56 protein-coding genes, 1 tRNA gene and 2 pseudogenes (1 of these 59 running past the window's edge) are annotated in these 57671 nt (G+C 53.5%); 43 read left to right on the forward strand and 16 right to left on the reverse strand.

Translation table 11 applies throughout. The annotated features are described in order from the left end of the window. Positions 1-273: 273 nt before the first annotated feature. Positions 274-2025, reverse strand: a complete 1752-nt coding sequence (locus tag PRECH8_RS11400; protein ID WP_200967232.1) for a two-component system sensor histidine kinase NtrB — start codon at positions 2023-2025, stop codon at positions 274-276. Between the two features lie 181 nt (positions 2026-2206). After that, on the reverse strand, positions 2207-2950 hold the full coding sequence (gene hemQ / locus PRECH8_RS11405) for a hydrogen peroxide-dependent heme synthase (RefSeq protein WP_200967233.1): 744 nt from the start codon (positions 2948-2950) through the stop codon (positions 2207-2209). Between the two features lie 152 nt (positions 2951-3102). Between hemQ and PRECH8_RS11410 the strand changes: the two genes are divergently transcribed. The 4 genes from PRECH8_RS11410 (at position 3103) to dnaI (ending at position 6880) form a co-directional block, all read left to right on the forward strand. Continuing rightward, a complete protein-coding gene (locus PRECH8_RS11410; protein WP_200967234.1) occupies positions 3103-3390 on the forward strand; it encodes a YuiB family protein in 288 nt (95 codons plus the stop codon). Positions 3391-3465: 75 nt separating this feature from the next. After that, a complete protein-coding gene (locus tag PRECH8_RS11415) occupies positions 3466-4353 on the forward strand; it encodes an alpha/beta fold hydrolase (RefSeq protein WP_200967235.1) in 888 nt (295 codons plus the stop codon). A gap of 40 nt (positions 4354-4393) precedes the next feature. Then, positions 4394-5887 (forward strand): replication initiation and membrane attachment family protein, encoded by a 1494-nt coding sequence (locus tag PRECH8_RS11420; RefSeq protein WP_200967236.1) that lies wholly within the window; start codon positions 4394-4396, stop codon positions 5885-5887. Between the two features lie 27 nt (positions 5888-5914). After that, complete coding sequence (gene dnaI / locus PRECH8_RS11425; RefSeq protein WP_200967237.1) at positions 5915-6880, forward strand: primosomal protein DnaI; 966 nt, start codon at positions 5915-5917, stop codon at positions 6878-6880. Positions 6881-7073: 193 nt separating this feature from the next. On the opposite strand, the gene PRECH8_RS11430 is transcribed toward dnaI, so the two are convergent. Continuing rightward, positions 7074-7214: a YqzM family protein gene (locus PRECH8_RS11430; protein WP_200967238.1), complete on the reverse strand. Its 141-nt coding sequence runs from the start codon at positions 7212-7214 to the stop codon at positions 7074-7076. Positions 7215-7435: 221 nt separating this feature from the next. Here PRECH8_RS11430 and trxA point away from each other — a divergent pair, with 221 nt between their 5' ends. Together trxA and uvrC are read left to right on the forward strand one after the other, a co-directional pair. Continuing rightward, positions 7436-7753 (forward strand): thioredoxin, encoded by a 318-nt coding sequence (trxA, locus tag PRECH8_RS11435; RefSeq protein WP_200967239.1) that lies wholly within the window; start codon positions 7436-7438, stop codon positions 7751-7753. Positions 7754-7870: 117 nt separating this feature from the next. Then, complete coding sequence (gene uvrC, locus PRECH8_RS11440) at positions 7871-9709, forward strand: excinuclease ABC subunit UvrC (protein ID WP_200967240.1); 1839 nt, start codon at positions 7871-7873, stop codon at positions 9707-9709. On the opposite strand, the gene PRECH8_RS11445 is transcribed toward uvrC, so the two are convergent. Together PRECH8_RS11445 and PRECH8_RS11450 are read right to left on the reverse strand one after the other, a co-directional pair. After that, complete coding sequence (locus tag PRECH8_RS11445) at positions 9654-11237, reverse strand: CPBP family intramembrane glutamic endopeptidase (protein ID WP_200967241.1); 1584 nt, start codon at positions 11235-11237, stop codon at positions 9654-9656. The genes uvrC and PRECH8_RS11445 overlap by 56 nt on opposite strands. A 65-nt stretch (positions 11238-11302) precedes the next feature. Next, entirely contained in the window at positions 11303-12202 is a 900-nt protein-coding gene (locus PRECH8_RS11450) for a LysR family transcriptional regulator (RefSeq protein WP_200967242.1), read from the reverse strand. A 356-nt stretch (positions 12203-12558) separates the two neighbouring features. Here PRECH8_RS11450 and PRECH8_RS11455 point away from each other — a divergent pair, with 356 nt between their 5' ends. From PRECH8_RS11455 to PRECH8_RS11515, 13 genes and pseudogenes are all read left to right on the forward strand, one after another. After that, on the forward strand, positions 12559-13209 hold the full coding sequence (locus PRECH8_RS11455) for a succinate dehydrogenase cytochrome b558 subunit (RefSeq protein ID WP_200967243.1): 651 nt from the start codon (positions 12559-12561) through the stop codon (positions 13207-13209). 4 nt (positions 13210-13213) lie between these two features. Continuing rightward, positions 13214-14974 carry a succinate dehydrogenase flavoprotein subunit gene (gene sdhA, locus PRECH8_RS11460; RefSeq protein WP_200967244.1) on the forward strand — a complete coding sequence of 587 codons (1761 nt, stop codon included), beginning with the start codon at positions 13214-13216 and terminating at the stop codon, positions 14972-14974. Between the two features lie 2 nt (positions 14975-14976). Next, positions 14977-15741, forward strand: coding sequence for a succinate dehydrogenase iron-sulfur subunit (gene sdhB / locus PRECH8_RS11465; RefSeq protein WP_200967245.1), 765 nt, complete (start codon positions 14977-14979; stop codon positions 15739-15741). Positions 15742-16086: 345 nt separating this feature from the next. After that, complete coding sequence (locus PRECH8_RS11470) at positions 16087-16965, forward strand: ABC transporter ATP-binding protein (protein WP_200967246.1); 879 nt, start codon at positions 16087-16089, stop codon at positions 16963-16965. Positions 16966-17060: 95 nt separating this feature from the next. After that, positions 17061-17861 (forward strand): ABC transporter permease subunit, encoded by an 801-nt coding sequence (locus PRECH8_RS11475; protein WP_200967247.1) that lies wholly within the window; start codon positions 17061-17063, stop codon positions 17859-17861. A gap of 210 nt (positions 17862-18071) precedes the next feature. Continuing rightward, positions 18072-18740 carry a TetR/AcrR family transcriptional regulator gene (locus PRECH8_RS11480; protein ID WP_200967248.1) on the forward strand — a complete coding sequence of 223 codons (669 nt, stop codon included), beginning with the start codon at positions 18072-18074 and terminating at the stop codon, positions 18738-18740. Between the two features lie 821 nt (positions 18741-19561). Continuing rightward, positions 19562-20464 (forward strand): annotated as a pseudogene (locus PRECH8_RS11485) (LysR family transcriptional regulator). Between the two features lie 17 nt (positions 20465-20481). Then, positions 20482-21288: a histidinol-phosphatase gene (locus PRECH8_RS11490; protein WP_200967249.1), complete on the forward strand. Its 807-nt coding sequence runs from the start codon at positions 20482-20484 to the stop codon at positions 21286-21288. A 312-nt stretch (positions 21289-21600) separates the two neighbouring features. Continuing rightward, positions 21601-22059 (forward strand): chemotaxis protein CheX, encoded by a 459-nt coding sequence (locus PRECH8_RS11495; protein ID WP_200967250.1) that lies wholly within the window; start codon positions 21601-21603, stop codon positions 22057-22059. A gap of 131 nt (positions 22060-22190) precedes the next feature. Further along, a complete protein-coding gene (locus PRECH8_RS11500) occupies positions 22191-23069 on the forward strand; it encodes an SDR family NAD(P)-dependent oxidoreductase (protein ID WP_242457557.1) in 879 nt (292 codons plus the stop codon). 65 nt (positions 23070-23134) lie between these two features. Continuing rightward, the gene (locus PRECH8_RS11505; RefSeq protein ID WP_200967251.1) at positions 23135-23956 is read left to right on the forward strand and encodes an alpha/beta hydrolase family protein; all 822 of its coding nucleotides are present in this window, start codon (positions 23135-23137) and stop codon (positions 23954-23956) included. 21 nt (positions 23957-23977) lie between these two features. Continuing rightward, complete coding sequence (locus PRECH8_RS11510; RefSeq protein WP_308808488.1) at positions 23978-25261, forward strand: DEAD/DEAH box helicase; 1284 nt, start codon at positions 23978-23980, stop codon at positions 25259-25261. A gap of 136 nt (positions 25262-25397) precedes the next feature. After that, complete coding sequence (locus PRECH8_RS11515; RefSeq protein WP_200967253.1) at positions 25398-26855, forward strand: S-layer homology domain-containing protein; 1458 nt, start codon at positions 25398-25400, stop codon at positions 26853-26855. Positions 26856-27001: 146 nt separating this feature from the next. Here the strand turns inward: PRECH8_RS11515 and PRECH8_RS11520 are convergent, their stop codons facing one another. Then, entirely contained in the window at positions 27002-27796 is a 795-nt protein-coding gene (locus tag PRECH8_RS11520; protein WP_200967254.1) for a Cof-type HAD-IIB family hydrolase, read from the reverse strand. A 103-nt stretch (positions 27797-27899) separates the two neighbouring features. Here PRECH8_RS11520 and lepB point away from each other — a divergent pair, with 103 nt between their 5' ends. Beyond that, a complete protein-coding gene (gene lepB / locus PRECH8_RS11525) occupies positions 27900-28430 on the forward strand; it encodes a signal peptidase I (RefSeq protein ID WP_242457563.1) in 531 nt (176 codons plus the stop codon). 143 nt (positions 28431-28573) lie between these two features. On the opposite strand, the gene ilvD is transcribed toward lepB, so the two are convergent. Beyond that, positions 28574-30262: a dihydroxy-acid dehydratase gene (gene ilvD, locus PRECH8_RS11530; protein WP_200967255.1), complete on the reverse strand. Its 1689-nt coding sequence runs from the start codon at positions 30260-30262 to the stop codon at positions 28574-28576. A gap of 167 nt (positions 30263-30429) precedes the next feature. Here ilvD and PRECH8_RS14650 point away from each other — a divergent pair, with 167 nt between their 5' ends. From PRECH8_RS14650 to PRECH8_RS11545, 4 genes and pseudogenes are all read left to right on the forward strand, one after another. After that, positions 30430-30555: a hypothetical protein gene (locus PRECH8_RS14650; protein ID WP_276569113.1), complete on the forward strand. Its 126-nt coding sequence runs from the start codon at positions 30430-30432 to the stop codon at positions 30553-30555. Between the two features lie 103 nt (positions 30556-30658). Beyond that, positions 30659-30958: pseudogene (locus tag PRECH8_RS11535) on the forward strand (VOC family protein); the annotation flags it as partial. A gap of 28 nt (positions 30959-30986) precedes the next feature. Then, positions 30987-31688, forward strand: coding sequence for an SDR family oxidoreductase (locus PRECH8_RS11540; protein ID WP_200967256.1), 702 nt, complete (start codon positions 30987-30989; stop codon positions 31686-31688). A 43-nt stretch (positions 31689-31731) separates the two neighbouring features. Continuing rightward, positions 31732-32400 (forward strand): ThuA domain-containing protein, encoded by a 669-nt coding sequence (locus PRECH8_RS11545; protein WP_200967257.1) that lies wholly within the window; start codon positions 31732-31734, stop codon positions 32398-32400. Positions 32401-32827: 427 nt separating this feature from the next. Here the strand turns inward: PRECH8_RS11545 and PRECH8_RS11550 are convergent, their stop codons facing one another. Beyond that, the gene (locus PRECH8_RS11550; protein ID WP_200967258.1) at positions 32828-34135 is read right to left on the reverse strand and encodes an aminotransferase class I/II-fold pyridoxal phosphate-dependent enzyme; all 1308 of its coding nucleotides are present in this window, start codon (positions 34133-34135) and stop codon (positions 32828-32830) included. Positions 34136-34365: 230 nt separating this feature from the next. After that, the gene (locus PRECH8_RS11555; protein WP_200967259.1) at positions 34366-35535 is read right to left on the reverse strand and encodes a YheC/YheD family endospore coat-associated protein; all 1170 of its coding nucleotides are present in this window, start codon (positions 35533-35535) and stop codon (positions 34366-34368) included. A gap of 416 nt (positions 35536-35951) precedes the next feature. Here PRECH8_RS11555 and PRECH8_RS11560 point away from each other — a divergent pair, with 416 nt between their 5' ends. From PRECH8_RS11560 to PRECH8_RS11600, 9 genes are all read left to right on the forward strand, one after another. Then, positions 35952-37115: a glycosyltransferase family 4 protein gene (locus tag PRECH8_RS11560; RefSeq protein ID WP_242457564.1), complete on the forward strand. Its 1164-nt coding sequence runs from the start codon at positions 35952-35954 to the stop codon at positions 37113-37115. Between the two features lie 131 nt (positions 37116-37246). Then, positions 37247-37981 (forward strand): glycosyltransferase family 2 protein, encoded by a 735-nt coding sequence (locus tag PRECH8_RS11565; RefSeq protein ID WP_200967261.1) that lies wholly within the window; start codon positions 37247-37249, stop codon positions 37979-37981. Continuing rightward, on the forward strand, positions 37981-39147 hold the full coding sequence (locus PRECH8_RS11570) for a glycosyltransferase family 2 protein (RefSeq protein ID WP_242457558.1): 1167 nt from the start codon (positions 37981-37983) through the stop codon (positions 39145-39147). The genes PRECH8_RS11565 and PRECH8_RS11570 overlap by 1 nt, the downstream gene beginning before the upstream one ends. Next, on the forward strand, positions 39116-39865 hold the full coding sequence (locus PRECH8_RS11575; protein WP_308808489.1) for a glycosyltransferase family 2 protein: 750 nt from the start codon (positions 39116-39118) through the stop codon (positions 39863-39865). Before PRECH8_RS11570 ends, PRECH8_RS11575 begins: the two co-directional genes overlap by 32 nt. A gap of 19 nt (positions 39866-39884) precedes the next feature. Beyond that, a complete protein-coding gene (locus PRECH8_RS11580) occupies positions 39885-40655 on the forward strand; it encodes a sugar phosphate nucleotidyltransferase (RefSeq protein ID WP_200967262.1) in 771 nt (256 codons plus the stop codon). Positions 40656-40660: 5 nt separating this feature from the next. After that, complete coding sequence (locus PRECH8_RS11585) at positions 40661-41788, forward strand: CgeB family protein (protein WP_200967263.1); 1128 nt, start codon at positions 40661-40663, stop codon at positions 41786-41788. A gap of 121 nt (positions 41789-41909) precedes the next feature. Then, positions 41910-43076 (forward strand): CgeB family protein, encoded by a 1167-nt coding sequence (locus tag PRECH8_RS11590; RefSeq protein WP_200967264.1) that lies wholly within the window; start codon positions 41910-41912, stop codon positions 43074-43076. A 13-nt stretch (positions 43077-43089) separates the two neighbouring features. After that, positions 43090-43494, forward strand: a complete 405-nt coding sequence (locus PRECH8_RS11595; protein WP_200967265.1) for a hypothetical protein — start codon at positions 43090-43092, stop codon at positions 43492-43494. Between the two features lie 23 nt (positions 43495-43517). Then, positions 43518-43886 (forward strand): hypothetical protein, encoded by a 369-nt coding sequence (locus PRECH8_RS11600; protein ID WP_200967266.1) that lies wholly within the window; start codon positions 43518-43520, stop codon positions 43884-43886. A 134-nt stretch (positions 43887-44020) separates the two neighbouring features. On the opposite strand, the gene PRECH8_RS11605 is transcribed toward PRECH8_RS11600, so the two are convergent. Beyond that, entirely contained in the window at positions 44021-45034 is a 1014-nt protein-coding gene (locus PRECH8_RS11605; protein ID WP_200967267.1) for a ketoacyl-ACP synthase III, read from the reverse strand. Positions 45035-45372: 338 nt separating this feature from the next. Between PRECH8_RS11605 and PRECH8_RS11610 the strand changes: the two genes are divergently transcribed. Both PRECH8_RS11610 and PRECH8_RS11615 read left to right on the forward strand, forming a co-directional pair. After that, positions 45373-45825: a hypothetical protein gene (locus tag PRECH8_RS11610; protein ID WP_200967268.1), complete on the forward strand. Its 453-nt coding sequence runs from the start codon at positions 45373-45375 to the stop codon at positions 45823-45825. Positions 45826-46083: 258 nt separating this feature from the next. Beyond that, positions 46084-47082: an aldose 1-epimerase gene (locus PRECH8_RS11615; RefSeq protein WP_200967269.1), complete on the forward strand. Its 999-nt coding sequence runs from the start codon at positions 46084-46086 to the stop codon at positions 47080-47082. Positions 47083-47326: 244 nt separating this feature from the next. Here PRECH8_RS11615 and PRECH8_RS11620 read toward each other — a convergent pair whose 3' ends face one another. From PRECH8_RS11620 to PRECH8_RS11630, 3 genes are all read right to left on the reverse strand, one after another. Continuing rightward, positions 47327-47815, reverse strand: coding sequence for a hypothetical protein (locus tag PRECH8_RS11620; protein WP_200967270.1), 489 nt, complete (start codon positions 47813-47815; stop codon positions 47327-47329). Then, positions 47754-48083: an alpha-helical endospore appendage domain-containing protein gene (locus PRECH8_RS11625; RefSeq protein ID WP_200967271.1), complete on the reverse strand. Its 330-nt coding sequence runs from the start codon at positions 48081-48083 to the stop codon at positions 47754-47756. Before PRECH8_RS11625 ends, PRECH8_RS11620 begins: the two co-directional genes overlap by 62 nt. A gap of 120 nt (positions 48084-48203) precedes the next feature. Next, complete coding sequence (locus tag PRECH8_RS11630; protein ID WP_200967272.1) at positions 48204-48530, reverse strand: hypothetical protein; 327 nt, start codon at positions 48528-48530, stop codon at positions 48204-48206. Positions 48531-48663: 133 nt separating this feature from the next. Here PRECH8_RS11630 and PRECH8_RS11635 point away from each other — a divergent pair, with 133 nt between their 5' ends. The 3 genes from PRECH8_RS11635 to PRECH8_RS11645 all read left to right on the forward strand — a co-directional run bounded on the left by PRECH8_RS11635 (position 48664) and on the right by PRECH8_RS11645 (position 50705). Beyond that, the gene (locus PRECH8_RS11635; RefSeq protein ID WP_200967273.1) at positions 48664-49194 is read left to right on the forward strand and encodes a YhcN/YlaJ family sporulation lipoprotein; all 531 of its coding nucleotides are present in this window, start codon (positions 48664-48666) and stop codon (positions 49192-49194) included. A gap of 120 nt (positions 49195-49314) precedes the next feature. Next, entirely contained in the window at positions 49315-49536 is a 222-nt protein-coding gene (locus tag PRECH8_RS11640; RefSeq protein ID WP_200967274.1) for a helix-turn-helix domain-containing protein, read from the forward strand. Positions 49537-49709: 173 nt separating this feature from the next. After that, complete coding sequence (locus PRECH8_RS11645) at positions 49710-50705, forward strand: MBL fold metallo-hydrolase (RefSeq protein ID WP_200967275.1); 996 nt, start codon at positions 49710-49712, stop codon at positions 50703-50705. Here PRECH8_RS11645 and PRECH8_RS11650 read toward each other — a convergent pair. Then, the gene (locus PRECH8_RS11650; protein WP_200967276.1) at positions 50690-51190 is read right to left on the reverse strand and encodes a phosphatidylglycerophosphatase A family protein; all 501 of its coding nucleotides are present in this window, start codon (positions 51188-51190) and stop codon (positions 50690-50692) included. The genes PRECH8_RS11645 and PRECH8_RS11650 overlap by 16 nt on opposite strands. Before the next feature lie 134 nt (positions 51191-51324). Between PRECH8_RS11650 and PRECH8_RS11655 the strand changes: the two genes are divergently transcribed. From PRECH8_RS11655 to PRECH8_RS11670, 4 genes are all read left to right on the forward strand, one after another. Continuing rightward, entirely contained in the window at positions 51325-51675 is a 351-nt protein-coding gene (locus tag PRECH8_RS11655) for a hypothetical protein (RefSeq protein ID WP_200967277.1), read from the forward strand. Between the two features lie 148 nt (positions 51676-51823). Then, a complete protein-coding gene (locus PRECH8_RS11660) occupies positions 51824-52873 on the forward strand; it encodes a GerMN domain-containing protein (RefSeq protein ID WP_200967278.1) in 1050 nt (349 codons plus the stop codon). A 282-nt stretch (positions 52874-53155) separates the two neighbouring features. Then, on the forward strand, positions 53156-53899 hold the full coding sequence (gene rph / locus PRECH8_RS11665; RefSeq protein ID WP_200967279.1) for a ribonuclease PH: 744 nt from the start codon (positions 53156-53158) through the stop codon (positions 53897-53899). 180 nt (positions 53900-54079) lie between these two features. Beyond that, positions 54080-54769: an XTP/dITP diphosphatase gene (locus PRECH8_RS11670; RefSeq protein ID WP_200967280.1), complete on the forward strand. Its 690-nt coding sequence runs from the start codon at positions 54080-54082 to the stop codon at positions 54767-54769. A 395-nt stretch (positions 54770-55164) separates the two neighbouring features. Here PRECH8_RS11670 and PRECH8_RS11675 read toward each other — a convergent pair whose 3' ends face one another. Both PRECH8_RS11675 and PRECH8_RS11680 read right to left on the reverse strand, forming a co-directional pair. Beyond that, positions 55165-55827, reverse strand: a complete 663-nt coding sequence (locus PRECH8_RS11675; protein ID WP_503826593.1) for a hypothetical protein — start codon at positions 55825-55827, stop codon at positions 55165-55167. 385 nt (positions 55828-56212) lie between these two features. Continuing rightward, positions 56213-56286 (reverse strand) — tRNA-Arg (locus PRECH8_RS11680). A gap of 521 nt (positions 56287-56807) precedes the next feature. Here PRECH8_RS11680 and PRECH8_RS11685 point away from each other — a divergent pair. Then, positions 56808-57671 carry the 5' portion of a HEAT repeat domain-containing protein gene (locus tag PRECH8_RS11685; protein ID WP_200967282.1) on the forward strand. Its footprint extends 39 nt past the window's final position, so only the first 864 of its 903 coding nucleotides appear in the window; it begins with the start codon at positions 56808-56810; its stop codon lies off the right edge, out of view.

Below are 57671 nucleotides of genomic sequence, written 5' to 3' on the forward strand. Positions count from 1 at the left end.
TTGAGGCAGGGTTAGCCGGATGAGTTGCCAATAGACAACGAAATCCAAAGCCGCCAAGGGCTAACACTGTAGAATGGGAGATGTCTACGAAACACAAATAATGCCCTTCCAAACTCCTATTGGGAAGCGAAAGGGCTGAAAAGTATGCTTTCTCGTTATATGGAACTTTGTCAACCTTTTGGAACCGCCTAGTGCGGACCCGCATGCTAGGTGGTGTGAGAGGACGGGGGCTAGCCGCTCCCTCCTACTCGATCCCGCAGCAGTATAGCGAGGTTAACCGACGTGTTTGCTCGCTTCTTCAAGCGTGTTGAAACGGATGGTGAAGGTGGTGCCGACGTTCTCTTCTGAACGGACGTCGATCTTCGCCTGATGGCGTTCTATGATGCTGAGGCAGACGGCAAGACCCAATCCTGTACCGCTTGGTTTCGTCGTATAGAAGGGTTCGAAGAGATGATCCAGCTTGTTCTTCGGAATGCCGTGCCCCGTGTCTTGCACTTCTAAGACGGCTGCGTCTTCTTCTTGGATCGTTCGGATGTACAGGGTGCCGGTGCCGTTTGAAGTCATGGATTCCATGCCGTTGCGGGTCAGGTTTAAGATCAGTTGTTTGATCTCCTTGTCGTTCAGCATGAGATCTTGCAGGTTCGGGTCCTTCTCGATGACCAGTTCGATATTGCTGTGGCTGGCCTCCGCCTGAAGCAGCGCTTCGATCTCTTCGATCACCTGGTTGAGATTCATCTTGTCCTTCTGTAAGAAGCGGTTCTGTGACAAGGACAGGAAGTTGCCGATAATCTCATTGGCGCGGTCCAATTCACTGATGACCATCCCCAAGTAAGCCTGCATCTTATCGGGTTCCATCTGCCGTTGCATGAGCTGCATGAAGCCGCGGATCACGGTCAGAGGGTTGCGTACTTCGTGGGCAAAGCTTGCAGCCATCTGGCCGATGACGTGCAGGCGGTCGATGCGGTGCAGCTCGTTGCGCAGCCGCTCGATCTCAGTGATATCCTGGCAGATGCCCAGCGCCCCGGTGATCTTCTGGTTCTCGTCATAGATCGGATAAGCGTAGATTAACAGCACGCGGTCATCGTATTCCAGGGTTCTGGCATTGGTCTGGATCCCGTCCAGCGCCTTCTCGATGCTGAGCTCCACCTCAGGCATCTTCGAGCGTTCGGCCAGCGTGCGGATGTTCATCCCCAGCAAACGGTCCTTCTCCAGTTCAGGATAGTAAAGAGCGTATGTAGCATTGCATGCGGTAATCGTGCCGCGCTCATCGATGGACAGGATGCCGAGGGGCGTCATGTCCATAAGCTGCTTCATCTTGTAGGACTCATTGATATATTTCTGTGCCATGTTGCGCAGGTCGTTGTTCTTGCGGTTGATCCGTTCGAGGATCGGCTTAATGTCCGGGTAGATATGATAGTTGGCTTGATGTTCCTCGTCGATCTGAATCTGATAGCTTAGGATATCGAGCGCTTGCTTAAAGCGGGATGTGAGCGCTCGAATCAGCAGCATCGTCAAGATCCAGACCATGCACACCGCAAGCGAAGAGAGCAGGATGTCCCGATAGTAATGCTTATAGATATCCTGAACATCGATGCTGACGATAAGATATTGTCTCCCATGTTGATTGCTGATCAGATGTGCGGTATGAATTAAATTATCGTCATGCCTTTCCAGGCGCTGCTCACCTGCATCCTCCTGCGCAGCCTCCGCCAGCCAGTTCAGTTGATCTGCGGTGATGGGGACCTGCGGATAAGCGATGAGCTGCCCCGTGTCATGGTTGTAGATGCCGATGTGATATTCTGGGAAGAATTCGGAGATGATGTCGATCATGCGGGGGGATTCTTGGGAAGCGGGATCTTCCAAGATGATCTTCAACTGCTCGACCATATGGTCCACATGGAGGAGATGGTCTCTAAGATCTCCGTCACGATGGTCAATGGCATAATAGATATTAAGCAGGATTAATGGCACGATGATGATGAGGGAGACACTAAGGTATATGGACTTACTGTGTATAAACGACATTTATCGATATCCCCCCACTATCCAAATACACCCATTTGCATTATAACACATCCTGCTTGAATTGCACTTACTAAATATGTAAAAACAGCACACGAGCAGACAGCTCAAATGAGATGGAGCTTCTGCTCGTGTTGTTGTGACAAGCAGATCTGTTATACAACGTTCTCTATGAAAGGAAGGGTCAGCTAAGAATTTGTCGAACAGTGTCGTTATCTGCGAGGTTACCGACAAAAAATTCACCAAAATCCGCATAACGGGCACTGGCCTCATCGTAGCGCATCTCGGTGATCAACTTCTTGAACTGCAGGGCATCGTCAGAGAACAGGGTAACGCCCCACTCCCAATCGTCGAAGCCGATGGATCCCGTGATCACTTGCTTCACCTTGCCGGCATACTTGCGGCCGATATTGCCGTGGCTGCGCATCATCTCGCGGCGCGCTTCCAACGGCAGCATGTACCAATTGTCCTCGCCTTGCCGGCGCTTGTCCATCGGGTAGAAGCAGATATGCTTCGCCTTTGGCAGTTCTGGCTTCAGGCGGCTGATGATGTAGGGATTCTGCAGCGGATCTTCACCGGGTTCATGCACATAATTGCTTAATTCCACGATGGAGACATAGGAATAAGCGGGCATCATCGCCGCAGCGAGCTTTGTTTTGTTGAACTCGGTCTCGATCTGCTGCAGTTCTTCAAGCGTCTCCCGCAGATGCATGAACATCATGTCCGCCTTCTGCCCTACGATGCTGTACACCGCAGTGCTTCCTTCCTTCGCTGCCTCCGTCTTGCGCCACTTCTGTTCGAGGGCGATGTACTCCTCGATGGCTTCAGCCCGTTCTTCTGCGCTGTAGGAGGTCCAAACCTGCCAGTTAATCAAGCGGAAGTCATGCAGGCTATACCATCCTTCCAGGGTTTGAGCGGCTTCCGTCATAACGGATCACATCCTTTACCATATCGTTGTGAAAGTTGTCTATATCATATCTAATATCCCTTCTGCTATCAAATGACAGTTTGTTGACATCGGATTCTTTCATTCGATAAACTGTTGGAGATGAATGACACATCACAGGAGGTAAGCGCTTCATGAATATCTTCCAACTGATCATAGGAATCGTAATCATCGTTGTTTTGTTCTTCGGAATCAGCTTCATCTTAAATATGCTATTAAAAACAACTTATCTGCCGGTTCTTTTCTATATCATCTTCATCCTGGGCTGGTTGGTCTACCACTATGAATCCGGGCCTTGGCTTGCTTACTTGGCCGAATATGGCTGGATCGATCTGCTGTATGCATTGTTCGGGCTGGCGGCGGTGTTCGGCGGCGGGCTGACGATTCAGAAGCTGCGCAAACTCGGGTTCAAAATGTTCTAATCCCTCCATGTTCATGTTCGTGATGCGCGATGGGCACACTAATGCGTACTTTCGATGTACTGGAGTTGAATTCGCATGCCCATCAAGAAGATCAACGGCGTGAATCTGCATTATCACACAACGGGACAAGGGATCCCGATCATCTTCGTCCATCCGCCGCTGCTTACATCCAGCATCTTCAATTATCAAAAAGCTGTGCTGTCTGCCTCATGCCAAGTGATCACCTTCGATATCCGTGGACACGGCCGAAGCGAGGCTTCAGAGGCTCCGTTTAGCTATGCGTTGATCGCCGAGGATATGAAGCAGCTGCTCGACCACCTCGGCATCGAACAAGCCTATATATGCGGTTATTCGGCGGGCGGGGCCCTCGCCCTCGAAGCGATGCTGAATTATCCCGACCGCTGGCTGGGCGGCATCCTGCTGAGCGCGATGTCGGAGGTCAGTGATTGGTGGCTGCAGCTAAGGCTGACGGCTGCGACGGCGCTGATGGATCTAGGACTGAGCCATCTTCTGATGAAGGGAATCAGCTGGGGCAACCAGGATTCCCCTGAGACTTATGAGCAGCTGCTCAAGACGGCTAAGCACGGTGACCCTCGCAGCATCCGGGAGTATTATGCCTTCAGCCATACCTACAGCTGTACCAAACAGCTCCCCCGGATCAAACAGCCGGTGCTGCTGGTCTACGGCCAGAAGGACCGCTCCTTCTATCGATATGCGGAGATCCTCCATCACAGACTTCCCTCCAGCAGCTTGTATATTATGAGAGATGTCGGCCATCAACTGCCGACCAAGGCGGGGGACCGCGTGAACAGCCTGATCCTGCATTGGCTGCAGCTGCAGGCCGAGTCCCGCGGGGAGTGCGGCATAACGACGGATTTCTTAAGGGACATGGAAGTTCCGGCGGCGGTCTTCGGCAATGAATGGAATGACCAAGATCTTGTACACAGCGAGCGGGATCTTTGATACAATAGAATCAACATTTCATGACGAATGGTGTTGAACTATGCGCATCTCGAATATGCTGCATTTTACGGAGAATCATCCCTTCTATACCGGGCGTTTCTTCGCATTAGGCAGTCTGCACTACACGATGTTGCACAGCGTCTATCAACCGATGATCGGCTCGAAGGCGATCAGCCTGTATCATGTCCTATACGAGTTGCTTCCTGCGCATCAGGTCGGCTATTCTCCGATCGAACAGCAAAGGAAGCTGTTTTTGTCCTTGCAATTAGAACCGGGGCTTGAGGGGCGGCGCAAGCTGATCGAGGCGACATCCCGCCTTGAGGCCGTCGGCTTGCTGCAGACGGCGCGGTATTACCAGCAGCAAGAGGATGATTATGTCTACTACTATCATCTGCAGCCGCCGCTGTTGCCGCAGGATTTCTTCGCCAGTCACCATCTGCTCTTCCTGCTTCGGGATACGATCGGCGAGGCGGCCCTGCTGAGGCTGAAGGAGCGTCTCTTAGCCCCGCATCCGCCTTGGATCCATTTGGAAGAGATGGAGGAACTGACTGTTCCGTTCTATGAATTGTTTCGTCTGAGCGTGGAACATCAGGAATCCGAGGCGATAGCCTCGGCATGGGATGAGGTGGCGGTCAGCAGGGTGCGTGCCTTAGAAGCACGGGAGCCGACAGACGAGCTGCGCTTCACACATGCGGAGATTCTGAATCGATTCCCGCGTGCTTCCCGCAACCGACCGTATGTGGAGAAGCTGGACAAGCGGCGGGATCAGCTGGCCTTCATCAACTACACCGCGGTGAAGTACCGCTTGGAGTTGCCGGAACTGTGCCGTCTGCTCGATGAGGAAGGGATCTTCGATGCGTCCGGCGAATTAAACGAAGATCTGTTCACCTATCATGCCTCTTTGGGTTATCTGCAGGGCAATAAACGCCGAGAGGAGCGGGAGGCGAACATCCAGAAGGCCCTCGATCTGCAAACTGCATCCAAACCGGATAAGCCGGATGAGGTTCCTGCCGAAGCCGAGGTGGAACCGATGTATCAATTGGATGTTCCTGAACGATTCGCAGGCAAATGCGACAAAGCCCAGTACAATCAGATGCTGCGCAACGAACCCTACACGAGGATGCTGGAGAGATTCTTCCAAGGCAAACCTTCAACGCACGTCGTTCGCTTGTTCGAACGCATCCATTACAGCTACAAGATGCCCGACGAAGTCATCAATGTGATGATGCACTATATACATACCAATCGATTGTCATGGTCGAAGGCGTTTGTTGAATCGATCTTCACCGATCTATTGGCGAGGGAAGTGCGCGACTTCGAAGGGGCTGTAGAGTATATCCGGGAACGTCTGGAGATCGCGGAGAAAAGCCAGGCCAAAGCATCAGCGGCGAAGAAACGCAGCTCCGGCAACACGCGCAGCCGCAAGCCTGTCCCCGCCATCGTGACGGAGGATGTTCCGGATGATCCGGTGACGGACGAGGAGTATGAGCGGATCTTGCAGAAGGTGCGCCGGATCGAGTCGCAGTTGAAGTAGATTGGGAGCAAGAGAGGAGGGGAAAGGATGGAATCGCTGGGGGAATTGCTGCAGGCTTTGCGCAGATCGCCGTATATGAAGCGGGCGGAAGAGATGAAACGGGAACTCCTCGCTGATCCGCTCGTTGCCGAGCTGCGTGAACGCCATCCGGAGATCGATGATGCGCTGCTCGTCTCCCATATGAATCAGGTGAGTCAATACGTCAAGGAATCCCATCGCTGCAAGAACTGCCCGGGGCTTGACCGCTGTCCGAACGACCTCGCCGGTCATTATACGAAACTCGAAGTGCATAATATCGCTGACAAGACCTATCTCGTGGATACGAAGGTGCCCTGCAAGCTGTGGACGGCGAAGCAGGCTCAGGAGCGCATTCGGAGGCGCATCCGCAGCTTCTATGTCGATGAACAGGTGCTCTCCGGCCGCTATTCTTTGGAGGAGATCCTAAGGGTGGACCGGGAACGGGTGAAGGCGGTGGAGAAAGTTGCCGAATACATCGCCCATGTCCAAGAGCGGGGACTGCCGAACAAGGGGTTGTACCTCTATGGCAAGTTTGGCACCGGCAAGACCTTCCTGATGGGTTATATGCTCTATGAACTGGCTCGCTATGGCTATACCGGCGTGATCATCTATATGCCGGACTTCATGGAAGATCTCAAGTCGATGTTTGCCGAGCCGCAGCAGCTCAAGGATACGATCGAGATGTTAAAAGAAACGGACTTATTGGTATTCGATGATATCGGTTCGGAGAATCTGAATCCTTGGGCGCGCGACCACGTGCTGGGCACGATCCTGAACTACCGCATGAATCGCAAACCGACGTTCTTCACCAGCAACTATGACCTGGACGCCCTTGAGCAGCATTTTAGCTTTACGAATCGCGTCGGGGAAGAACTGCACAAGGGACAGCGCATCATGGATCGGATTCGTCCCTTCGTCGAAGCCGTGCCGGTGAACGGCCGCAACAAGCGCGGCATGACCAGTGAATCGGTGTGAGCAGCTGTCAGCACAGCATGAGCAGTGACCGGCGAATCAGTTTGAGCACAAGACTTAGCAACATGCAAAAAGCTGTCCGTTCGGGCGGGCGAACCCCCGGGGGACAGCTTCATTCCTTGATCAGGCTATACAGCTCTATATGCACAGATGCAGTGTATGCAGCGATGCGGCCGGCTGCGGACAGCTGACCGGATTACATGCTGAAGATCATCGCTAGTGCGGAAACGATGACCACGAAGCCGAACATCGCCATGAACCCGTAAGCAACATCGACAAAATCATTCCGCGGTTCTTCATTGATATGAAGTTCGGGGTTGTAAGGTTGCTCGCTCATGATCAAACCTCCTATAGACCTTCTATGCGAATAGTATACCCAACTGACTGGATGGAGTAAAGCGATTTCTGTGACAAAATGCATAACTTCGCTGAACCGGCGGAGAATAGATGGAGAGGTGTTTAATTTTTAGCTGGAGTTGTGATATACTTGTAACGGCATGGGAAAAATCCTAAGTTACTAAGTAAAAGTAATGCTTCAACGGCAAAGGAGGAAAAACGATGGCGATAGTTGATGTGACGGACCAGTCTTTCAAAAATGAAGTCGAAGGCGCTGGTACAGTATTGGTTGATTTCTGGGCTCCTTGGTGCGGTCCCTGCAAGATGATCGCTCCGGTATTGGAAGAGCTCGATCAAGAGATGGGCGACCAAGTGAAGATCGCGAAGATCAACGTTGATGATAATCCGGACACCACTTCCCGCTTTGGAGTTATGAGCATTCCAACGCTCATCGTCTTCAAGGACGGGCAGCCGGTTGACAAACTCGTCGGCTTCCAGCCGAAAGACGCCCTGAAGAGCGTCCTATCCCGCCATATCTAAGCATATAGACGATAATACAGGCGATTAAGATTGGATACGCTGATTTCCTGCTGACGGGAATCAGCGTGTTTTTGTCTTCAGCTTGTTATATGATGATAAGGAGGGAGGCGGAGAACGATGACTCAGGACTTGATCAGGAAGAAACTTGCCTTGCTGCCGGAGAAACCGGGATGTTACCTGATGAAAAACGCCGCCGGCGAGATCATCTACGTCGGCAAGGCCAAGGTGCTGCGAAACCGGGTTCGTTCTTACTTCACCGGCAGTCATGATACGAAGACGACCCGCTTGGTGCAGGAGATTCGCGATTTTGAATACATCGTCACGGGCAGCAATGTTGAAGCTTTGATCCTGGAGTGCAATCTGATCAAGAAGCATAGTCCGCGTTACAATGTCCTGCTCAAGGATGATAAGTCCTTTCCATATATATGCATTACCAATGAGGAACACCCCCGTCTCATCGTGACGCGCAAAGTGGTGAAGGGAAAAGGGAAGTACTTCGGACCGTATCCGAATGCCTATGCCGCTCAGCAGACGAAGAAACTGCTTGACCGGCTGTATCCGCTGCGCAAGTGCGATACGATCCCGGATCGCGTATGCCTCTATTATCATATGGGTCAGTGCTTAGCCCCCTGTGAGTATCCGGTATCCTCTGATCAATATGAGCAGATGGTGCAGGAGATTACACGCTTCTTGAACGGTCATCAGGATGAGATCCGGCGCGAGCTGGAGGAGAAGATGCATGCGGCAGCGGAGAAACTGGAGTTCGAACGGGCGAAGGAATACCGCGACCTCATCGCGGCCATCGACGCTCTGGCGGAGAAACAGAGCATCACTACAACGGATCTGATCGACCGCGATGTGTTCGGTTATTACGCCGAGAAGGGATGGCTCAGTGTTACGATCCTCTATTACCGCCAGGGCAAGATGATCGGCCGCCATGCCTCGACGCTTCCATACTACGGCGATGAGGAAGAGGATTTCCTCTCCTATGTTGCTCAATATTACAACGAGAATCCGGCCTTGCCGAAGGAGATTCATCTTCCCGTTATCTCGGAGGAGCATGTACACAGCGTACAATCTATAGAGGAATGGCTCGGCGTGAAGCTGAAGATGCCCAAGCGGGGGATCAAGCGGAAGACGGTAGATATGGCGATCGACAACGCCCGCCTCGTCTTAAGCGAGAAATTTCGCCTGCTCGAGCAGGATAAAGAACGCACGGTGATGGCTGCCGAAAATCTCGGACGCTGGCTAGGCCTGGAGAGTGCCAGACGCATCGAAGCCTTCGACAACTCCAATATCCACGGCACGGATGCGGTATCGGCGATGGTCTTGTTCGTCGACGGCAAGCCGGAGCGCAGCGGCTATCGCAAGTACCGCGTGAAGACGGTGCGGGGAGCGGACGACTATGAGACGATGCGCGAGGTGATCCGCCGCCGCTATGTCCGCGTCTTGAAGGAAAATCTGCCGCTGCCCGATGTGATCATCGTAGACGGCGGCAAGGGACAGATCTCAGCGGCCAGCGATGTCTTGGAGAATGAACTCGGACTCTCCATCCCTGTGTGCGGTCTGGTCAAGGACGAGAGGCACCGCACTTCGCAGCTCATGGCCGGCGACCCGCCAGAGATCGTACCGATCCCGCGGGACAGCAAGGAGTTCTATCTGCTGCAGCGCATCCAGGAGGAGGTGCATCGCTTCGCGATTTCCTTCCACCGCCAAGTACGAGCGAAGTCCCTGGTCGCTTCCCAGCTGGACGGCATCCCGGGGGTCGGCGAGAAGAGGCGCAAAGCTCTGCTCAAGCACTTCGGTTCGGTGAAAAAAATAAAAGAAGCGAGCATCGAAGATTTTCGCCCGCTTCGCATCGGAGAGAAGTTAGCACAGCGGATCCTCGAGGCGCTTAACGCTAACGAGGAGGCAGATCAAGCGGCGCATAAGCAGGGGACGAACGCTGACTCATAGGCGGCCGACGTGCAAGCAGCCAGCCGATGACGGCCGGCAGCGCGATATACACGCAGGCGGCGATGAGCCCGCCGATCCCCAGGCCGGCAATATCGAGACCCATGAGGACGCTGTCGGCAACGGCATGGGCGAAGACAGCGGCGGCAAATCCGAGGCGGATGAAGAGATAGCCGAACAGGATGCCGATGATCGTCACTTCGATGAAGCGCGTATAGACCGGATAAACGGGATAAGCCGTATGCCCGAGTCCCCACAGCATGGAGGAGAGCAGCACTGCGATGAAGGTTGAGCGGAAGAGCTTCTTGAACAAAGTGACGGCGAACAGCCGGTAGATGATCTCCTCGCTGATCGCAGCCGCCCAAGCCGTAAGCGGCATGAGAAGCGGCCATAACATATTCTCCGTCGACAGCGACGGATCGGGGATCCACCAGACGTGAAAGGCAGCACTTCCCACTTGGAAGATCACGGTCTGCACCGCAAGGATGAGGAAGCCGAAGCCGTAGCCGCGAAGGACGGCGTTTCGCAGTTCGCGGTTCCAATCGCGCAGGTGAAGAAGCCGGCTCCTCCCTTCACGGGCAAGCAGCGCCTTGCCGCCCAAGTAGGGCAGATACACCGTCAAGCAGAAGACAGCGGTGAATGAGGCGGCGAAGATGAACTCGAAGGCGTACAACAGCCAGCCCGCCTGCCGCAGTTCGATGAGCGAAACGTAATTCGGCAGCGTGTTCATATATTGGATCGTCTGGATGATGACGGTGATGCTGACCAAGAGCAGCCCGTCGCTCCAGTGAATTGACCGCCGATAGAGGATCGCGATCGTCAGCGCAGCTGCGGCCAGGGCAGCTGAGGCCCAGAGCGTCAGACCGGTGAACTGCTCTGCGCGCGCATTCTGCTGTTCCAGCCAAGCTAAGAAAGAAGAAGGGGGCATAAACCCGCTCTGATAGGCGATCACGGCCCCGCCTGCCGTATGCACGGTTACCGTGCGCTTCGCTTCGCCGATGCGGTCATGGTCGTATTCATAATAGATCTGAAAACTTCCGTCGGGCAGCTGTAGACTGCTCGTCTCCGTTGCCGCAAGGTCGGCGGGGCGTTGCTGATGGAAGTAGGCTTCGGCGGCCGCCAGCGCGGCCGCTTCGCTGCTCTCGGCGATGTCAGACGGTACCGGCCGGCTCCAAGCGGTGATGATGCCTTCGTATAAGTGGACATGCGCCGAATAACGATTGTCTTCCGGCATCTCGATCTCGACCAGGTAGTACTCCAGCGGATAGACCGGATCATAGCGATCCAGATAGCTGTCCAACAGCTGTTCCTTCTGGAGATAAGCGATCGCCTCCTGATCCACGTCATAGATGACGGAAACTTTCGCTTCTTCGGGATCGAGATCGAAGTACTGCAGGGCGGCCAGCGCGGCTTCCTCCTTGCTCAGGCTGCCATCCTCCAGCGGAAACGGATGATTGAACCAGAGGAAATAGGCGATGCATAGGATGAGTCCTAGGCTGAGCCAGATGTTCTTCGTGCGTCGCGTCTTCACGGGTTGCTCCTTTCTGCTGCTCGCTGCGGTTGGTTGTGGTCTTTTTTATCCATAAGATCAGCGTTTCAGTATGCTTTGCCGGCAAAGTATTGCTTGATCGCATCAAGCTTCCCGTCCATCCATAGAGCGGTCTCGCTGTTCATATGATAGATCAATGAGGTCGTGCGCACCGTTCGCTGCAGCTGTTTGATATTCAGGGCAAGCAAGCCGTTGTCTTGCAGTAATTGCGATCTCAGGTAAGAGCTCGGCAGCAGGGTGCCGGCGCCGCAGGTTGCCGTCAGGCGGATGATCGCCTCGAAGGAGTCGATCTCCATCTTGATCTCCGGCACGACCTGGTAGTTCGTAAACAACTCGTCTACTAATATACGGTACCAGGTGCCTTTTGAGAACAGGATCATCGGCAATCGATGCAGGGCATTGATCGATAAGGGCGCTTCCTGGGCTAAAGGATGTTCCCTTGGGATGACGAGTTTGAGATGATCAGCGAAGAGAGGGATGCAGACCATCCCCGGCTCATCGACAAGGGAAGCGACCAGTCCGAGATCCGCCTGCTGTTCCTTGACGGCGGTGACGATCTCGTGGGTCTTGCCCGTGATCGTCTTGATATCGAGATTCGCATCGATCTCCATGAACAAAGAGATGAGATCCGGCAGCGACGCCTGCAGGGTCGTCAGGCTTGCGCCCAGCGTGATCGAACGCTTCGTCGAAGTGGCATATTTCTTCAATTCTTGATAGAATTTTTTCTGCTTCTGTCTCAGTTCCAGAGCATACTTATAGGTCATCCTGCCGGCGGCCGTGAGTTCGAGCCGTTTGCCCGAACGGATGAACAGCTGTACGCCCAGCATCTCTTCCAGCTTCATGATGCGGCGGGAGAGGGCAGGCTGGGAGATGTTCAGAACTTGCGAAGCCCGGTTGATGCTTGAGTGTTCGACGACGGCGATGAACATATGCACCCAATCATCCATCGAGAGGTCCCCCTATCGTCCTTCCAATCTATTACGCAAACTCATTTCATTAAGACTTATGCACAAAGGTTATAACAACATATATAAAGATTGCAATTCCATTATAAGCGAATCCGGAGTATGATAACAGTGTCAAGGAATGTTCACGTTTAGCCTGCGGTCTTCGCTCATCTTCTATTGATTTTTGATAGAGGGCTGCTGAGGATGCGGCGAGAGACAGGGCGGTCCACGCATGGACTGGTACATATCCGTATAGGGAGATGTAAGCCCTATCACGTGCTGCTTCAACCCGTTAACGCCTGACAGCATCTCTGCCGCAAAGCAATGCTGAACTATGGAATGGGGGACATTGATCGATGAAAGGCAACTCTTATCTGTATCGTAAGATTCACTCTTTGCTCGGAGTGATCCCGATCGGGGCGTTCTTGATCGAACACCTGATCACCAACTATGAAGCTCATAACGGGGGACATGAGGCTTTTGTCAAAGCGGTTGTGTGGCTGAACAGCTTGCCCTTGGTCTTCTTCCTGGAGTTGTTCGGCATCTGGCTGCCCCTGTTGTATCACGGGGTATACGGGTTGTATATGGCTTATCAATCCCGGAACAACGTGACCAATTACGGGTATTTCCGCAACTGGATGTTCTATCTCCAGCGGGTGACCGGCGTGATCACCTTCATCTTCATCATCTGGCATGTCTTCGAGACGCGTGTGCAGGTCGCTTTGGGGAACGTGGAGCATACCGAGCTGGGGGTGCTCATGCATGAATCCGTGCAGAACCCGTGGGTGCTGGCGGCATACATCGTTGGGATCGTCGCTGCCACCTTCCACTTCAGCAACGGGATGTGGTCCTTCCTCGTCAGCTGGGGCATCACCGTTGGTCCGCGTTCGCAGCGCATCTCAACGTATATCTGCATGGGTATGTTCGTCATCTTAAGCATTCTGTTCATCCAAGCGATTACTGCGTTCGCTGATCCGCAGTTCGCGCAACTTCCTGAGGGGGTATGAGGGTATGGCTAATATGAATGTCATCGTCGTAGGCGGCGGTCTTGCCGGCCTTATGGCTACGATTAAGCTGGCAGAGGCCGGAGCGAACGTGAAGCTGTTCTCCTTCGTGCCGGTGAAGCGATCCCACTCGGTCTGCGCTCAGGGCGGGATCAATGGTGCGGTGAATACCAAGGGCGAAGGGGATTCTCCGTGGGAGCATTTTGACGATACGATCTACGGCGGCGACTTCCTGGCGAATCAACCGCCGGTGAAGGCGATGTGTGAAGCAGCGCCGGGGATCATTCACTTGATGGACCGCATGGGCGTCATGTTCAACCGCACACCGGAAGGGCTGCTGGACTTCCGTCGCTTCGGGGGAACGAAGTACCATCGCACGGCCTATGCGGGAGCAACGACCGGTCAGCAGCTGCTCTATGCCTTGGACGAGCAAGTGCGCAGACATGAAGTAGCCGGTCTGGTCGAGAAATTTGAACACTGGGAGTTCATCTCCGCGGTCATCGATGAAGAGGGAATCTGCCGCGGCATCATCGCTCAGGATCTGCACAGCATGGAGATTCGAGATTTCCGCGCCGATGCGGTGATCCTGGCAACAGGCGGCCCCGGCATCATCTTTGGCAAGTCGACCAACTCGGTGATCAACACGGGTACGGCGGCCAGCGCTGTATATCAGCAAGGCGCCTATTATGCGAACGGCGAGTTCATCCAGATACATCCGACGGCGATTCCGGGCGACGACAAGCTGCGCCTGATGTCCGAGTCTGCACGGGGCGAGGGCGGCCGCGTCTGGACCTACAAGGACGGCAAGCCGTGGTATTTCCTTGAAGAGAAGTATCCGGCTTATGGGAACCTAGTGCCGCGGGATATCGCGACGCGCGAGATCTTCCACGTCTGCGTGGATCTGAAGCTGGGCATCAACGGCGAGAACATGGTTTATCTCGATGTCTCGCACATCGATCCGAAGAAGCTCGATGTGAAGCTCGGCGGTATCCTCGATATCTATGAGAAGTTCGTCGGCGATGATCCGCGCAAGGTTCCGATGAAGATCTTCCCGGCGGTGCACTATTCCATGGGCGGTCTCTGGATCGACTATAACCATATGACGAATATCCCGGGACTGTTTGCCGCAGGGGAAGTGGATTACCAGTACCACGGCGCGAACCGGTTGGGGGCCAACTCCCTCTTGTCGGCGATCTATGGCGGCATGGTAGCTGGGCCGAAGGCCGTCGAGTATATCAAAGGCTTGAACAAATCGGCGGAAGACGTATCCAGCCGCGTATTTGAGCAGGAGAAGCAGAAGCGCATCGAACAGTTCGAGGCCATCCTGAAGATGGACGGCAAGGAAAACGCGTATAACCTGCACAAGGAACTCGGTGAAGTGATGACCAACAACATGACCGTCGTGCGCTACAACAAGCGCCTCGAGGAGACGATCGTGAAGATCAAAGAACTGAAGGAGCGCTATCAGGATATCAATGTGAACGACCGCTCGCGCTGGGCGAACCAGAGCGCATCCTTCGTCCGTCAGCTCTGGAACATGCTGGAGCTTGCCGAGGCGATGACGAAGAGCGCCTTGCTGCGCAATGAGAGCCGCGGTGCACACTACAAGCCGGAATTCCCTGAACGGGACGATGAGAATTTCCTGAAGACGACGATCGCTTCTTATACGCCGGAGGGACCGAGCATTACCTATGAGGATGTTGACATCTCCTTGATCCCTCCTCGCAAGCGCGACTACACCACCGATAAGAATAAGGGAGGGAACTGACCATGGCGAATACGGTGACCGCTCAGAAGACGATCCGGCTGGTGATCACGCGTCAAGAATCGCGTGATTCCAAACCCTATACGGAAGAGTTCGAGATCCCTTATCGCCCGAACATGAACGTGATCGGCGCCTTGATGGAGATCCAGCGCAATCCGGTGAACGCGAAGGGCGAGCCGACCACTCCGGTCGTCTGGGACTCCAACTGTCTGGAGGAGGTCTGCGGTGCTTGTTCGATGGTGATTAACGGCAAGCCGCGGCAGGCGTGTTCTGCGCTGCTCGATAAGCTGGAGCAGCCCGTGCGCATCGCGCCGATGAAGACCTTCCCGGTGATCCGCGATCTGGTCGTCGACCGCAGCCGGATGTTCGAAGCGTTGAAGCGCGTGAAAGCCTGGATTCCGATCGACGGGACCTACGATCTCGGGCCCGGTCCCCGCATGCCGGAGTCGAAGCGCCAGTGGGCGTATATCTTGTCCAAGTGCATGACTTGCGGTGTCTGCATGGAGGCTTGCCCGAACGTCAATGACCGTTCCAGTTTCATCGGTCCCTTCGCCATCTCTCAGGTTCGCTTGTTCAACGCGCATCCGACGGGTGAGATGAACAAGGAAGAGCGCCTGGAAGCGCTGATGCAGGACGGCGGCATTGAGGGCTGCGGCAACTCGCAGAACTGTGTTCAGGTTTGTCCGAAGGAGATTCCGCTTACAACGTCGATTGCTGCGATTAACGGCGAAACGACGAAGTATCTGTTTAAGAAATGGCTGACGATGTAAGGTATGATAGACGAAAGTTCGTCATCTTGGCGTAAGATCATACGATGAGTACTTAGTAAGCACTGATTCCTGGGGCCGATTTCCGGAGGTTGCGCCGGAGCGGCTCTATTATTTTTTTAACAATTGACTGAACGGTCAATTCGGTGTACAATAAGATTGACTGATAAGTCAATCTTATAGATGTGTACTGAAATCGATCATGCATATGTACTGAATTAGACCACGAAATTAGATCACGAAACCTTGATGGTGCAAATTAGACCATGCGCTGTGATGATGATTCATGGGCTGCAATAAATCATGCACTGCAATAAATCATGCACTGTGATGATTGGAGGGTGTGATATGAAAGCTGTTGAACTTCGCCGACTGACCAAGAATTACGGCAAGGTTAGGGGAATTCGCGATATCACCTTCTCAATCGAAGAAGGGGAGGTGTTCGGTTTTATCGGACCGAATGGAGCGGGCAAGAGCACGACGATCCGCACGCTGCTAAATTTTATCCATCCGACCAGCGGAGAAGCGTTTATCTTCGGCAAGGATATCGTGCGCGATACGCTGGAGATTCGACGGATGGTCGGGTATCTGCCGGCGGAGGTGCACTATTATGATGATATGAAAGCCGGCGACCTGCTCCGATATTCGGCAGGCTTCTACGGTCCGGTTGACGAGACGCGCATGAAGGTGCTGGCAGAAAGGATGAATCTCGATCTCAGAAGGAAGATCGAGGGCCTGAGCTTTGGCAATCGCAAAAAGGTGGGGATCATCCAGGCTCTGCTGCACCGGCCCCGACTGCTGATCCTCGATGAACCGACGGGAGGTCTTGATCCGCTTATGCAGCACACCTTCTTCGAGATTCTCAGCGAAGAACGGGACAACGGCACGACGATTTTCTTCTCTTCCCATATCTTGAGTGAAGTGCAGAAGATCTGCGATCGCGTGGCCATCATCCGAGAGGGTGAATTGGTTCAAGTGGAGACTGTCAGCAATCTGACGGGGAATCGCTTCAAGAATGTCACCATCGTACTCGATGCCACGGCAAAGGATTATGAGCTTCATCTATCGGGGATCATCCATCATGAGCGGAGCGGCCACGAGTACAAGCTGCTGTACAACGGGGATATCAAAGACCTGCTGCAAGAGTTGCGCCATGTGCCGCTTGTGGACCTGAGGATTGAAGAGCCTTCGCTGGAAGAGGTCTTCATTCACTATTACGAGCGATAAAGATTGTGAGCAATACCGCTTGCGAGCCGATACGATGTCAGCATGGTGAGAATGTTCAGGTATCAGGATGTAAGTTAAGATTGGAGGGAATCTCGATGATGATCTTCAGACGCGAGTGGCGGCGGAACAGGAAGGCATTGATCCTGTGGAGCCTTTCCATGGGCGCTTTGGTGCTGGTGATGATGAGCGTATTCTCGCAGATGGCGGAGCAGAGGGAGGCCTTGGATCAGCTCATGGGGGCCTTCCCGGAAGGCTTGCGCCAGGCTTTTGGCTTGGATACACTGGATCTAGCTGATGTGTTGGGCTTCTATGGCGTTGAAGTGTATCCGATGACCACCTTGTTCGGCAGCATCTATGCGGTGATCCTGGCCTCCGGGATCCTGTCTAAGGAGCATGCGGACAAGACCATCGAATTCCTGCTCTCCAAACCGGTGACGAGGACGCGGATCTTAACGGAGAAGCTGGCCGTTGTCCTGGTGAATCTGCTGACATTCAACAGTGTGATCGTCCTGGCCAGTGTATTGAGTTTCTTCATCTTCCAAGATCAGGACGTGGATTGGGTATTGTTTGCCCTTCTGTCACTGGCGCTTGTGCTGCTGCATGCGTTCTTTGCCGCTGCGGGTTTTTGGCTCTCCACGTTCATCACACGCAGCCGGACGATCCTGTCCGCGGGATTAGGATTGGTCTTGGTCCTTTATTTTGTTCATATCGCCGCGGGTATGGCAGACTCCTTGAATTTCTTGGGATACATTACCCCTTTCCAGCACGTTGACGCGGCGGTGCTGCTGAAGGATGGGTCGCTGCCGGTCATAGCCTGGACTGCCCTGCCGCTCTTCATCCTGGCTGCCATCGCTGGTTCTTATGCTGTGTACCGTCGGCGGGATCTCGCCGTCTGAGTACAGCCCAAGCGTGTCCGCGCAGTCATATGTCGACTAAGCACTGATTATGTACGGTCTATGCATCTATCTATGTGCCTGTCCAGGAGGAGCTTCTCGAAGCTGCCAGTGCTGGGTTCAGCGTTCGGATACGAGCGGGAGAGCAGGCATGAAGCTCATGGAACGTCAGCTGCCGTCAGACAGATTACACACTGAACAGAGGTGGATGCGGTGTACGCAACCGAAGCTTTCGAGCGCCTGCCCCAGGAGAAGAAGCAGAGAATCATCGATGTGTGCATCCGGTTATTCGCGGAGTATGGTTATGATGCAACTTCGACGGATCAGATCGTCCAGGAGGCGGGCATCTCGAAGGGCATCTTGTTCCACTATTTTGGCAGCAAAAAAAATCTCTATCTCTACATCGTCCGCTATGCCAACCAACTCTTGACCGATGTGGTGATGAAGCAGCTGGATGTCATAGAGGGAGAGGATTTTTTTGAACGGATCAAACGCCTCATCGCGGAGAAACACCGGGAAATGATCCAATACCGTCATGAAGCGAAGCTCTGTACCGATGCATTGATGAATCCGCCAAAGGCCGTCGCTCAGGAGATGGAAGCCCTGTTAGGTCAGCATATGGCACTGTATGCAAGTACGCAGTATCGGGTGATGTATCCAAGACAACTGATTGCAGAAGAGCGTCTGAGGCCGGGGGTTACTGCCGATGCGGTGATCGAGATGACGCGGATGATCGTGGAGAAGGTGACGGAGAAATATACGCTGCTGCACAAGGATCGGGCCTACGACTTCCTAGAGGACCAAGCTCCTCTGATTCAAGAGCTGGATGTATATTTCCGAATTATACGTCGAGGGATCTATGTTGACCAAGAGGAAGCATGACCCAGGGCTGTACCCAACAGAGCTGAATCTAACAAAGGGGCTGTCCAGTTCCAGTAAGTCAGTTATGACGATGGGCAGCCTCGCGTGTACGAATGGCGATGATCCGTACTTGCACTCTGAGACGACAGGAAGTGTCGTCTCGTGCGCTGTTGCAGCTTCGACCTGTCTGAGACGACAAAATCTATCGTCTCGTACGCTAATCCCGTCCCACACACCATGAGACAACAATTCCTGTCGTCTCACACACCGAATCGCATCAATTCGAACGTAAAACGATAGTTTCTGTTATCTCACGCGTCGAACGTCTCACGAGCCTTCCGTACTTCTTCCATCCTGCCACTCCACTCATCTTCTGATCCATTCACCTTCCGAATCACTTACCTGCCGTCTCCTGCACCGGATCTGTTCGTCTGCATGTACACACGCATCTGTAAGTACGCGCGCATCTGTAAGTATGCGCGCATCCGTAAGTAGCACGCATCTGTAAGTACATACGCATCTGTAAGGCATATGCACATATTAAACAGGCTGTCCTTCCGTCGGTTTTCACTGACTTATTGGACAGCCCTCCTGGGGATCAGCCTTCCATGCGTCCAATAGGATAACCTGAAAATTTTGCTCCGCGATATGATTGATGTTTGACAGCACAATCTTTATAATAGTAAAAATAAGAACCAATAATTATTGTTATAGCATTGGTAAGAATGATAAAAAACATTTATCACTATGATCAATAAGAGTAAATTATGTAAATTCTATTCCACACTGGCTCGAATCTAGGATGCAAGGATCTCAGCGATTCATAAAGTGAGGTGAACCGTTTGAATCTGAATCAGCTTGAGACGCTAATCGCGATCTCGAAGACGATGAGTTTCCGCAAGGCAGGCGAGATGCTCAACCTCACCCAGCCGGCGGTATCTGCCCAGATCAAGAGCTTGGAGGAAGAATTCGGGACGGTGCTCGTCGATCGCAGTCAGCCGGTGACGTTGACGGACAGCGGACGGTTGTTCTTGGAACATGCCGAACAGATCCTGCAGATCGTACAAGAGCTGAAGCAGAAGTTATCCGATCTTAATGAAATCCCCCAAGGCCACATTCATCTCGGAACGACGAGTTCCATCGCGATCCAGATCTTGCCTCGCATCTTAACCTACTTCCAGAATCAATATCCGCTGATCAAGATCACCATTCACTCCATGCCGTCTTCGCTCATCATGGAGAGCGTCGAGAACGGACTCATCGATATCGGCATCGCCTACCTGTTTGAAAGCAATCCGAATCTGGAATCGGCCGTTCTCTATTACGATTCCTTCGAACTCGTCGTCTCGCCTGAACATCCGCTTGGGGAATATACGCAAGTGGAGATTGAGCGGCTTCGGGACATCCCGTTCGTCATGCTGACCGCTGATACGGCCGCTCGTCGATTTATCGATTAGGTATTCAGCCGGTTCAACCTGCAGCCGAATATCGTCATGGAAGTGTCCAGCAGCGAGGAAGTGAAGCGGATGGTGGAATTAAACCTGGGCGCTTCGATCATCTCCAGCCTGTCGGCAGCGAAGGAGATTAAGCAAGGGACACTGCGCACTGTACGCGTGCAAGAGCTTGAGATCAGGCATCCTGTGGGAGTAGTGTACAAAGCTGGGAGGTATATTAATACTGCGATGCAGCAGCTGCTGAAAGATCTGAAAGGCATGCCTGAGACGGAATTTCTCGGTAATGAGTAACCCTGAAGGAGGAGCACATGAAATTCGACTTTCATACCCATCATGAACGCTGCGGCCATGCGGAAGGGACGATCGAAGATTATATCCGATCCGCCATCGAACAGAGGCTGGATATGATCGGCATCTCGGATCATTCTCCCTATTTCGGCGACGAGGAGGACCATCCCCACCCTGAGGTGGCGATGGCGAAGAGCGAGTTCCCCAACTATGTAGAGGAAGTGCTCCGGCTGAAGAAAAAATACGAAGGCCAAATCGAGGTGCTGCTCGGCGTGGAATCCGATTTCTTCCCGGAGCATGCGGAAACCTATCGCAAGGTCTATGAATGCTACCCCTTCGACTACATCATCGGTTCGGTTCATCGTTCGGATCATATCAGCATCTTCAACAAGAATCGATGGAAGAACCTCACCAAGAAGGCGCAGCAAGAACAGAAAGAACGTTACTATGCACTAATCGCCGAATCGGCGAAGAGCGGCATGTTCGATATCCTGGGACATATCGATGCGATGAAGGCCAACTACCCGGCATTCAGCGACATTCAGACGGAAGCGGTGGATCGAACCCTGCAGGTGATCAGTGAATATGATATCGCCATCGAGGTCAATACCTCAGGTAAGACGAAGCTTGCAGGCGGCTGGTATCCCTCCGATGAGATCTTGGAGCGGGCGCTGTTCTACGGGGTGAAGGTCACCTTCGGATCCGACGCACATGTTCCATCGCGGGTAGGAGATGAATGGGAACAAGTACGCCAGAGGCTCAGAGAGATCGGCTATAAGGAATGGGCTTATTTCCGGCAGCGCAAACGGTATCTCACGTCTTTATGACGAGCAAGAGTCGGGTAAGATTGGGGATATCCTAAAGATGCTGCATACGAGAACAAAAAAGGGACCTGCCATCGGGGCAGGTCTTAAAAATTTATATATTATAAAAAAGGGGGTCTTGCTTATTATATTAACCGTCGAACATTATCAAACTGTTTCAGGAATATTTCAATTGTGTAACAAAAAAAGCGCATGCATTTACAATCCGTTTCAGAAATAATGACATTTCTTAACATGTACAGGGTTGAAATGATGAGCTATAATGAAAAAAATCGACAATTTATGACCGAGTGTCAAGTGAAATGGGGTTCGGTAATGAAAGCTGAGTATATCAATCCATTCCTGGAATCAGCGCGACTAGTGATCGAACAAGTGGTCAACGTGACACCGACAACAGGACAGCTTGACATCAAAGATGTAAAGTTTGTTGAAAGTTACGTCTGGATTCAGATCGGCATCACTGGCCAGATGAACGGCGACATCGTCTTCGGTCTGCATGAACAAGTGGCGCTGCGTCTGGTATCAGCGATGATGGGCGGATTCGAGATTACGCAGCTGGACGAGATGTCGCAGAGCGCGATCTCGGAACTGGGCAACATGATCAGCGGCAATGCATCGACTTTATTATATAATCAAGGCGTGAAGATCGATATCTCACCGCCGAAAGTCATCCTGGCAGCCAATGCAGCCGGTTTCGAACCGAAGCGCGCGCTGACGATTCCGCTGAAGATCGGAGATATCGGCGAATTGGATATTCAGGTTCTCGTTACATAAAGCGGACCATAAGATGTTGTGTCTGCGACGCAAGCGGCATGGATTAGGCAGACAAGATCGGCGTGATGCGAAGATAGAAGCTCCATGAAGGGGCTTCTTTCTTTTGCCTTGTACTTAAGGTATGCTGATGGATGATAGCAGAGCAGCAGCAGACGGCAGGTGAGCTGACTGCGGCGGGTGAGCTGACTGCGCAGGCGATGTGGATGATAAGCGGAGGGGTTACGATGAAGAGGAGAACGTTAGCGGAGAAAATCGTCCTGATCACGGGCGCGTCGAGCGGCATTGGTGCGGCGGCAGCCCGGATGTTCATAGACCGGGAAGCCGTGGTTATCGCTTGCGGCCGGTCGCTGGAGCGTCTAAAGGAATTGCAGCAGCAGTTAGAGGAACGCTGTGTGATCCGGCAGCTTGACGTACGGGATGCATCCGCCGTGCAAGAGACCATGGACGATCTTGTTCAAGCCTATGGCCGCATCGATATTCTCGTCAACAACGCCGGCTACGGTAAATTTGAATATTTGGAGAAGATGTCCCTTGATGAGATCAATGATATGATGGATACCAACTATATGGGGGTCGTTCGCTGTACGAAGGCGGTATTGCCTTATATGAGACAAGCTGGCAGCGGACATATTATTAATATTGCCTCGATCGCAGGTAAGGTGCCGACGGCCAAATCAGCGGCATATACGGCATCGAAGCATGCCGTGCACGGATTTACCCATGCGCTGCGCTATGAACTGCGCGGCACAGGCATCGCAGTGTCCGCCGTAAATCCCGGTCCGGTAGCGACCCGATTCTTCGATATCGCCGATCCAAGCGGCGAATATCTGAAGAACGTCAAGGACTTTACGATCACGCCGGAGACCGTTGCCCGCGCGATCATCTCGCTGGCAGAGAAACCGCGCATGGAGATCGATGTGCCGCGCTACCTGGGCATCGGCGCGCAGATGTACAGGGGTATGCCGCGTCTGCTTGACCGCATCTTGTTCCATGTGACGAATCGCAAGTAATCAATGGGCAAGATAAGCAAGTCCAAGACAAGCCAGTGATAGAACAGCTGCAGGGGAGGAAGGGTATGGACCTTATATCAACCGGCCGCATCGATCCTTCGCAGATCCTTATCGCGAAGAAGCGGGTGCGTTCGCCGGGGCGCGGAGTACAGGCCTATCTCATCACTTATCGAAGCCAAGGATTGGCTGTACTGGGGTATTATATGCGCCCTTCGGCGCCAGGGACTTATCCGTCGCTCGTGTACTGCCGCGGCGGCATCGGACGCGTCGGCATGGTGACTTTGTCGCGCATCCTGCCGGCGGCTTACCGCGGATATGCTGTATTTGCTCCCTTCTATCGGGGAACGCGCGGCTGTGAAGGCCGGGATGGCTTCGGCGGGGATGACCGGCATGATGTGTATGCCGCGATCCAGCTGCTGCGCAGTTTCCCGGAGGTGAGTGAGAACAAGACGGTGGTTGTCGGTTTCTCGCGCGGTTCGATCAATGCGATGCAGGCCGCCAGGGACTGTCCTGAAGTCGGCGGCGCCGTGATCTGGTGCGGCGTTACGGATCTGCTGCTCACTTATGAGGAGCGCATCGATCTCAGGCGGATGCTGAAGCGGGTCGTCGGCCATCCTGTGAAGGATGAGCAAGCCTATATCGAACGCTCGCCGATCCGTTGGATCGAGCGCGTAGGTGTGCCTGTCCTGATCCTGCACAGCAATCAAGATGAGAACGTGAGCATGCGGCATGCTGTGAGTTTGGCGAAGGTGATGGAGGAGAAGGGACGAGATCATGAACTGATCATCTACGACGGGCAGCCGCATCGCTTCTCGCCGGAAGCATTGGAACAGGCCTGGGATGATATCGCTGCTTGGGCCGAACAGAAGGTTCATAACGAAGGATAGACGGAAGGCAGGTGGAAGATGATGAATTTTCGAGATTTACATATTGCAGAAGATCTGGCATCGAGCTTGGCGAAGTCGGGAATCGAAGAGCCGACGGCGATTCAGCGGGCGGCCATCCCGCATGTGCTGGAAGGGCGTGACGTGATCATCCGCTCCCATACGGGCACGGGGAAGACCTTGGCCTATCTGCTGCCCATTCTGCAGAGGATTGATCCCGAGCAGCGCGATGTCCAGGCTGTGGTGATCGCGCCGACGCAGGAATTGGCGATGCAGATCGTGCGCATCGCGCAGGAACTCGGCGCGCCCCGGGGACTTCACGCCTTAGGACTGATCGGCGGCGCTTCTTTGAAGCGGCAGATCGAACGGCTTAAGGACAAGCCACAGCTTGTCGTCGGGACGCCGGGCCGATTAGTAGAGCTCTTGGAGATGCGCAGGCTGAAGCTGCATCAGACGAAGGCGATCGTCACCGACGAGGTGGATCAAGTATTCCGGCTCGGGGACCGGTCTGCCGTCGAACGCATCTTCAAGGGCGCTTTGCGCGATCGCCAGCTGATCTTCGTCTCGGCGACGGTGCCGGCAGCAATGCAAGAGGTCATCGAGCGTTGGATGAATGAACCGCTCTATATCGATGAGGCAGGCGAGCAGCGGACGGCGGCGAGCCTCGAGCACGTGTACTTTGTATGTGAACCGCGGGAGAGGATCGATCTTCTGATCCGCCTGGTGAAACATTATAAGCCGCGTGCCGCGCTCGTCTTCATCAATCACACCGATGAGATCGCGGAAGTGACGGAGAAACTGAGGTTCCATAAGATCGAAGCAGCGGCTTTATACGGGGACCAGCCGAAGATGGAGCGATCCAGCGTCCTTGACCGCCTGCGCCTCGGCAATCTGCAGGTTCTGGTGGCGACGGACCTCGCTGCACGGGGACTCGATCTCCCGGATCTAAGCCATGTGTTCTCCCTGCATCCAGCGCCGGATGAGGACCATTATGTGCACCGCGCTGGGCGCACCGGCCGCATGGGACGGCGGGGTACCGTGGTGTCGATCGTTACCGCTAAGGAGTTATTCATCATGAAGAAGTTTGCGAAACAGCTGGCGATCGATATTCAGCAGAAGGAGTTATATTTTGGCCGAATCGTCGATCCGGAGAAAAAAGAGCTGATGCGCAGCACGAACCTGCGCAAGGAGGCGGTCCGTGCAACATCGGTTAAGAACAAGACGAAGAATAAGAAGAAGCGGAAGGCGGATACGAAGGATAAAGGAATGCCGCGCTGGCTTAAGGCCAAAATTCATAATCAAGAATAAACTGGAACGACCAAAGTCCCAGCCCGTATAGGTCTGGGGCTTTATTTTTGTCATCCACCCCCATAACCCCCATGCAGCGTGCGATTTCCTATGGTGAATGAATAAGAGAAGCGATTTAGAATGAGGAGGATGAATAATGAAACGAAGCATGAGACGCTTGACGATCTTCTTATTGGTGCTGGCGATGTTGTTTGCCGGCGCAACTCCGGCCTTTGCTGCCAAGGGACACGGCAAGGGTCCCGGCAAAGGGCATGACAAAAACCATCAATATTTCGAACTGGAAGTGAAAGGAAAGGGGAATTTCGGGAACGGAGGCAAGATTACCTTCATCCTGGAATTCGAAGATGTCAACAGGGAAGCTGCTTGGGCGAGAAAACACATCGCGAGCCTGGCGGCCAAGAAAGTATTCGAAGGATACACGGACGGCACGTTCCAGCCGAATAAGTCCGTTTCCCGCATCGAGGCTATTGCTGCCGTTGTGAGATTGCTGGGACTCAAAGAGGAAGCTGAGAATCCAAGCAAGAAGAGGGAAGCGATCTGGTTCGATGATGAGAAGCAGATCCGCAAAAACCATGATTGGGCCGTAGGTTATGTTGTCGTGGCACAGGAAGCCGGCTTGTTCGATCCGAAGGAAGGCAAGCTTCATCCAAACAAAGCCGCGGACCGTCTCTGGGTGACTGAGCTTTTGATCCGCGCCTTGGATCTGGAGGATGAAGCTTATGCAAATCGCAATGCTGAGCTGAACTTTAAGGACAGCCGTGCGATTCCGAAGGACAAGGTCGGCGTGGTCAAAGTTGCTGTGGACCGCGGTATCATCACCGGCTATTCGGATCGTACGTTCCGCCCGAACCAAGCGGTGAAGCGGGCTGAGCTGGCAGCGATGCTGGAGCGGGCAGAAGCGCTGCTTGAGGATGAGGAAGATGATACGGATGCCAGCGGTGTGATCGAAGAGATCAATAATCTGACGCTGGTGCTGCGCAAGAACGGTCAGCTCCAAGCTTACGCCCTTGATCCTCAGACCTTCGTCTTCCGTGAAGGAGAGAAGGGCACGATCTATGACCTGAAGGTCGGCGATACGGTATTCGTCCGCACTTATAATAATCTGGTTATCTTCATTGAGGTGGTAAAACCGGCGAAGGATGAAGTGAAGCCGTTTACGGCAACGGGATATTTCCATTCCCTGGCGTTTAATGAAAACGGCAGAATCGCCAGCATCACGATCACCGAAACGCTGAACAGCAGCAGACAAGTGAAGTATGACGTTGCTGAAGATGTAGTCATCGAAGGCAATGTCAATGAGCTCAAACAAGGCCGGCTGATCCATCTGTCCGGTGAGAACCAAGTCGTCAAGAAGATCACCATCGGCGACTTCGGATTCCAACTGCAAGGAGAGCTGGAATACTTACTGCTGAATTCCAACGGTCAGCTGGCGACGATCGCCATTCGCCATGAGGTAAACGGCAAAGAACAAGTCTCCATCTACAGCGTATCCCCGGATGTACGCATCACCGGCAATCTGAATGCGATCGTAGAAGGTCAGAAGATCACGGTGTATGGTACACAGCAAGTGGTCACGGAGATCAAGATCGGCTGATCGGATGGAAGACAGGCTGTTAAGAGGATTGGATATTACGAAATAAGAAGATATGACGAAGGACCGGTGTGCCTGAACTCGAGCCCAGGCTGCCGGTCCTTCCTTCGTCCTTATCTGGTTCTTCCCGCGTCTGATATACGCTTTTGTTAGATGAGCACGAATTTCTCAATGGCGTGTTTGACGCCTTCATCATTGTTCGATAAAGTGATATAATCCGCCAATTCTTTGAGCGCCGGCACCGCGTTGCCCATGGCGATGCCCAGACCGGCCGCCTCCAGCATCTCCCGGTCATTCCAGCTGTCGCCGATGGCGATCACGGATTCCAGCGGACAGCCAAGCTGCTCAGCAAGCACCTTCAGCGCATGCCCCTTCGTGCCCTCTGGATGGATGAATTCGAGGAAATTCGGCTTGGACTTGGTGATATGCACGCGATCACCAAACCGGGCTTCGAATTTCGGTTTCAGCTCATCGAGCACCTCAGGGTCGTCGATGATGATCAGTTTGGTCTGGGGGAGACTGCTGAGCCTCTTCAGATCGGGTTCGATCGTATAGGGAACATCGGAGTTGGCACAATAATCGAGAAGTTTTTGATTGATCTTTTTGGCAAATAATTGATCATTGTGGTATGCTTGAATATGCAGATCGTGTTGATCACAATAATCGAACAGCGCGGCAGCGATCTCCTGGGGAACATGGCGTTCATAGATGACCTGTTCGTCCAGGGCGGTCTTGATCAGGGAACCTTGATAGGTGATGATCGGTACATTCAGCTGCAGCTGCTTAGCGATCGCTTGCGCCGAAGCGAACATCCTGCCGGTCGCTAACGTCACATGCACGCCCCTGTCCACAGCTCGGCGTATGGCGTCGGCAGTTCCTGGAGTGATTTGTTTATCATCGGTGATGAGCGTGTCATCGATATCGATCGCGATCAATTTATACATATTGGCTCTCCTTTGCTCTAACGGTTTTTCTATCTTACCTATTCTAACATACTATATGACGATCTTTTATAGATTCGGATGAAACAGGAGTTGAAGCTGCTTGATGCGCAACCTGAGCAAGACGATTAAAGAATGGGGCATCAGTCTGATCATCGCCTTAGCGCTTGTCTATCTGATCTTCACCTTCATCGCCCAGCCGGTGAAAGTCCCGACGGGTTCGATGGAACCGACGGTGATGACGGATGATCTGCTCATCATGGAGAAGGTCACCAGATGGTGGCGGCCTTATGAGTTCGGAGATATCCTCGTCTTCTATCATGATCCGGACAACTTGGGAGGGGACTTGTATCTGAAGCGGCTCATCGGGCTGCCCGGGGATACGATCGAAGTGCGGGACGGCAAGCTGATTCGCAACGGCGAGCCCGTCGTTGAACCCTATCTGAACAGTCTGCTGATGAATGGAACCTTCGGTCCGGTTACGGTGCCGGAGGGGCACTATTTCTTCATGGGGGATAACCGCAATCTAAGCCATGATTCACGCCGCTGGGTGAATCCCTTCGTGCCGATCGATCAGGTCAAGGGCAGGGCGTTCTTCCGCTATATGCCGCTGACTCGTTTCGGTTTGATCGAATAGACTGACTCATCATCGCATGATGCCCATACACGAAGAAGGGGCTGTCCGGTAAGTCAGCGATGACTGACTGATGGACAGCCCCTTCTTCATTCCTATGAACTTGCAGCGATGTTTCGCGTTAAAGGATCGAAGGATGACAAGGATCAGTCGATCTTCATCACGCCGCCGGTGCTGGCCGATGTGACCAGTTTCGAATAGCGGGCGAGATATCCGGTCTTCACCTTCGGCTCGAAGCCTTTCCAGTTAGCCTTGCGGCGTTCTAACTCCGCATCGTCGACCATGAGGGTGATCGACCGATTGTTCATGTCGATCTCGATGATATCGCCGTCCTCTACGAATGCGATCGGTCCGCCTTCAGCAGCTTCCGGCGAGATGTGGCCGATGCTGATGCCGCGGGATGCACCGGAGAAGCGGCCGTCGGTGATCAGACCAACCTTCGTGCCCAGCCCCATACCGACGATCTGCGATGTCGGAGCGAGCATCTCGGGCATGCCCGGTCCTCCCTTCGGACCTTCATAGCGGATAACGACGACGTGGCCTTCTTTCACTTTGCCGTTTGCGATGCCTTCCAGCGCCTCTTCCTGCGAATCGAAGCAGATCGCCGGGCCCTTGTGGTAGCCGCCGACCGAAGGATCTACAGCCCCGACCTTGACGATGCTGCCGTTCGGCGCCAAGTTGCCGAACAACACGGCCAATCCGCCCTGCTCGGAATGAGGATTGTCCAGAGTGCGGATGACATCTGTATCCTGGATCTCGCAGCCTTCGACATTCTCGCGGAGCGTCTTGCCGGTGACGGTGATGCATTCGCCGTGCAGCGCGCCTTCTTTCTTCAGCAGTTCGTTCAGGATCGCGCTTACGCCGCCGGCTCTGTGCACGTCTTCGATGTGATAATCGGAAGCCGGTGCGATCTTCGCCAGATGCGGAACGCGCGATGCGACTTCATTGATCCGCTCGAGGGGATATTCGATGCCGGCTTCATGGGCGATCGCCAGCGTATGCAAGACGGTGTTCGTCGAACCGCCCATCGCCATATCGAGGGCAAAGGCATTGTCGATCGCTTCGATAGTCACGATATCCCGCGGCTTGAGATCCATCTCGATCAGCTTCATCAACTGTCTCGCCGATTCCTTCACGAATTCCTTGCGCGCTGGATCAACAGCGAGGATCGTGCCGTTGCCCGGCAGAGCAAGTCCCAGGGCTTCCGCCAAGCAGTTCATCGAGTTAGCCGTGAACATGCCGGAGCAGGAACCGCAGGTCGGGCAGCCGTACATCTCGAGTTCGCGCAGCGTATTGTCATCGATGATGCCGGATTGATATGCGCCCACTCCTTCGAAGACGGAGGTCAGGGAGATGGCGCGGCCGTCCTTCGTTCTGCCGGCCTTCATCGGGCCGCCGCTGACGAAGATGGTCGGGATATTGACGCGCAGGGCGCCCATCATCATCCCCGGCGTGATCTTATCGCAGTTCGGGATGCAGACGAGGCCGTCGAACCAGTGCGCGTTGACGACGGTTTCCAGCGAGTCAGCGATGATCTCGCGGCTTGGCAGGGAATAACGCATGCCGATATGGCCCATCGCGATGCCGTCATCGACGCCAATCGTATTGAACTCGAAGGGAACGCCGCCGGCTTCGCGGATCGCTTCTTTCACGAGTTCACCAAACTCTTGCAGATGCACATGCCCGGGGACGATATCGATGTAGGAGTTGCAGACAGCGATGAATGGTTTATCGAAATCTTCTTCTTTGACCCCCGCGGCACGGAGCAAACTGCGGTGAGGTGCGCGGTCGAAGCCTTTTTTGATCATATCAGAGCGCATCTTTCTAGGAGCCATTCGCTTCATTCCTCCATTATTCTATATTTTTATTTCTAACTAGTTTAGCACAATAGCTAATATAGTGAAATAGAACGGGGCTGGGTCAGCTCAAGAATCTGAGAAAGATTAGAATTTTCGTGACGCGCGAAAGCCTGCTTCAGATCAATAGTGTGATATAGGTCATAATGAAATTTCAACCGCCTGAACAGGACGAGCACGGCAGGAGAACTTATATCCAAGGAGTAGAAGGCGACGGCCGCGAACTGATCGGCATCTTGGATCTGGAACAATTGCTGCAAGACCAGCGTTGACAATCGCCGCTGCTCATGCAGTTCTGCCGTGAAGCCATCCTGCCGATAGTCATAAGAGATGAATTGAATCCAATAAGTCATAGGAAGATGAGAGGTGAGCATGTATAATGGGGAGGTGACGGCCGCTCGGGCGAAACTGGCGTTCTTCGATATGGGATCGCTGCAGCTCGAATTGATCGAGCCGGATGAACACCCCAGTACGTGGCGGGAACATCTCGATCAGCACGGCGAGGGGGTTCATCATATCGCCTTCCAGATCCAGGGGGTGCAAGAGAAGCTGTAATGGCTGGCTGGACAGGGCATGCCGCTGGTGCAGAAGGGAGAGTATACCGGCGGTAGGTATGCGTATATCGACTCCATTCCCCAGTTGAAAGTGATGTTGGAACTTCTGGAGAACGATTAACGGAAGAAGATGGAAGAGGAGGAATCACATGCTTATACTCATCACAGGTGCGAATCGGGGCTTAGGTTTGGCACTTGCGAAGACGGCTTTGGAACGGGGACATACCGTACTAGCAGGAGTGCGCTCACTCGAGCGGGCGGATCGTTTGCGTGAATTGCAAGCGGTCTCATCGGATCAGATCGTCCTTCTGCAACTGGATGTACAGGACGAGGAAAGCATCCGCCAGGCTGCAGCGAAGATCGAACAAGATTACGGGAAGCTCGATGTCATCATCAACAATGCTGCCATCTTGATCGGCCGCGACAGCAAGCTCGAGGAGCTTGATATCGGCTTGGTGGAAGAATCGATGGATGTCAATCTCTATGGTCCGATGCGAGTTGTGAAACATATGCTGCCGTTGGTCCATAAGAATGGCAAGGGCTGCATCCTGAACATCAGCTCCGAAGCGGGCAGCTTCCATAATGCGTACGGCGGGGACTACCCTTATGCGCTCTCGAAGGCAGCGCTGAATTACTTCACTCAGCAGCTGCACAAGGATCTCTCGTCTAAGGGGATCCGTGCTCTCGCCGTGCATCCCGGGTGGATGCGCACGGATATGGGCGGCAGCTCGGCTCATCTCGATCCGATGGAGACGGCGGCAGCTTTGCTGGATCTGCTCGAGAGCAAGAAGGAAGCGGAGACGGAACCCTTCGCCTTCGTGGATTATACGGGCAGGGCTTTCCCGATCTGACGTTTAAGTGTGGAGGATTCTAAACGGAAGGGAGCAGAAGAAGATGACCATTCGAATCCGTGCTGTACTGGGCGATTACTACCACCCGGCCGAATGGGCGGAACAAGCTTTGCAAGCGGCGGTGAATCTGCTGAATGAGCGGCGGCGTTCTTCCGGTGAATCGGCAGGGTTTGATTTGCAAACGGTCTCTTATGAATCCCTTGCGGAAACGATAAGCGATCATCCCGAATTGCTCGTCATCTTCAAGGAGCAGCGGGTGAATCCGGAAGCGGAAGATCCCGGTGAGTGGATGCACGCTGATCTGCAGGAGAACATCGTCCGTTATGTGGAGGCAGGAGGAGCATTGCTGGCCTGGCATGCCGGTCTGGCGTATCAGAGCGACGGCGCTTACCGCCGCATGCTGCGCGGATGGTTCCTGCATCATCCTGAGCAGAAGACGGTCACCTACCGCCCGGCGGAGGGCGATCATCCGCTCAGCCGGACAGAGGGGTTCGCCTTCAAGGATGAGCATTATTTCGTACACTGCGAGGAAGCAGAGACGAATGTTTTCCTCACCTCCGAGTCGGAGGACGGCCGTTCCATCGCCGGCTGGTCCCACGAATACGGACAGGGACGCGTCTGCTGCTTGACTCCGACCCATACTCTGGAGGGGTTGCAGGATGAGGGATTCTTAAAGCTGTTGGCGGATTGTTTGGATTATTGCTTGTCATAAAATGGGTGATATATGGGGCGTCTGTTAGCCAGTTTTCACTGGCTTCGGATGCCTTTTATGTGTGCATATGGAGATGCAGATGAGAAGAATCGCGCCTAAGACGCAGGTGCGCAGAGTGATGCGCAGGGAGAGCGGTAAGGTATGCCGTAAGGCATGCGGTAAGGCATGCGGTACGGTAGACGCGTGAGACGAATCGGTGTGTGAGACGACAGATCGTGTCGCCTCAGTTGCGTTGAAGAAGGACAGTGCGACCAATATACGAAAGAAGACAAACAACGGAGCTTGTTGTCTCAAAGTGAAGGGGCTGTCCATTAGTCAGTCATCGCTGACTTATTGGACAGCCCCTTTATATCTTGAATAGGATATATGTGTACCGAGTTGTACATGCCTCGCTGATCTGCACGCCAATCAGCGGGGCGGATCCGGACTAGGCCGTCGTTGCGCCTTCCAGATCTTTTACGCCTTGATAGATCGTGAGGAAGAGGTCTTCGATATCCTCTTCTTCGATGCAGGAGAACGCGATGCGCAGATCCGAATCGCCAAGGGCAATCGTACCGATGCCGTAGGTGTCCAGGAGATGGACGCGCAGCTGCTCGGCATTTACGGTCTTCAGCTTCAGGCACATGAAGTAGCCGGAATTGAAGGGATAATACTCCCAGGCATCGTCGAAACGCCCGCTGTCCAAGAGATCCTTCACCTTGTTGGCACGGCCCTTCATGATCGCATACTTCTCAGCCTTCTGCTCTTTGAACTGCGGTGAAGTCAGTGCTCTAAGCACGAAGGTTTGCGATGGATGCGGACTGCTGGAGATCGTCGCGCGGATGATGCCGAGGGTCTTCTGTTCAAGAACATTCAGGACAGCTTCATTCGGATACGAATAGGTGATGAATCCGACACGGAACCCCCAGACATATTCTTCTTTGGTCGCGCCGTCGATCTTGATCGCCAGCACATGGTCATGCAGTTCGCACAGCTGCGGGAAGAGCGATTCATGGAGGGAGTCCTCAAAGAAGAGACCGAAATATGCATCGTCGGTGACGACAACGACTTTGATCCCTGCTTCTGCCCCGGCGCGAACAGCCGCTACGATCGCTTCCGCATCCTGCTGGTTAGGCGTATAGCCCGTCGGATTGTTAGGGAAGTTCAAGACGACGATGGCTTTGCCGCGCTCCTTCTGAGCGAGGATCGCTTCCTTAAGTCCGGCAGCGTTAAATAACCCTTGATCATCATACAGCGGAAAATGGACGAGTTTGGCATTGCGCCGAATGGCAAAAGTCAGCTCATAGTTCTCCCAGTTCTTATCCGGATAGATCACCGCGTCCCCGGCATCGACGAAGAGATCAGCGACGATGCTGAGACCATGGGTCAGCGCATTGGTCACGATCGGGTTGCTGATCGTCTTGTTCACAAGGGACGGGTTTTCTTCCAGCATCTTATTCTTCCATACTTCGCGCAGTTCCGGTTTGCCGGCTGGCGGAGCGTAGCTGTACAAGTCCTTCGGATCATAAGCAGAAAGCGTATCTTGGATGACTTGAAGGTACATCGGTTTGCCCTTCTCGGTAGCGATGCCGATGGTGGCGTTGTACTTCTTGGCCTTCTTGCCGGCTTCGGCAGATTGGTTCAAGATGCCTTCCTTCGGAAAATAGATCTGTCTCCCCAACTCCGACAGCATGTCATAGACGGGGGGAGCCTCTTTGCGTAAGGTTTCATTTAACTTCATCGCTTGAGGATTCATCACGGTTCATCCTTCCATATTCAATCGATCACAAGAAGCGTGCATATCCCCTGCTTCCTAGTTTAACTATAACAAAACAGGATTATTATAGCATCATTGCTGCTGGAAAGTCACTGCTGTCTTGTGAATTCAGCAGCAGAGTCCGGCGCAGCACGTAGATTGCAGCGTTGACCCCATAGCGCTATCTTGACATATTCAAGGGAAGGAATCAACTGTTTGTCACCATGTTGTTAGTTCGCCGTGCCGCTGGTTACTTGCCGATCCAGCCAGATGCGCTGACCATAGCTGATCGGTTGATAATAGACCGCTGCCCATTCCTCCCATAGGCCCCCTTCTAGAAAGCTATATCGCAAATCGCGGCAGTTGCATTCGATGAACATCGGGAAACCTAGCTGTGTAATGCCGATATCCAGCCCAAGATCCGCAAGATTCGGAAGATGTCGGTCGAGGTGGTCAGCGATGAGGAGGGCGAGCCGTTCGACCTCTGCGCGAACCCGCTCGGGATGAAGCGAGGGGTTGGCAGCCAGCAGGTGCTCTAACGTATATACGGTTCCTCCCTGTGCCACATTTGTCAGGAACAGCTTGGCGGGTGCGGCTTTGCCGACGATTCCGGTTACCTGCCAGCTGCCGCTGTCTCCCTTCTGCACCGATACGCGCAGATCGAAAGGGCGCTCCATATAGCAGGCAAGCGGGATATGCTGCTGGACGAGAAAGCGGCGCTGACGGATGAGCCGCTTTAGGGCCGCCGGAAGTTTACTGCGGAAGGAGATCACTGCCCAGCGGCGGGTGCGGATGCGTCGTTTGCTGCGTTTGCCGCGCCGGGTGCGCAGCGTGCGCTCCATGCCGGCGGTCCGATACTGCAGGTGCCAGCGCCCGCCGTCTTTGAATAATTTCATGATGCCGCGGCCGATGCTGCCGTTGCTCGGCTTGATGATCAGGGTGTCGTAACGTTCCATCATCTGATGAATGGCTGTCGGCGTGGCTTGCCGAGTCTCCGGCAGATGGGGAACGATGTCCGGATGCTTGCTGAGCAGCTGGTGGATGAACCATTTGCTGTAGCGGGTGTGGCGGTTATAGATATAGTATCTAAGGTGATGCAGGCGGCCGAGCCTCGCCTGCGCCCGGCGGGTGAGATGGATCGCGCGGTTATGAATCACAGAGGGAATCGGGATCATGCGGGTCACATAACGGCCGACGGGTCCGTCCGGGATGATCGCCTTGACCTGCCGCCGGCGCAGAGAGATATCGCGCAGTCGAAAATAACAGATGCGGCAGCCAAGCCGTGCTGCGGCATGCTCATAGAGCTGGAGCGCTTCGTGCTGCGTGGATCCCCGCCGGATGCCGCGCAGTGTGCGGCCGTTCAGCAGGACGCCGATCATGGGATGTTCCTCAGCGGGCACGATGGACACCTCCCTAACATGGTTTCGTACAGCTTATGTCGGACAGCGGCGGATGGTATGGTTGCCTGTAATGATTGTTTGTAATGGAGGTTCGTCTATTTTTGGCACGTTGAATACATAAGTCTATACGATATATCAGGAACAGCTGACATGCTGTCTGATTCCCCTATATGCTCCTATATGTTCCTTCATTTGCTTCCAGCAATTAGGTTCCTGTCATTAACCCGCGATCCAGTAACTCAGCATACTCTATACGCTCATTAAGTTCTGTCCCTTTGTTCTTTTTCTATGTTTTTGTTCTTGGGTCCGTGTCTTTCTGCGTTCAAGGTTCAAGTCTTCGATTCGCAGAAGTTGAGCTGAAGTTGTGATCGTCTTTTGCCCCTGGTAGTCCCTATAAAGAGGTGATCAATGTGCCAATGGAAATCGCCGTTATCTGTCCAGGTCAGCATGCAGCAGCCAGCGAGCGCAGCAGTTCGGTGGAACGAGTGGCTGCAGAGATGAGCCGCAGATTGCCCGCTTCCTATCGGGTAACCATTTACAGTCGGAGATTGCAGGGAACGCTCCATCACGAAAAGATCGGCAATGTCATCCATCGGCGGATCTGCGCCGACAGCCGTTCCTCCTATATCCAACAAGTACTGCGTTGTTTGCGTGAGCAACCGCCGGATCTCATCCAGATCGAAAACCGTCCCTTCCTCGTTAAGCAGTTTCGCCGCCGTTTTCCCCGTATACCGCTTCTCTTGTCCCTTCATTCCACCACTTTCGTACAGCCTCGCACCTATGGCCGGGAGGCGATTCGCTTCTGTTTGAAACAGGCAAGCCGCATCATCGTGAACAGCGCATATCTTGCTGCATGGCTGCAGCATCAATATCGCCAGAAGCCTAATCATCTCCATATCTGCCATCCGGGGACGGATGTACAGCGCTTCATGAGCAAATATACACCGCAAGGTGCAGAGCAGGCCCAGTTGTTAAGGGAAGAACTGGGCTACGAGAAGAAGAAGATCGTGCTGTATATGGGGCGGCTGGTGCCCATCAAAGGCGTTCACCATCTGCTAGACGTATGGCCGCAGGTGATCGCGGAACATGATGATGCCGTGCTGGTGATCTGCGGCAGCGCAAAGTATGGCTCGGATCGGCTCACCCCATATGTGCGGAAGCTTCACCTTGCAGGCAACCGCATGCCTCGCCATGTGCGGTTCGTCCCCTATGTTCCCCATTCGGTGGTGCCGGCCTGGTATCAAGCTGCTGATGTGGTGGTGACGCCGTCGGCGGAACAAGAAGCCTTCGGTTTGGTCAATGCAGAGGCACTGGCCTGTGCGACGCCCGTCGTCTCGACACGTACAGGGGGGATCGTGGAAGTTATCCAACATGGGGTGAATGGCTGGTTGATCGAGCCGAGACAATTGAGCAAACGGCTGGGCCCGGTACTCAACAAACTGCTGGACGATGGGACGCTGAGGGAACGGTATGGGCGGGACGGTGCAGCCTGGATCAGGCAGCGTTATACCTGGGAACACACTGCCGGGAAATATGCGGAACTGTATGAGAGGTATGCATCGGTGCGCAGCGGCCGCTAGGGATTGCCGCTTCTGTCTCGGAAGATCAGCACCGGTCACGGGTACGGACGCCGTTGCCTGCCTTTGCCCTGACCATATGATAAAAATGACACGTTCGGCAGGAGACATCAACGGGAGGAGGCCTGCGCTGGATGGACAAACGCTTATCGGTGATCATCCCCGTATGGAACGAGAAGGCAACGATCGCCGCTGTTATTCGTGAATGCTTCAAACTCGACCCCGCTGCCGAGGTTATCGTCGTCGCTAACGGCACGAAGGATGGCAGCAGAGAGATTGCTCAGCGGGAAGGTGCAGTCGTGATCACTATCCCTTATCCGCTCGGCCATGATGTTGGCCGCAGTGTGGGGGCCCGCCGGGCAGCCGGTGATCTGCTCTTATTCCTGGATGGTGATATGGTGATCCCGGCTGCTCAGCTTGCGCCGTTCATCGCAGAACTCCATCGAGGAGCCGATATCGTGTTGAATGCTTACAATGGTCCCGTCGGCGTGAAGCATGCGCACGATGTGGTTGTAGCCAAACACGTGCTGAATGCGGCCCTTAACCGGCCGGATCTTGAGGGCTGGTCCCTGAGCACCGTGCCGCATGCGATGACCCGGGAAGCAGCGCTGCGGATCGGCATCGAGCATCTGGCAGTGCCGCCCCTGGCCCATGCGATGGCCGTCCATATGGGGCTGAAGATCGCAGCGGCGCCGAGGGTTCCTGTAGGCAAGCTGAACCCGCTGCGCAGTCATCGGCGCAACGGTGATCCGACGGGACGGATGATGCTGGGCGATCATCTGGAGGCCTTAGACTGGCTGTTACAACGAACGAATCCGCGCGGGCTCAGGCATGATTACGGCAGGCGGAGAGACGAGGTGAGAGGATGATGGCACCGAGCAAGCTCCGCCGCCGACGCAAAGGAACGAGTAGCGGGCAGCGGCGGGTCCGTTCTCTCGTTCGCCGCAGCACAGCACGCAAGATGCGCATTTCCCATCCGCTGCTTGCGGGACCTCCTGCCGGCAGAGACAGCGGCCGCAAGCTGCGGATCGGCATGCGCGGCACAGATCGTATGGGCAAAGGACGGCTTACAAGCAAGGTTCGCCGGGTCGGAGGCGCAAGGCGTTACAGCCGAACGGGGAAGACTCGCAAGAATCGGTGTGGGCAGGCTTGGTTCGCTGCACGGCGGAAGCATGCGGCCGGCAGCATCAGGGAAGCCGCAAGGCGCCCGCGCAGGGCTGGGCAAACCCTGTGCATGGGTACTTCTCACAAGCTCCGCTTTCGCCGCAGCATCGCGGCGGTTGTCACATGCAAGGATGAACAGTACACCTTGCCGGCGGTACTCCGCGAGCTCAGGCGTTTGCCGCTGCAAGAGATCCTGGTGATCATCAATGGTTCAACGGACCGCAGCTTAGAGCAGGCGCTGAAGTTCAGCCGGATCACCATCGTCTGGTGTCCGGAGGCCTTGGGTCACGATGTGGGCAGAGCCCTTGGTGCCCGTCTCACCACGTCGGATACCGTGCTCTTCCTCGACGGGGATCTGCCGATTCGTGCGGAGCGCCTTGTGCCTTTCCTGCATGCAGTTGAGCGCGGAGCCGATCTCGCATTGAATGATCTGTCGCCGTACATCGGGCGCTTTGCTGAACAAGATCATGTGACGAGATTTAAGACCTTCCTCAATCGCGTGCTGGGCAGGCGGGATCTCAAGATGAACTCCATGACGGCTGTGCCGCATGCGGTGTCCAGGCGCTTGATCACGGGCATCGGCGCGGAAAACTTCGCAGTACCGCCGAAGGCGCAGGCGTTGGCGATCATGGAGGGCTATAAGGTGACGGCTCCCGCTTCCATCGATGTCATCAAGCACAACCGGGTGCGTCCACACAATACGGGGGAGTTCAATCTAGTGGCCAATCTGATCATTGGAGATTATCTGGAAGCCATCCACGAGGTCATCCAGCGGCGCGGCGCTCGCGGCGCATATCCCGATGGGGAGCGGAAGAGAGAACTGGCATGGGGGGATGTTGATGCTTACGAGTATCGTGATACCGTCGTATAACGAGGCGGATATGCTTAGCGAATGTCTGGAATCCATCAAGCAGCACACACCGGAACCGCATGAGATCATCGTCGTCGACAATGGCTCACGAGATCATACAGTGGACGTGTGCAGAGCATATCGCTGCAAGTTCATCCGCTTCCCGGAGAACCGCGGTTTCCCCATTGCTTGCAATGCCGGCTTGCGTCTTGCGTCCGGCGATCTCTTGATGCTGCTGAACAATGACGTGCTCGTCGCCAGCCGCTGGCTGCGCAATATGCAGGACTGCCTGTTGGAGGAGGCAGGTGCCGGGATCGTAGGCCCATATACGAACTATGCGAGCGGGCAGCAAAGGGTTCGTCAGCTTCCATATACGACAGTGGAGGAATATAAGAAGATGAGCCGTGCGATGAACGCACCGGATCCGTCCCGCCGCATCGAAGTCGATCGGCTGGTGGGTTTCTGCATGTTGTTTCGCCGGGAATTGATGCAGAAGATCGGTCTGTTGGAGGAGCGCTATACGCCGGGGCACTACGAAGATGATGATTACTGCCATCGCGCCAGACAGGCGGGTTATAAGCTGCTGATCGCCGGTGATGTGTTCATTCATCATCGGGGAAGCGCGAGTTTTCGCAAGCAGAAGTCCAGACAGTTAAAAAATATCTTGACCAGAAACCGGAAATTGTTCATGAGCAAGTGGGGATACGATCCCCGCTCGCTGATACGCAATGAACGTTAGGTTAGAACGGAGGAAAGGCATGAAAGGAGTCATATTGGCTGGCGGAACCGGCTCACGTCTCATGCCGCTGACGGCTTATATGAACAAGCATCTGCTGCCAGTCGGACCCTATCCTATGATCCACTATGCCATCAGCAAACTGCGGGAAGCGGGAATTACCGAGATCCTCTTGATCATCAACGCCCAGTCCGCGCAGATGTATGCGGAATATCTCGGCAGCGGCGAGCAGTTCGGTGTTGAGATCACGTACAGGATTCAGGAACAAGCGGGCGGCATCGCCCATGCGGCAGCGTTGGCTGAACCCTTTGTGCGGGGAGACAAATTCGTCCTGCTGCTCGGTGATAATCTGTTCGAGGATTCGATCGCAGCAGAGGCATCCAGATTCGCCAAGGGGCATGAATCCGCCAGGGTATTCCTGAAGGAAGTCGATGATCCGCGCCGCTTCGGTGTCCCTCTGTTTGATGAACACGGCCGTATCATCCGCATCGAGGAAAAACCGCTCGACCCGAAATCGAACTACTGCGTGATCGGACTGTACTTCTATGATGCCAGTATGTTCGAGATCATCCGCAAGATCCAGCCGTCGGCGCGGGGGGAACTGGAGATCACCGATGTGAACAATGCATATGCCGGTATGGGGAGGCTGGGATATTCGGTTCTCAGCGGCTGGTGGATCGATGCGGGAACGCATGCCTCTCTGAGAGAAGCAGCGCAGAAACTGGAAGGGGAATACTTGGAAGCCGGCGACACCAATGGAGAGGACCGCAAAGCGGATGGAGCGGAGGAGTGAGTGAGATGGCTGGAAGGCGCAGCATACGAAGGAAGAAGTCCGCCGCGCGGGCAGGGGTTCGTGCCGGGACAAGGGACGGCTATCTGCGCGGCTGGCGGGACGGCTATCGGATCGGCGCCAGTCAAGCCATCGCCCGTCAGCTTCCCCTGCCAACGCCGACCCGGCGTCCGCTGAAGGTGCTCTTCGTGCGTGAGAATTCGACGGGGTACCATTTGATCGAGCGCGGCATCATCTCGGCCTTAAGCAAGGCGGTGGAGCAGGTAGCGGTTGCCCAGACACTCGATCCCGTGGAAGCGATCGCGGAGCGGGAAAGACCGGATCTGATGCTCGTCCTGAACGGCATCTTCGTCCTCCAGCCCGATCGGCTTGAGCGGATTCGCGCCATGGGCATTCGGACTTGTGCCTGGTATGCGGATGATCCTTATTTTATGGAACTGTCTGCACCTCTGGCGCCTCACTATGATCATGTCTTCACCCATGAGATCGGAACGGTGGAGTATTACCGCTCCCTAGGTGCTAAGGCACATTATCTGCCCTTCGCGGCGCCCCTGGAACATGCCGGGCCGATGCGTGTCGGGCAGCGCTTTTGGACGGATATCTGTTTCATCGGCTCGGGCTTCCCGAATCGCATCGCCTTCTTCGATCGCTTAGCACCGTATCTGAAGAAGAAGAAGAAGGTGTTCATTGCCGGAGGTCTGTGGAACCAACTCAAGGCATACCGCGATCTGAAGCGGGCGATCCATCTGCCGGGCGTACAGGTTGACGAGGCGCTGCAATATTATAACGGAGCGAAGATCGTGATCAATCTGCACCGCACCCATGAACCTCCGGGCGGATCGCCCTATCCCGTCGTGCCGCATTCGGTGAATCCGCGCACCTTCGAGATCAATGCTTGCTGCACGCTGCAGTTAACCGATGCGCGGAGCGATCTTGCGGCGATGTATGCGCCGGGGCTTGAGATCGAGACCTTCGCTTCACCGGGAGAATGCATCGAGAAGATGGAATATTATCTGCGCCGCGAAGACGAACGTTTGGACAAAGCGCTGCGCGCCTATGAGCGGACCCGCAGGTCCCATTCGTATGAGCAGCGCATCGCCGTGATGCTGGATACGATCTTCGGCGCCCACGGATAGATGCTGCTTAGAGTTGAAGTGGAGTTAAGACGGATGGGAGGTCGGTCCTCTGCGCCTTGATGCAGAACAATCTTGGTCCAGTCCGTTCATGTACTGGATCTGATCGAAGGAGGGATGAGAGATGGTCAAACGCAGAAGAGCCCGGCGGCTGAGCAGGGTTCGCCCGCGGGGAAGGCTTCGTGGACGATATCGCAGCAGGCGGAATTCACGGGCTAGAAGAAATGGTTATCGCAGCGGCTGGGAACAGGGATACCGCTTGGGACGCTGCCGTGCGGTGTTGAATACGGTGAATTTAGATCGGCCTTTTCCGGTGCATCCGATCCGTCTCATGTATGTCACATCAGGACTCGGCATGCCCTATGCTCCCCTGGATCAAGTCATCGCGGATACCTTTGGCGAGCAAGTCGGTGCCCTGATGGTCGCCCGTCCCTTCGACGATATCATCGGCATCGCCAGGGAATTCCAACCGAATGTGGTGGTGGCATTGGACGGCGTCCAGATGTTCTCGCCGGTCCAGCTCGAAGCCTTGCGCGCTATGGGCATCCGCACAGCGGCATGGTTCGTCGATGATCCTTATTATACGGATTTGACGACTTCGATGGCCTTCCATTACGATCTCGTATTTACGATTGAGCTGAGTTGTTACCATTTGTACAAAGATATGGGCCATTCAAATGTGCATTATTTGCCCTTGGGTGTCCATCCAAAATATTTTCAGCCCATGTCCGTCAGCAGCCGTTATGAATCGGATATCTGTTTCATCGGCACGGCCTTCTGGAACAGGGTGCATTTCTTCGATGCAGTTATACCGCATCTTCGCGGCAGGAAGTTCCGCATCATCGGCCTGTGGTGGAATCGGATGAGGCATTACCGCAAGCTGCGATCGGGGATCTGGATGAATCAATGGCTGTCGCCGGAGGAGACGGCGAAGTATTACAACGGAGCCAAGATCGTCGTGAACCTGCACCGCTCATCGGATGATATGACCTATAACCGCAACAGCAGAGGGGTTCCTGCTCTGTCGATGAATCCGCGCACCTTCGAGATCGCCGCTTGCGGAGCATTTCAGCTTTCAGACATGCGGCATGATATGCACAATTTCCTGCAGCCGGGTCATGAGATCGAGACGTTCTCCAGTGTGGAACAATTCGTGGATAAGGTGAATTACTATCTGGCGAATACCGATGCCAGGCAGACGATCGCTCTGCGCGGGTTGAAGCGAACGATGGAGACACATACATTCCGCAACCGAATTGCAGAGATGCTGCAGATTATCACGCAATCATAAGGAAGGAGCGTGGATGGAGATGGGGGCGAAGACACCTTTTCACGATACGGCACAGCAGTTCATCCAGACGATCGACGGCAGCCGTAGAGTGTTCTCCAGCCTCGTGGACTTCTTCTCCGCGATGGCTGCACAGGATTATGCAAACGACTGGGCACCGGAATGGGCGGCACGCTGTTTCAAATTCAACAAAGCTCAGAAGAAATTTCAGCGGGATTTTCAGGAATGGGTGGATTCCATCACAGAGGATGATGTGAAGCTGGTACTGCGCTTATTCGGGAGCGCGGGCGAACCTGTCAGGCTGCGGCAGGGCGGATGGCAGCTGAGCGGATTGCAACAGAACGGTTTGCAGCAGAGTGGATTGAAGCAGGGGGGGGTCTCGTCAAGTGAGTCTAAAGCAAAATGTAACGTATCAACATGATCCAAAGCAGGTTGCTCGACATCATGTGCTTTCAACAGATCCATCCAAACTTGGGGGTGATGATCATCGTGATCTTACACGTAAGAAGGCGCGGACGAAGCGTAAGAAGACGCAGACTCGTTCGAAGAACGGGTCACATTAGACGCGGAGCGGGGTCGAGCGGCGGAAGAGCATCGAGAGCTGTCAGACGGAGTCGTACGCGCACGCGTCTGGCGAGGTGGAGAAGGAGGAGATTAAACCTGCCTGCCCGCCGCAGAAGATTGGCAAGAACTCTCCGCCGCCGCGGCCGCCGGGTGAGCGGCTACAGTCGTGCCTATCGAAGTGCATTTAACCGAGCATATGATCAAGGATTCGCAGCAGGTTATGCGCAAGGGCTCGAACGGGGGCTGTAGCGAGACCTTGTATGAATCTTTTGCGATAAGGATCTAATGCAGGAACTTCGGCACAAGCTCTAACTGATGCTGCAGAGGGGAGTGCCCGACAGCCGCGAACATCAAGCTCCGCGGTTGTCGGGCCGCGTTGTGAATTACATGAGCATGATGATCCCGCAGCTGACTAAGCCCGCACCAAAGCCGTACAGCAATACTTTCTGGCCGGGTTTAATACGGCCGTCCTGCATTGCCGGTGACAAGGCCAAGGGGATCGATGCGGCGGAAGTGTTGCCGAAGTACTCCATGCTGGTCAAAGTGCGCGAGAGCGCGATCCCGCTCTTCTCGCAGATCGATTCGATCATCCTCATGTTCGCGCTGTGCGGGACGAACCAATCGACTTCAGCGGCTGCAAGACCGGCTTCTTCGAGAAGTTTGGCGATCCCTGTGCTGACTTCTGTCACTGCCCAGCGGTATACTTCACGTCCGTTCTGCACGATACAGCCGCTTCCCGTCAGAGGCTGTCCGTTCATCTGATGGGAGAGACCGCTGCGGTAGACATGGAGCCCGCCGCTGCCGTCCGTCGTGAAGTGCGAAGCGATGATCATCGGTTCAGGGTCCGCCTGCTCTCTGGCTTCCTGAGCTTCGATCAAGACGACACCCGCACCGTCGCCGAACAAGATACAGGTGGAACGGTCCTTGTAGTCCGTGATCTTGGACATCGTATCAGCTCCGAAGATCAGCGCTTTGCGGTGTGCTCCTGCCATGATGAGCTGGTCCGCCAGGTATACGCCGTAGGTAAAGCCTGCACAGGCTGCACTCAAGTCGAAGGCGGCTGCCCTGGAGGAGATCTTCAGCCGATGCTGAATCTGGGCTGCCGTGCTCGGGAAACCATAGTCCGGTGTCGAGGTGGCGACGATGATAAGATCCACATCATGCAATTCTGCACCGGATCGCTGCACGAGGTCCTTCGCAGCCTCGACGCAGAGGTCGCTTGTAAACTGATGTTCGGCGGCAATACGCCGCTGCCGCATCCCCGTGCGGCGGAGAATCCACTCATCGCTCGTATCGACCATTTTCTCAAGATCGTGATTGGTAAGGATGCGTTCCGGTACATAGGTTCCGACAGCTGTGATTCTGGCGGCAGCTGTGGAGAAATTGGTCTTGGACATGGCGGTGGATCACCTCATTATATTTATTTATGATCTGGTTCTATGATCTGATTCTAATTTTTTTATTATAATCTACAAGATAAGCTGCCTCCCAGTCAATTAATTTGATGAATGCTGAAATTTGTTGAATATTTTGCACTTCATAAGCATAACATCGCTGAATCGGCATAAGATGATAGTGAATTTTCATCCTTCGGATCATGGTTATCGGCTCCATAACCGAACAAGTAAACGAATGAACCAGTGGACGAACAAAAGAATCCGGTTGTTACAGGCGGACAGCTTCTATAAGTATCAGTCTTTGTGAAAATCGACTATTAGGAAAGGAATGAAGAAAAATGGCAAATCAGGAGCAGGCCGTAGAGTTGGAAGAAATGATGATAGGGGAGGAAATGTCCGCAGATCCATTCTTATTAGCTGATGATGATTACGATGAAGCAGACGATTTCGATGAGTTGGCGAATGATGAGGATTTCGATGAAGATGACAATGAAGTATTCAATGATGATGTAAGGACAGCGGATGATGATGACGAAGACGACGAGGACGAAGGCGATGAAGACGATGACGAGGACGACGATGATGATGAAGACGATTCTCGAGATGAAGATGCGGAGGATGATGAAGACGACGATGACTACGAAGAAGATGATGATGACGAGGATGATGATGAGGATGATGAGGATGATGACGAGGATGATGAGGATGACGAGGATGATGACGAGGATGATGAGGATGATGAGGATGATGACGAGGATGATGAGGATGATGACGACAAGGACGATGACTGAATTCTTGGTCCTTGGTTAAGTCATAGGAGATGTACATGAATTGAGGCGAATAAGGGAGGCGAATGATTCGTCTCTCTTTGTTGTTGTGCTAGACGATAGAAAATATCGTCCTAGCATGTCCTCAGCGCATCTTTCATCATGTGCAAAGGCAGATATGCTGCACACAATCGGCGGAGGCTTCCTACAGCGGACTTAAATGTGATATGTTAGAAGAGGATACGGAGAAAACTGGCTATATGAAGGAGGCTTTGATCACTGATGATCAGCAAGGCGCAACGCGGCACATACAAAGGAGAAGAAGCAGTCATCCTGCAATATGGTACATACGAAGCAACGGTGCTCCCTAATATCGGGGCGAATCTGATCTCTTATCGCATCACGGACAAGCAATACACGATTCTAAGGGAACCGGAGTCGATCGAAGAACTGCGTGCCAATCCCGGCGTATACGGGATTCCGATCCTGTTCCCGCCGAATCGTTATGAAGACGGGAAATTCCCGTGGAATGGCAAAGTATATGAATTCCCGGTGAACGAAGAAGCGACCAACAACCATCTGCACGGTTTCTTGATGGATATCCCTTGGAAAGTCGATCAGATCAGTGCAGACGAAAGTGAAAGCCGTGTCGTTCTGTCTGTAACGGTGGATGAAGATCATCCGGTGTACCGTTACCTGCCGCACCGCTTCACCGTTCGTCTAAGATATGCACTCGATCGTTTCGGCTTAAGCCAGCAAGTGACGGTACACAATGAAGGCAAGGATGCGATGCCTTGTCTGCTTGCATTCCATACGGCGATCAACGCTCCGTTCGCGCCGAACAGCAAGCCGTCGGATTATACGTTCAAGATCACGATCGGCAACCGCTGGGAGCTGAATGAGCGCATGCTGCCAACGGGTAAATTCCAGCCGCTGACGGCAGAAGAAGAACAGATGAAGCGCGGCGGGGTATCTCCTTATTTTGCAGCGATGGATAACCACTATACGAGTAAGCCGCAGAACGGCCGCAACCGCATGGAGTTGTACGATGCGAGCGAACAGGTAACCCTCGTATATGATGTCGGCACGGCATTTAAGCAATGGATGGTCTGGAACAATAATCGTTCGGAGAAGTTTTTCTGCCCGGAGCCGCAGATGAACCTCGTCAATGCACCGAATGTAGATCTGCCTGCCGATGAGATCGGCCTGTTAGGTTTACAGCCGGGCGAGATCTTCGAAGAGACGAGCAGAATCTATCTCGTGAATGGAAAACTGTCATAAGCTGTACTTCATTCTACACACGGCACGGTGCGCTGAACTTCTTATGACGAAAGCGCATTAGCTCATTACTATTCATATCTCTAAAACATGAAGCCGGATACGGGACGAGATCTGCTTCCTCATCAGCAGTCCTGATTTTGCTCTATCAGGTGTCTGCATGAAGAGAGCAAAGGGACCCGTGTCCGGCTTCACTTTAACTATGAAGATCAGTTAGGAAAGATGCGAAAGATGAGCGATTGATGACTTATGACCTGTCGGGGGCCAAGCTGGGAAATTGGGCGTATCTTCCCCGAACGGGTGAGATGTCCAAATTAAGCACCTGACGATTAACCGTCGAATGGGACAGATCTTCACCGCACGGGGATGCGGGACATACGCAACGATGAAGCCACGGCCGTACTGGTGTCCCTAGACGTGTATTGCGCAAACGAAGCTGCATGATCTGCTCAGCAAGACGGATCTGATAACGCGCGAGTACAGCGAGTTCATGAGCGGTTTGTTCGTGTTCTGCCGCCGGGCGGACAGCCGTATACGCTTCGGAGATCGTCTCAGCGATCAAGGCCAAGGCTTGCTGCGAACGGGCCAGGGACTCCAAGATATTCAAGCGGATCTCTTGTTCTCGCAGGATATCTCGATTCATCACTTCATCCATGCACTCCTGATCGATTCCATCATTGATCGAACAGGCTGCTGAGGTCTGCATCGCCGAGTGAAGCGTTGCCCGAGCTGTCATCGGTGCTCACGAGCAGTTTCAGGTGCCTTGCCAAGCCTGCCTCGATTTTCGTAATTCCTTCGATCACCTCGATGAGCTGTTCGTGGATTTTGACCGCCTCTTGTAATTGCGATTCATGGTTCGGATAGGCGGACGAGCTGACATGCTGACATGTCCAGCCGCCGGCTTTGCCCATCTCCTTCGCCTTGGCCTCAAGGATGGCTGCCAGATGATACTGCATGCTCGCATTAGCTGCTAATATTCTAAGATATGCCTGTTCATGTGCCATTAGAGGTCCCCCCTTGCTCAAGCTCCATCTAATCTCCATTCAGCAGCTTTATTCCTCTATCTATACTCCTCGATCCATAGTCCTCAGCATCCTGTTGTCCTCAGTCACAAGCCTCAGCGATCACTCCTCTTCCTGTTCTCTCAGATTCTCCAACACAGGTTCGAGATTATCCGCCAAGGCCTCCTGCAGATCACCGATGCTGTTCAGATAGGCCGCGACATTGCTGGTTAAGTTCATCGCTTGTTCTAGGACTGCATCCTTGCCGCGGAAAGTCATACCTTGAACCGGCACGACGCTGACCAGTTCATGAGCCGTATGCAAGGCGATGTCTTTCGCGGCCAGCAGGATATTGGCTAATTCTTCATGTGCCTTGGCCATATGAGATAGAAAATCAGCTGCCTGTTTATCGATCATCGGATCGCCACCCGTTGCTGTAAGTTTCTTCATATCAGCATATGATCGGAGGCGGCTTAAGGTTCGAAAGGGATAAAGGTTCTGTGAGGCTCGTATGAATCGCGGACACAAGATACAAGCTAGGATTAATGTTCCTAAGATTTTGGATCCAGACAGGAGGATGCACATGATAAGAAAACTCAGTCCAATTCTAGCAACAGCAGCGATCACGATCGTGCTAGTCTCGTGCGGGCAGTTGAACCGGAGCGGCGATCGACTGCAGATGTCCGGCGAAGAGACGAATTGGCAGGCCTACGATGTGAACCATTCGCAAATGCTGAATCGGATGGATATGCACATTAATACGCGTATGGAAGCCGCCGACCATATCGCATCGTATGTGAAGGAATTGGAGCGTGTAGCTGATGCTGTCGCAATTCGAACCGATCGCCAGATATATGTGGGTGTCAAATTAGCTAATACCTATGCCCGAGAAGGGGATGAGATGTCACCGGCGATGCAAGTTCGGGTGCTGCAAGCGGTGCGGGCAGCCGATGCGACGGTAACGAATGTCCATGTTTCGAGCAGGCCTGAAGTGTATGATACCATCAAGCGCTATAGATCGAAGCTGATGAAAGGCGTCTCGGATCGCATCCTTGTCCAATCCTTCAGCACGCGCATGCAGAGCCTGTTCGAGGATTCCGCCCTGAGCCCGTAAACTTGCCCATTTTGCCTTGATAACCGCACCATTGATGTTACCCCTTCATACTATATCTCTGACTGTATCCCTAAACCTTGTAACATATAAAAGCCCGGGCAAGGAGGGGTGACAATATTGATGAAGGGTAACGACCATAAGAACAAAATATTGACAAATCGTGAGCGTGAAGTGTTTGAGTTGCTTGTGCAGGACAAGACGACGAAGGACATAGCAGAGCAGCTGTTTATCAGCGAGAAAACCGTGCGCAATCACATCTCCAATGTTATGCAAAAATTGAATGTTAAGGGTCGTTCGCAAGCGGTTGTCGAGTTGATTCGGCTCGGGGAGCTCAGCATCTAACGATTCCATGTGAAGACCTCACTTTAAGGACCTTCTTTCTGTATTGCCGTGGCTATGCGGAAAGAAGGTTATTAATTTGCGTGGTCACCTGTGTGGACATACGTGTATTGAATCTGAGATGCGGGGAAGCGTACAATGGACATATCGTTAAGCAACGGAAGGAGTATGCTAAGGTGTCCGCTTATCATATCTATGAGCATGGGATCGTCCGTGTGAAGGTGCCGGTGCCCTTCCCCTTGCGGTGGGTGAACGGCTATATCCTGCATGACGATGAGGGATATGTGATCATCGATCCCGGTTTACATACCGAGAGCTCGATCCAAGCTTGGGGGATGGTTTGGGAAGAGCTGCAGATTGCGCCGCAGCAGATCAACAAGATCATCCTGACGCATCACCACCCCGATCACTATGGATTGGCCGGGTGGATGCAGCAGAGGACGGGCAGTGAAGTCTATATGTCCCGTACCGGTCATGGGCTTGCGCAGCGCATGTGGAGCCTCCATTCCGGCGAGTGGATGACAGATGCGCTCTGCCGCATGTTCGCTGCACACGGACTTCCTCAGGACAAGCAGGAGAAGATGCGCGAGCATCTGCGAAGCTTCTATCCCTTGGTGTCCCCGCATCCTGAGGTCCGTTATCTGGAGGAGGGGGAGGAGTGGCAAGCGGGTTCGCTTCATTTTCAGACGATCTCCGTGTCCGGACATGCGGATCAGCATCTGGTCTTCATCGATCAGGAGCGCAAGCTCATGTTCTGCGGCGATCATGTCTTGCCGCGGATCACGCCGAACATCAGCTATCTGCCTGATGAAGACGCAGATCCCTTGCATGCCTACTTAACGGATCTGGATAAGCTGGCTTCCTATGATGTCCAGATCGTTTTCCCGGGACACCGGGATCCGTTCACGAATTTACAAGCTAGAGCAGAAGAGCTGCGGAGGCATCATGTCAAGCGTCTGCTGAAGATGATCGACCTGGTGCAGTCACCGGCAAATGTCTATGATGTCTGCTTGGCCATGTTCGGCGAGGGGCTGTCGATCCACCAGCTGCGCTTTGCGATGTCGGAGACGCTGGCTCATCTTGTCTATCTGCGGCGGCGTGGCTATGTACATATGGACGAGACAGGCTTGCCCTATCGCTTCATCAAGATCCGGGATTACCGGACGGAATAACGGGTATGGGCGATCCGGCTGCTGGCGGCGGCTGCGATCGCACCGACGATATCATCAAGGAAGGTGTGGATCTCTCCATCTTCCTTATTGTTTAGTCTTCGCAGGATGCCGGGTTTGATCTTGTCGATATAGCCGAAGTTCGTCATGCCGATGCTGCCGTAGACATTGGTGATCGATAGGGACAGGATCTCATCGCAGCCGTACAAGCCCTCATCGAATTCAATGATCTCCTGCAGCGGGCTTTCTAATTTGCCTTCTTCGGCGAAGACATCCATCTGGATGCCCGTGAGGATGCAGTTCTGCACCTCGCGTTTGGCGAGTACGCGTTCTATATTTTTGATGCATTCTTCCATTGTGAGATCCTCTATGTAATCGCCTTGCAACAGCATAACCAGCTCTGCAATATCCTCCAGCGTAACGCCGCGGCGCTTCATCCACTCCCGGGCGGCTTCCCTTGTTTTGTATCCTTGTAAACTTTTCTTCATGTCTTGAATCTCCTTATGAAATATCAGCGTTCCTTATCCATCTGACATTATAGTCATTAGTAAGCAGATGTATACTTTGAGGAAAATTCTTTACAAACCATACAATTATTACAGAATGAAAGTGTGGAAGTATTGTGCAGACGGCTTCTTGCCCCTGCACATTTATTGATTTGATGCGTATCTTGCGTTGGAGTTACATATCGCTGGTCATCATCGCTGTGCTATTTGATGATAAGGGGAGAGCAACGACTTTTATGATCGGATTCATGTTTGCTGATCGGAACTTTGATATATTCGCGATCTTTCTGACTCATGTTGATGGTAAATCGACCGGATGGTCTGACGATACAGGGTATGTCTTGGCCGCACCGGCAAGGAATTACGAAGAAGGGAAGGCAGTGACCAGGCGCTTTGCCAAAGGGATCTGGCAAAACTGGGATCCTTCGCCGAAGGATGGATCGGATGAATCGCTTGATCTTTCTTAAGCCTGCACAGTCCGCTGATCAGAGACAGCTCTAGTGCGTGCTTTTTATTATGCAAAAAAATCTCGGACATGGCTCGTTAATCAGTTATAAAACAAGCAGGGGCTCGTATACATAGTAGTACAACATTACATGAGGAGGACATATCACTATGAGCAAAAGAACAGCAAAGTGGCTCATCATCCCGGCACTCATCATGGTCCTGCTGGCAGGCTGTTCAACGGAACAACCCTCGCCGTCCCCATCCATTGATCCGCCGCCGGAAGGGGCTTGGGAAGATGTGCTTGACGAACAATGGGAGATGGATGAGATGGGTGAAGGGGCGGAGAAGGGCGCCTATGCTCCAGTTACGTTATATTATAAAGACGAGTATGGACACGTTGCCCCGGTGACGATGCGCATTCCGATGACGCCGGAGATTGCCCAGCGTGCTCTGGAATATATGATCGACGGCAACACCTCCAGCAAGGAGCTGCCGGCAGGATTCACAGGACTTATTCCAGCGGGCACCACCGTGCTTGGCATGCAGATCGTCGAGGATGAGAAACTGGCGATTGTGGATTTCTCGCCGGAGTTTGCAAGCTATGATGCCAAAGACGAACGGAAGATCGTCGAGGCGATCACCTGGGCGCTGACGAGCTTCCCGACGATCGATAAGGTGAAGCTTTGGATCAACGGCGTGCCGCTTCATGAGATGCCGGTCAACGGACTGCCGCTGCAAGAGCCTTTGACAAGATCCTTTGGAATAAATCTGGAGAGTATAGAAGGCGTCCATCTCGCATCGGCTCAGCCGATCACTCTGTACTTTAAGAGTGAGACGAAGGACGGCTTTGAGTACTTGGTGCCTGTTACCCGGATGATCCAGCACAGCGAGGACAAGGCAGCAGCCGTCCTGCGTGAACTGATCGAGGGGCCGAACAGCCAAGGGTTGTACGCGGTTTTAGCGCCGGATGTTGAGGTGTTGGAGCTCGCGGCCATGGACGATCTCGTGATGGTGGATTTCAATGACTACATATTGGATCCTGAATTCCGCATCTTGGAAGAGTCCATGCAGTCCGTGATCCTGTCCTTGACGGAGAACCAGGTTGCGGATCAAGTCCAGATCAAAGTGAACGGCAATGTTGAGGTGCTTAGCAGCGACAATCAGAGCCTGACCCAACCGGTATCCCGCCCGGATCACATCAATTGGTATAATCTTTAATCGAAACTCTAATCGGCAGCCTGTTGAGCGTCCGCCTGCTTCAGTGCGGACGCTCTCGGTATTGAGTGCATTTATTTTGAGATGATTTTCCTTTCTTCGTTTGTTACAATAGGGAGCGGCATACGCTTGGGATTCAGCATATGTGATGCAAGGCAGAGCTTAGGCAAAGCAGTGATGCAAGCAGGATAGAGCTTAGGCAAACTCGGGCATGATGTATAGAGAGTGAACACGTAGTGAACATGTAGTGAACATGTAGTGAACACGTTAAGGAGGAAACGATCATTGAGAAGCGACGGCAGAGAGTATAATCAATTGCGCAAAGTGAACATCATTCCGCACTTTAACAAACATGCAGAGGGTTCTGTACTAATAGAATTCGGGGACACCAAAGTGATCTGTACAGCCACCGTGGATGAAAAAGTCCCGCCCTTCATGAAAGGTGAGGGCAAAGGATGGATAACCGCAGAGTATTCGATGCTGCCAAGGGCAACCCAGGTTCGCAATCAACGGGAATCGATCAAAGGCAAGCTCGGCGGACGGACGATGGAGATTCAACGGCTGATCGGACGTGCGCTTCGCTCTGTAGTGAATCTGGAAGCATTGGGTGAGCGGACGATTACCTTGGACTGTGACGTGATTCAGGCCGACGGCGGAACGCGGACGACTTCGATCACCGGTGCGTATATCGCATTGGTTTATGCTGTAAATCATATCGTAGAGACGCACAAATTACCGGTGTTTCCGATCACGGACTTCCTGGCTTCCGTAAGCGTCGGGATCTTGAACGATCAAGCCCTGCTCGATCTGAATTATGATGAAGATTCGAAGGTGAAAGTCGATATGAACGTGGTGATGACGGGCAAGGGCGAGTATGTCGAGATCCAGGGTACGGGCGAGGAGGCGCCATTCTCCCGGGAGGAGATGGACAACATGCTGATGTTGGCGGAGTCCGGCATTCGCGATCTCATCGGTTTGCAGAAGGATATCCTCGGACCGCTGAGCGAGAAGATCGGCAACGGACAGTAAGCGAGAAGATCGGCAGCGGGCAGTGAGCGAGCAATGATGCATGAGTTTGAGAAAATGAACAGATATGAACAGAGCTGATAAGGAATCGGCAGCGGAGATATAAGCAGTTAAGACTAGCACAAGGAAATAGTCGGTGCAGGGATGAGGTTGAAGGAATGGATCGTGAAGGGTGGAAAGGTAATGAGAGCAGACTATGAGCAACAGCTCGCAAATGGGAAACAGATCGTAGTTGTCGCTACACGGAATGCAGGAAAGAAGCGGGAATTCAAACAGATGTTAGCGCCGCTGGGCATGGTGGTGCGCAGTCTAGCAGACTATCCAGATCTCCCCGAGATCGAGGAGACAGGGACGACCTTCGCGGAGAATGCGGAACTGAAAGCAAGAGCAGCTGCGGAAGCGCTGCGTGTGCCGGTGATCGCCGATGATTCGGGAATAACCGTAACGAAGCTGGATGGAGCGCCGGGCGTCTGCTCTGCTCGATATGCGGGGGAGGATGCGTCCGATGAAGCGAATATTTGCAAGCTGCTGGATGAGCTCGCAAAGCGGGGCGTCACTGAAGGCGAGGTTGTGTCCACTGCCAGCGGAGAGAGAATGCTGCTTAGCAAGGCAGCCTTCGTATGTTCAATCGTTTATCTCGATCCGACATCGGATGCTGGTGAAGTGAAGATCGTCACTGAAGGCCGTGTGGAAGGTTACGTCGTTGACCGTCCGGCCGGCGACGGCGGGTTCGGTTATGATCCGCTGTTCTATGTGCCTGAATACAGGCGCACGATGGCGGAACTCAGCAGCGAGGAGAAACACGCGATCAGCCATCGCGGACAAGCTCTGCGCCAGTTGATCGAGCAGCTGCGCGGCCGCCGTGAAGAATGAGCCTCTGAGAATGAATAGAAAATAGAATAGATGGTTAGGCGCAGTGATGGATTTACATATGAGAAGCCGCGTTCTTGAGCTGGATGGAACGCGGCTTTGCATTATATTGCATGGATGGTATAGGAAGCGGTGCGTGAGCCGACAGAAAGTATCGATTCAGCATGCAGAGTGCGGGAGACGCCGCGTGAGCCGACAGAAAGTATCGACTCAGCATGCAGAGTGCGGGAGACGCCGCGTGAGCCGACAGAAAGTATCGATTCAGCATGCAGAGTGCGGGAGACGCCGCGTGAGACAACAGAAACTATCGACTGCTATCGTCCCGCCCCGGAACGATCGTCTAACACCGAATTGGTTCACTACCGATCAGTCTCTCATCGCGATCGCCCCGTACGATCTCACGCAAAACTGCCGGGTTCTATCTCTGATGAACCGCCGGCGCGGGCATAAGGTCTAATATTCAAACCGCCATAAGTGAAAATCAGGTTGTGCCCTGCCTGTAACTCTTCAAGATCCACTCCATATCTTAATCCTGCATCTGCACGATCAACATCAACATAGGGATGCATAAGCAGAACCTTCTTCTCAGAGCTAAAAAGAATGCCGTTCTCCAAACGGCAGTAATACAACGGTTCTCCGCCCCGCAGATCCCTTGCTGCAAACAAAGACTGCTCCCGTTCATGCCATACGGCGAAGGCGATGCTTCCTTCCAGCCGTTCAACGCAGACGTGACCCCACTCGATGTACGAAACCAGCAGCACTTCCGCATCGCTGTCAATATGAAACTCATACCCGATCTTTTCCAGATCTATCCTTAGGTCCGAAGCATTGGATAATGCACCGCTGAAAACGATGCAGTATGCGGATTCCCCTTCCTCCCGATACACCGTCTGCGCTCTGTTCTCCCTTACGCTTCGATGGCCTAAGGCGCAGCTGTTCGTCATCCAGATTCCGGTGGTTTCCGGTCCGCAGGGTGTGAGCGTTTCAAGCATCGTCTCTATAATTGAAGGATAAAGGGTCAAATCCCTCTTCCAATCCACCCATCCTGCTATCCCGCACATGATTTTCCCTTCCTTCCTGATTGAAGTAATCGCGCAATCTAAAGGTATGTTGAAAAGGGAAGCATCATGTCTGTCCGTGATCAGGAATCTTCGATAAGGTCAGCGCTTAGATCTCGTGTCACTTTTGAGCCGTTCATACAGCAGACGAATCGCATATATTGACAAAATGTTCGCATGATGGTATTGACTAACTGGGTGGATAGTCCTGTTTTGGAATCCACAACCTAATGTGTATCGCGTCGGACTGCACGCAATGCGCAGTCTAGCGATCTTCATATTGGTTTTAACAATGATCTAACATCCAAGGAGATTGCAGGCAACAGATTAACAGATTATAAAAAAATCCCGAAACACCTCTGCCAAGTGTTTCGGGATTGATACATAACGTCCCAGGAGGGATTCGAACCCCCGACCGTGCGCTTAGAAGGCGCATGCTCTATCCAGCTGAGCTACTGGGACATAAACAAGAAACATCGTTAATATTAGCACAGGCTCGAACGAAAATCAAGGGTTCTGTCTAGAATTATATTTTGACAAAATTTCGTAGGAAAGGCTCGGAAAAATTGCAAAACAAGCGTTTGATTTCCTTGTATACGTTTGATACACTCACGGAAATGGGGAAAGGAATGCGGTGATGTTCGAAACCGGAATACATAACACCGGGGTGACAAATGCCAACGATAATATAATTAATTTTTAAAATAATGTTGTTAGAATCATGCGCAGCTGGTCCGCACCCAACAGCTTCAATCATATAAACAGCGATAGAAGCCGCGGCAAACGAAGCGGCGCTGGAAGCAGCGCGAAGTGAAGAAGTGCTGCAGGAAGTGCTATAGAAGAAGCGCTGTAGTAGAAGTGTATATAACATTAAGAAACGCTGTAAACAATGTAAACAACGCAACTCTATTATTGTCTGTGCAGATCCATGGGCGACTGGATCCCCGATTGGCTGCACGTGTAAGAGGTGGTGAAAGAACAACATGGCATACCAAAGCGAAGAGCATCGAACGCGCAGCAGCAATATCTTCCTGCTTCCCAATACAATCGATTACTATCAGTTCCAGATCACCGAACTTCTTGAGCGCGAGCGGTACGGCGAGGCGAAGGAACTGCTGAAGTTCCTGCTCGATTGCCGGACGTCTGAGACTGAGACGATGGAGGAATGGCGTGCTCTGCTTGATTGGCTGGAGAAGGAATTCCCGCAATTCGATGAGCCCGAAGCGGAAGAAACCGAAGCGGATATCTTGCGCAAAGCACTGCTCTCCCGTGCGGAGGCGGACGAACGATTCGTGGAGCATCTGCTAGAACTTGTTCAATATTCCCCCGGCGTGGATGAAAAATTGATGGCCATCGAGCAGCTGACCTATCTTGATCATCCGCAGATCAACGACACGCTGATCCGCTGGCTGGAGCACACGGAGATCCCGCCGACATTGCAATACGCGGTGCTCAAGGCGCTCAAGAAACGCGGCGTCGTCGGTCAAGTAGCGATTCTTCACGAAGGAGCTCCGCTCTATGTGCGGATTGAAGAGACGCCCGACGGGCTGGAGGCTTTTCCTGAGAAGATGCAGCAGGTGCTGAGTCGGGTGAAGACGGTCAGCGAATCGGAATTCCCGTCGCTGATCTACTTCGCGGAGCCGTTCTGGCTGGAATGGCTGTACAGCATCTTCGGCACAGAGATGTACGATTACCTTCTTAAGGGAGATTTTAAGCCGAATGCATGGGCGGCCGCTTTGCATTTCGTCGTTGCTGACCGGATGCTCGGCGGTGCGAAGCGGGATGAGATTCGGGACCTCTATGAACTGATCGAGGAAGATGATCTGAAGGCCTTTGAGAAGGCCGTC

Origin of the sequence: Insulibacter thermoxylanivorax (assembly GCF_015472005.1) — a bacterium.
In the GTDB taxonomy this organism is placed as follows: Bacteria; Bacillota; Bacilli; order Paenibacillales; family DA-C8; genus Insulibacter; species Insulibacter thermoxylanivorax.

Bases quoted from the DNA above. Each gene is read 5' to 3' on its own strand.
- PRECH8_RS11420 (WP_200967236.1), top strand. From the start codon at position 4,394: ATGCGCATCTCGAATATGCTGCATTTTACGGAGAATCATCCCTTCTAT.
- hemQ (WP_200967233.1), bottom strand. From the start codon at position 2,950: ATGACGGAAGCCGCTCAAACCCTGGAAGGATGGTATAGCCTGCATGAC.
- PRECH8_RS11640 (WP_200967274.1), top strand. From the start codon at position 49,315: ATGAAGGGTAACGACCATAAGAACAAAATATTGACAAATCGTGAGCGT.
- ilvD (WP_200967255.1), bottom strand. From the start codon at position 30,262: ATGGCTCCTAGAAAGATGCGCTCTGATATGATCAAAAAAGGCTTCGAC.
- PRECH8_RS11500 (WP_242457557.1), top strand. From the start codon at position 22,191: ATGATAGCAGAGCAGCAGCAGACGGCAGGTGAGCTGACTGCGGCGGGT.
- PRECH8_RS11545 (WP_200967257.1), top strand. From the start codon at position 31,732: ATGACCATTCGAATCCGTGCTGTACTGGGCGATTACTACCACCCGGCC.
- dnaI (WP_200967237.1), top strand. From the start codon at position 5,915: ATGGAATCGCTGGGGGAATTGCTGCAGGCTTTGCGCAGATCGCCGTAT.
- PRECH8_RS11595 (WP_200967265.1), top strand. From the start codon at position 43,090: ATGGAGATGGGGGCGAAGACACCTTTTCACGATACGGCACAGCAGTTC.
- PRECH8_RS11660 (WP_200967278.1), top strand. From the start codon at position 51,824: ATGAGCAAAAGAACAGCAAAGTGGCTCATCATCCCGGCACTCATCATG.
- sdhA (WP_200967244.1), top strand. From the start codon at position 13,214: ATGGCTAATATGAATGTCATCGTCGTAGGCGGCGGTCTTGCCGGCCTT.
- uvrC (WP_200967240.1), top strand. From the start codon at position 7,871: ATGACTCAGGACTTGATCAGGAAGAAACTTGCCTTGCTGCCGGAGAAA.
- PRECH8_RS11570 (WP_242457558.1), top strand. From the start codon at position 37,981: ATGGCACCGAGCAAGCTCCGCCGCCGACGCAAAGGAACGAGTAGCGGG.
- lepB (WP_242457563.1), top strand. From the start codon at position 27,900: ATGCGCAACCTGAGCAAGACGATTAAAGAATGGGGCATCAGTCTGATC.
- PRECH8_RS11510 (WP_308808488.1), top strand. From the start codon at position 23,978: ATGAATTTTCGAGATTTACATATTGCAGAAGATCTGGCATCGAGCTTG.
- PRECH8_RS11625 (WP_200967271.1), bottom strand. From the start codon at position 48,083: ATGGCACATGAACAGGCATATCTTAGAATATTAGCAGCTAATGCGAGC.
- PRECH8_RS11470 (WP_200967246.1), top strand. From the start codon at position 16,087: ATGAAAGCTGTTGAACTTCGCCGACTGACCAAGAATTACGGCAAGGTT.
- PRECH8_RS11475 (WP_200967247.1), top strand. From the start codon at position 17,061: ATGATGATCTTCAGACGCGAGTGGCGGCGGAACAGGAAGGCATTGATC.
- PRECH8_RS11635 (WP_200967273.1), top strand. From the start codon at position 48,664: ATGATAAGAAAACTCAGTCCAATTCTAGCAACAGCAGCGATCACGATC.
- PRECH8_RS14650 (WP_276569113.1), top strand. From the start codon at position 30,430: ATGAAATTTCAACCGCCTGAACAGGACGAGCACGGCAGGAGAACTTAT.
- PRECH8_RS11520 (WP_200967254.1), bottom strand. From the start codon at position 27,796: ATGTATAAATTGATCGCGATCGATATCGATGACACGCTCATCACCGAT.
- PRECH8_RS11600 (WP_200967266.1), top strand. From the start codon at position 43,518: ATGTGCTTTCAACAGATCCATCCAAACTTGGGGGTGATGATCATCGTG.
- PRECH8_RS11590 (WP_200967264.1), top strand. From the start codon at position 41,910: ATGGTCAAACGCAGAAGAGCCCGGCGGCTGAGCAGGGTTCGCCCGCGG.
- PRECH8_RS11620 (WP_200967270.1), bottom strand. From the start codon at position 47,815: ATGACAGCTCGGGCAACGCTTCACTCGGCGATGCAGACCTCAGCAGCC.
- PRECH8_RS11575 (WP_308808489.1), top strand. From the start codon at position 39,116: ATGCTTACGAGTATCGTGATACCGTCGTATAACGAGGCGGATATGCTT.
- PRECH8_RS11580 (WP_200967262.1), top strand. From the start codon at position 39,885: ATGAAAGGAGTCATATTGGCTGGCGGAACCGGCTCACGTCTCATGCCG.
- PRECH8_RS11630 (WP_200967272.1), bottom strand. From the start codon at position 48,530: ATGAAGAAACTTACAGCAACGGGTGGCGATCCGATGATCGATAAACAG.
- PRECH8_RS11495 (WP_200967250.1), top strand. From the start codon at position 21,601: ATGAAAGCTGAGTATATCAATCCATTCCTGGAATCAGCGCGACTAGTG.
- PRECH8_RS11455 (WP_200967243.1), top strand. From the start codon at position 12,559: ATGAAAGGCAACTCTTATCTGTATCGTAAGATTCACTCTTTGCTCGGA.
- PRECH8_RS11610 (WP_200967268.1), top strand. From the start codon at position 45,373: ATGGCAAATCAGGAGCAGGCCGTAGAGTTGGAAGAAATGATGATAGGG.
- PRECH8_RS11605 (WP_200967267.1), bottom strand. From the start codon at position 45,034: ATGTCCAAGACCAATTTCTCCACAGCTGCCGCCAGAATCACAGCTGTC.
- PRECH8_RS11515 (WP_200967253.1), top strand. From the start codon at position 25,398: ATGAAACGAAGCATGAGACGCTTGACGATCTTCTTATTGGTGCTGGCG.
- PRECH8_RS11410 (WP_200967234.1), top strand. From the start codon at position 3,103: ATGAATATCTTCCAACTGATCATAGGAATCGTAATCATCGTTGTTTTG.
- PRECH8_RS11615 (WP_200967269.1), top strand. From the start codon at position 46,084: ATGATCAGCAAGGCGCAACGCGGCACATACAAAGGAGAAGAAGCAGTC.
- PRECH8_RS11490 (WP_200967249.1), top strand. From the start codon at position 20,482: ATGAAATTCGACTTTCATACCCATCATGAACGCTGCGGCCATGCGGAA.
- PRECH8_RS11585 (WP_200967263.1), top strand. From the start codon at position 40,661: ATGGCTGGAAGGCGCAGCATACGAAGGAAGAAGTCCGCCGCGCGGGCA.
- PRECH8_RS11400 (WP_200967232.1), bottom strand. From the start codon at position 2,025: ATGTCGTTTATACACAGTAAGTCCATATACCTTAGTGTCTCCCTCATC.
- PRECH8_RS11675 (WP_503826593.1), bottom strand. From the start codon at position 55,827: ATGTGCGGGATAGCAGGATGGGTGGATTGGAAGAGGGATTTGACCCTT.
- PRECH8_RS11670 (WP_200967280.1), top strand. From the start codon at position 54,080: ATGAGAGCAGACTATGAGCAACAGCTCGCAAATGGGAAACAGATCGTA.
- PRECH8_RS11415 (WP_200967235.1), top strand. From the start codon at position 3,466: ATGCCCATCAAGAAGATCAACGGCGTGAATCTGCATTATCACACAACG.
- PRECH8_RS11560 (WP_242457564.1), top strand. From the start codon at position 35,952: ATGGAAATCGCCGTTATCTGTCCAGGTCAGCATGCAGCAGCCAGCGAG.
- PRECH8_RS11650 (WP_200967276.1), bottom strand. From the start codon at position 51,190: ATGAAGAAAAGTTTACAAGGATACAAAACAAGGGAAGCCGCCCGGGAG.
- PRECH8_RS11565 (WP_200967261.1), top strand. From the start codon at position 37,247: ATGGACAAACGCTTATCGGTGATCATCCCCGTATGGAACGAGAAGGCA.
- PRECH8_RS11430 (WP_200967238.1), bottom strand. From the start codon at position 7,214: ATGAGCGAGCAACCTTACAACCCCGAACTTCATATCAATGAAGAACCG.
- trxA (WP_200967239.1), top strand. From the start codon at position 7,436: ATGGCGATAGTTGATGTGACGGACCAGTCTTTCAAAAATGAAGTCGAA.
- sdhB (WP_200967245.1), top strand. From the start codon at position 14,977: ATGGCGAATACGGTGACCGCTCAGAAGACGATCCGGCTGGTGATCACG.
- PRECH8_RS11505 (WP_200967251.1), top strand. From the start codon at position 23,135: ATGGACCTTATATCAACCGGCCGCATCGATCCTTCGCAGATCCTTATC.
- PRECH8_RS11550 (WP_200967258.1), bottom strand. From the start codon at position 34,135: ATGAATCCTCAAGCGATGAAGTTAAATGAAACCTTACGCAAAGAGGCT.
- PRECH8_RS11540 (WP_200967256.1), top strand. From the start codon at position 30,987: ATGCTTATACTCATCACAGGTGCGAATCGGGGCTTAGGTTTGGCACTT.
- PRECH8_RS11450 (WP_200967242.1), bottom strand. From the start codon at position 12,202: ATGGATGATTGGGTGCATATGTTCATCGCCGTCGTCGAACACTCAAGC.